Here is a 57,671-nt window from a genome sequence, read left to right as displayed (position 1 = left end):
CGACGTCGTCGTCGGCAGCATCGGCAAGATGAAGGTGACGAACTGGCACGCTGACATCGAGGTGTCGGTGCGGCCCGACGTCGTGATACCGGCGAATGCGGTGGCGACTGTGGGGCAGACCAGCCTCCTCGGGTCGATGCACCTGGCGCTGGATCCCCCTCTGGGACAGGCGCCCAGCGGCACACTGAAACCCGGATCGACCATCGGACTCGACAGGTCGTCGACGTACCCGTCCACCGAGCAGACGCTGTCCTCGTTGTCGGTCGTGGTCAACGGCGGCGGCCTCGGGCAGATGGGTGACATCGTCCGCGAGTTCAACGCCGCACTCAACGGACGCGAAGACCAGATCAGGGACCTGCTGGTCCGCCTGAACGATTTCATCGGGATGCTCGACACCCAACGCGACGACATCAACGCCTCCATCACCGCGATGGATCGCATGTCCGGCACGTTCGCCGCCGAACGCGACATCATCACCAATGCACTGCAACGCATTCCGCCCGCTCTCGATGTCCTGATCAAGGAACGGCCGCGCATCACCGAGGCACTGGAGCGCCTGGGACGGTTCAGTGACACGGCGACCGGGCTGATCAACGACACGAAAGACGACATCGTGCGCAACCTCGCCAACCTCGAACCTACGTTGCGCGCGCTCGCCGACGTCGGCCCGAATCTGGGCACCGTCCTCGCCTACGCGCCGACGTTCCCCTACACGCAGAGCTTCATCGACCGTGCGATCCGCGGCGATTACATGAACCAGTTCATCATTTTCGACTTCACCATTCCGCGGCTCAAGCGGGGGTTGTTCCTCGGCACCCGATGGGGGCAGGAGGGCGCGCCGATGGTGCCCGCCCCGGGCGATCCCTGGTATCTGACCTACACTCTGGACCCGTTGAACGCGCCGATCACGCCGGCGCCCACCGAGGTCGCCGAGCCACCGCTGCTGTTCGAAAGTGTTGACGGGCAAGACGATTCCGACCAAACCGTCGAACACGGATCAGGTCTCGCGACGGACGGCGCAGCGGTCGCCGGCGGAGGCGGCAACTGATGTTGACGCGCGTCGTTCGTAATCAGCTCATCATCTTCACCATCGCCTCGGTGATCGGCATCGCGTTGATGGTGTTCGGCTACATGCAGGTGCCGACGCTGTTGGGCATCGGCCGCATCACAGTGCAGCTCGAACTGCCCGGCACCGGAGGTCTGTACCGGTTCTCGAACGTGACCTACCGCGGTGTCCAGATGGGCAAGGTCCTCGACGTGCGCGCCACCCGCGAGGGCGCCGTCGCGACGCTGTCTCTGAACACCGCGCCGAAGGTTCCTGCCGATACCCGGGCGGCGGTACGCAGCGTGTCCGCGGTCGGAGAACAGTACGTCGACCTGGTTCCCGATGACACGAACGGACCGTTCCTGCAAGACGGCTCGGTGATTTCCCGAGAGAAGGCTTCGGTACCGCAAGCCGTCGGCCCGATGCTCGATCAGGTCAGCGCACTGGTCGACAGCATTCCGAAGGACAAGATCAGCGGTCTGCTCGACGAGTCGTTCAAGGCGTTGGACGGGGCCGGATACGACTTCGGTTCGCTGATGGACTCGTCGGCGAAAATCGTCGGTGACGGCAACGCGATCGCCGACAGGACGCGGGCGTTGATCGACGACAGCCGCCCGCTGCTCGACGGTCAGGCGCAATCGGCCGACGCCATCCGCAGTTGGGCGCGCAGCGTGGCGGGTATCACCGGTCAACTGGAGGCCGATGACGCGCAGATGCGCACGATCCTAGAGACCGGTCCCGGCGCGGCGGACGAGGCCTCGCGGTTGTTCAACGACGTTAAGGCCACATTGCCCGTGCTGTTGGCCAACCTGACATCGGTCGGCGAGGTCGGTGTGACGTATCATGCTGCGCTGGAACAACTTCTGGTGCTGTTTCCCCCGTACGTGGCGGCCACGCAGACCGTCGGCGTGGCGCGCAACAACCCCACCGGCATGGCGCTGGGGGATTTCACGCTGGTGATCAGCGACCCGCCCGCGTGTACGGTCGGATTCCTACCGCCGAACCAGTGGCGCTCACCAGAGGACGAGACGATCGTCGACACACCCGACGGCCTGTACTGCAAACTGCCGCAGGATTCGCCGATCGGGGTGCGCGGTGCGCGTAACTATCCGTGCTTGGCGCAACCGGGCAAGCGAGCGCCGACCGTCGAAATGTGCCAGAGCGACAAGCCGTTCGCGCCGTTGGCGATGCGCCAGCATCCGCTGGGCCCGTACCCGATCGATCCGGGCCTGATCGCCCAGGGCGTCGCGCCCGACGACCGCGTCGACTTCGACGAGCGGATCTACGGTCCGGTGCAGGGCACGCCGATGCCGCCCACCCAACCAGGCGAAGCTGCGCCGCCGCTGTCCGGCGGTCCAGGTCCCGCCGCGGCCCCGAGTTCCTCGAGCTCCGGTGGCGGGCCGTCCGTCGCCTTCGCCCCCTACGACCCGCAGACGGGTCAGTACGCGACACCCGACGGGCAGGTGTTCCGGCAAGCCGATCTGGTGGCGCCCGCCGGCGCGCGGAAGTGGCAGGACCTCCTAGTCCCGAGTGGGTGATTCGGTCAGCCGCCGTTCTTGGCGAGCTTGAACGGCATGGTGATGAAGACCGGTTTGCTGACGCCGCACGCGCCGCTCGGGCCGGTGGTCTGGTCTTCACCCGCCAGTGTTGTCGACGCGGGGTCGGTCATGCTGCCGTCCTCGTTGACGGGGACGAACCGGAATACCTGGAGACCCGGGGCCGTGGTGCCGTCAGGACACGGAATCCAGTCATGGACCGTGTGTTTGACGTACCAGACGCCACCGGTCTTGTAGATCGGCGCCGTCCAGCCGAAGTCGCTGACGACGGTGCCCGTGCACTCGGTCGGATAGCTGCACGTCGTCGATATGGTCCACGTGCTGCGCAGGCTGGCTTCGTCGCGAAACACCTCGTTGGTCTTGGCGTATTCACCGTTCGAGGTGGCGGTATAGCTGCCGTTGAGTCCCCACTGGTCCTCGGTGGCGTTGGCGTCACCGGCGCACCCGATCCCTGTCACAGCGACAATGACGACACATCCCGCGACACCGGGTATCCGCATCGCCGACTCCCTTCACGATCGTGGCGAGGTCAACCTAAATCGGTTCTGGCACCGAGATCGGGTAACGCCCGCTCAGTGGAACAGGCGATCCCGCTGAGTGGCACTGCCGCGGCCCGCCGTCGCCGACATCACGTATCAAGGAGACGTGCCTGCGCAACGTCGCTCCGGGGTCAGCGTTCGCGCCGCGTTGGTGGTGGTGATGCTGGCCATCCCGCTGCTGACCGTCCCCGGAGTCGGTCGTGCCGAGACCGTGTACGGAAACTTCCATCTGGTGATAGACGGGCGCTACGACTTCCACACCTGGCTGTGGGCAGTGTCGCGTTGCCCCGGCGAATGTGTGCACGTACAGGCCATCCCGCAACCCATCGCGAAGGCGTTCGCGTACAGCGGGGACGCCCAGTTGGCAGCCGGCCGGTACACCCTTACCGTCGATGTTCCCGACGGGCTGCGCTGCGGCAACGTCTACTACGGTCCGGTGATCCCGACCCGCGACGTCTACTCATGGGACGCCGTGACCCGATCGGGCATCCTCGAGTCCTCGTTCGCGACCGGCTGTGACGGTGCGCCGGGCGGGACCATCACCTACCCGTTCAACCTCGCTCGCCTGTAGCAGAGCCACGGCTGGCTGCCGAACGAAATACCGTGGACGCGACCGCTCCACATCCCGTTCAATGCAGGAATGGTGAGCCGTACCCGCAGCGGGGTGCTGATGGCGGTTGCGGCGATGCTGTCCGTGCAGACCGGCGCGGCGGTCGCGGTGACGCTGATCGACGATATCGGCGCCGAAGGCGCGGCCTGGCTGCGGCTGGCATGGGCAGGTGTGCTGATGCTCGTCATCGTGCGGCCGCGACCAAGCGCGTTCACCTGGGCGACTTTTCGGATGTGCGTGCTGCTCGGGGTCGTCACTGCCGCCATCACCTTATTGTTCATGGCGGCGCTCGCCCGCATTCCCTTGGGCACTGCCAGCGCGATCGAGTTCCTCGGTCCCTTGGGCGTGGCGGTCGCGCACGGAACCGGAAGGACCCGCCTCCTGTGGCCGGGGTTGGCCGCGGCGGGGGTCGTGCTGCTCACACAACCGTGGGCCGGCGAGATCGATCCGGTCGGCGTCCTTTACGCGCTGGCGTCGGCCGCCTGCTGGGCGGCTTACATCCTGTTGACCCAGCGGGTCGGTGACGAGGTGGTGGGCATGTCCGGTTTGGCGGTGTCGATGCCGGTCGCTGGTTTGGTGGCCACGCTCGCCGTCGGACATCTGGTGCTGCCTCGAATGTCTCCTGAGATCCTGCTGATCGGTATCGGACTGGCGATCCTGCTGCCGGTCGTGCCGTTCGCGTTGGAACTCCTGGCGTTGCGCAGACTCACGACCGCGGCGTTCGGCACGCTGATGGCTCTCGAACCCGGCTTCGCAATGGCCATCGGCCTCATCATCCTGCATCAGGTGCCCGGGCCACTCGGAGTGCTCGGGATGTGCTTCGTCGTGGCCGCCGGCATGGGCGCCGCCCGCGCCGGGGCTCGCGAGCCCCCGCTGCCCGCCGAGGTCGGCGCGTGAGTTCGCGCCGAGTTCTGCACGGGGGTCGTGATTTCGGCGGATTCGCAGCCCTGGTGCAGAACTCGACGCACCCGGGCGCGTAGCGTGCGCTAGACGTCGATCCGCTTGCGCCGGTACAGGGTTCCCGCTGCCAGCAGGATGAGGCTGACCACCAGGATCGCCGTGGCGAGAACATTGATCTGCGGCGGCACCGCGGCCTTCACCGCGGCATTGACATACAGCGGATACGTCACCGTCGAACCGCTGACGAAGTAGGTGATGATGAAGTCGTCGAGCGACAACGCGAACGACAGCATCCCCGCGGCAACGATGCCGGGGACGATCAGCGGCAGCGTCACCCGAAAGAAGGTCCGCGTCGGACTGGCGCCGAGGTCCATCGACGCGTCCTCGAGCGTCCAGTCGAATCCGCGCACCCGCGCACGCACTGTCATCGCGATGAAGCTGACCTCGAACGCGATGTGCGCCAGCACGATCGTCACATAACCGGTGGCCCAGCCAAGGTCGAGGAACAGCACCAGCAGCGCGGCGCCCATGACCACCTCGGGTGCCGTCAGCGGCAGCACGAGAAATGTGTCGACCGCACGCTGGCCCCGCCACCGTTGGCGCACAAGGGCTATCGCCACCAGCGAGCCCAGCACCAAAGCAACGGCGGTGGAGACAGCGGCGACGTTGATGCTCAGCTTCAGCGCCTCGGTCAGCGCGGGATACTTGAACGGATCGGCCCAGTTGTCCAGGGTGAAACCCTGCCAGCTGTAGTTGAACTTGCCCTTCGGATCGTTGAACGAGAAGAGCACGATCACGAAGATGGGCAGGAACAGGTACAGCAGCACCAGTCCCGCGACGGCCCGTAGCAGCCAATCACCCCATCGCGGCGATCCCTTGACTTTCTTGGCCGGCGTGAGGCTCGTCGCGGCGTCCATCGCCTGGACGGTCATACGAGTTCCTCCGTGCCCAATGCCCGGGTGTAAAGGAGGACACCGACGAGGATGATGCCCATCAGCACCATGCTCAGCGCCGCCGCGGCCGGGTAGTCCTTGACGACCAGGAACTGCTGCTGAATCACGTTGCCGATCATCGTCGTTTGGGTGCTGCCCAGATACTCGGCGTTGATGAAGTCACCCGCGGCCGGGATGAAGACGAGCAGGCTGCCGGCCAGCAGTCCGGGAAGCGACAGCGGCAGGATGACTTTGGTGAAGCTGCGGGTGTTCGACGAGTACAGGTCCTTGGAGGCCTCGATGAGTCGGGGATCGATCTTCTCCAAGCTGACGTACAGCGGCAGGATCATGAAGATGATCCAGTTGTAGGTGAGGCCCCCGATGACGGCCCAACTCGTCGACAACAGCCGCCCGTCGGCGGGCAGCAGCCCGATCGCGTCCAGCGCGCCGACCACCCAACCGTTGTCGGCCAGAATGGTTTTCCACGCGATGGTGCGGATCAGGAACGTCACGAAGAACGGCAGGATCACCAGTCCGAGGATGAGGTTCTTGAAACGCCCGGCCTTGAAAGCGATCACATACGCCAAGGGGAACGAGAGCAGCACGCACAGCGCCGTCGCGGTGGTCGCGTAGCCGAACGACCGCAGTATCTGCTCCTGATACTTGCTGAACGCCTCGGCGTAGTTCCCGAAGTCCCATGAGAACGTCAGTGTCGGAAGGAAAATCGAGCCGCTGGCCTTCGACAGAGACATCCGCGCCAGGGAGATGAACGGAATGACGAAGAACACCGCCAAGTACGCCATCGCCGGCAGGATCATCAGATACGGTGCGAGCCTGCTGCGCTGTCGGCCGCTACTGGCGACTCCCGCCATCCATCAACCGCCGGTGACTTCGGCGTACATCGTGGCGTACTGCTGCTTCTGCTCATCCTCGAGCGGAGCCCAGGCCTTGATTCGGTCGAGGGTGGATCGCGGGGGATTGATCAGCTCGTTCTTGCCCAGATTCGGGTCGATCCGGTCGAGTTCTGCCGTCATGTCCGTGAGCACCGGAACGAACTGCGTGAAGGCGATGAGTTTGGCGTAGTTGGCCCGGTCGTAGACGAAGTCGATCCACGCCTCGGCGGCCTTCTGGTTCTGCGTGGTGTAGGGGATGACCATCGTGTCGAGGAAGTCGGTGCCACCGGTCTCCGGTACCACGAACTGCAGGTCGGGGTTGTCGGCCTGTAGCTGTACCACATCGCCCGAATAGGCTTGCGCGACCACGACATTGCCCGCAGCCAGGTCGTCGGCGTAGTCGTTGCCGGTGAACCGGCGGATCTGGCCGCGGTCGTTCTGGTCGCGGACGAGGTTCACCGCATTCTGCACCGATTCGGTGTTGGGCGATGCGGGGTCTCCGCCCTGGGACTGCATGATCATGCCCAGGCCGTCCTGGAAGTCGGAAAGCATACTGACGCGGCCCTTGAACGCCGGATCCCACAGATCGTCGATCGTGGTGATGTCGCGTCCGGTGGCGGCGCGGTTGTAGGCCAGGCCGACCATGCCGGTCATGTAGGGCGCGCTCCACTTGCGGCCCGGATCCATCTGCGCGTCGAGCAGGTCTGGTCGCAGATTCTTCTTGTTCGGAATGCCGTCTTCGCTGAAGTCGTTGACCCAGTTCAGCTTCCGGATCTGTGACGCCATGAAGGAGGTGGGCACCACGAGGTCGGTGCCGATGTCCTGCTTGCGCGACAACGGTTCCTTGACCTTGGCGAACCATTCCTCGTTGTCGTTGAAGTCTTCCTTGTAGTCGACGGTGATACCCGAGCCCTGCTGGAAGGCGGCGATGAACCCCTCGGCCATGTACAGCGGCCAGTTCGAGATCCGCAGCGTGCCGCTCGCCGGTCCGCCCTCTTGGGTGGTGGTGCCGGAAGTGCCGCTGTCTGATCCACACGCCGCGAGGAACGACGGGCCGAGCACCACGGCGGCGGCCGCAGCGGCGCCTCCACCGATGAAGCGGCGGCGCGACGTGCGGTTGGCGGCGAAGCGGGAGAGGCGGGGATCCATCTCGTAGGGCATGGGCGGCTGTGCCTTTCGTCGGAGGGAGGGGAGGGGCCGACAACTTCCGAGTCGCCGCTCGGGGCGGTGCCGGATCGCCACGGGGACGATCAGGAATCGTCGAGCATCTCCTCGAGATCCTCGGCGGTGGGAATGTCGGCTGCAGGCAACACGAGTGAGGCGTCCGGTGTCCAGCAGACGTGGACCTCGTCGCCGGGGCGCAGCAGCGGCAGATCCTCCTCGGGGCCGATGTGGGCGATCATCGCCGAGTCATCCGGCGCAGCCAACGACAGCCGAACCACCGGACCCTGGAAGGTCAGATCGGTGACCGTCGCGCGCACGCCGACGAGATCACCGGTGGGAGCATCCATGCACACGCGGATCCGTTCGGGCCGCACCATCAGCGTCGCGTGGCCTCCGGGTTCGATCGTCGTCTCGCCCGGCCGCGCTTTCAGCGTCGAGCCCAGCACCTCGATCTCGACGTAATCCCGGTTGGCCCTTCCGGTCTGGCGGCCCGCCCACAGGTTGGCCTGCCCGATGAAGCTCGCGACGAACACGGTGGCGGGTCGGTCGTAGATCTCCGTCGGCGTACCGATCTGGTCGACGTTGCCGGCGTTCATGACCGCGATGCGGTCGCTCATGGTCAGCGCTTCCTCCTGGTCGTGGGTCACGTAGATGAACGTGATCCCCACTTCGCGCTGAATGCGTTTGAGCTCGAACTGCATCACCTGACGCAGCTTGAGATCCAGCGCGCCGAGCGGTTCGTCGAGCAGCAGCGCGCTCGGATAGTTCACCAGAGCCCGCGCCAGCGCGACGCGCTGTTGCTGCCCGCCCGAGAGCTGGCCCGGACGGCGATCGGCGAAATCGGTCAACCGGACGATCTCGAGGAGCTCGTCGACCCGCTTACGGATCACACCTTTGGCCAGCTTCTTGCTTCGGGGACCGTATGCGACGTTGTCCCACACCGACATGTGCGGGAACAGCGCATAGTGCTGGAACACCGTGTTGACGTTGCGCTTGTGAGGTGGAACTTTCGAAACGTCGACACCTTCGAGCCGGATCGCACCGTCGGTGGGACTTTCGAACCCGGCGATCATGCGCAGGGTGGTGGTCTTGCCGCACCCCGACGGTCCCAGCATCGAAAAGAATTCGCCCGAGGCGATGGAGAAGTCCGCGTCGGCCACGGCGACGTCGTCGCCGAAGCGTTTGGTGACGTGGTCGATCTCGATGACCGGGGCGCCCGACGGGCGGGCCGCCTCGCTGTGTCCCGATGATCGGTCGACGGCGGTGGTGTGTGTGCCGGTCAGTGCGGATCCTCCTACGGGCAGCCCCCTGAGCTGTGGGTAAAACAATCGCGGATCGAGCGGTCGTTCGCAAGCGATTCCGCAGGGAATTTACATATTCACAATGGAATCCTTCGTCTGATGTGATGCCGGGCACCAGATTCGCGTCACCGGTGCAGTCGTCGGCCTGGCCGGCGGACCGCAGGCGGCGCCGACGCTGAACCGGTGTCGTGATCAGTTTCGCAGTCGGCGCCGCCATGATCGGGCGAAACGCCGTTTACCTGCCCCGGTTCGGGGGGTACGGCACTAGTCATGGCAGCAGTGGACGTTGCGGTGTCGTCGGACCTGACCCCGCACAAGGCGTGGGAGTTGGCCTCGGACCTGAGCCGGTTCGACGAGTGGCTGACGATCTTCGGCGGGTGGCGCAGCGAGGTGCCCGCCAACATCGAGGTCGGGACATGCGTCTCGTCGCTGATCAAGGTCAAGGGATTTCGCAACACCATCCATTGGCAAGTCACGCGCTACGACGAGCCAAAGGTCGTCGAGATGGTCGGCCGGGGCCGCCCGGGCATTCGCATCGGGTTGACGCTGTGCGTCCGCGCCGACAATCCGGGGTCGACGTTTCAGGTGGTCGCCGACCTGTCTGGCGGGCTGTTGAACACGCGCATCGGCAATCTGGTCGCCAAGGTGATCGAATCCGACGTGCGCAAGTCGGTCAGCAATCTGGCCGCGCTGCACTGACCAACGGACGTCGCTGGCTGGGCGGCGTCAGCCCCATTCGTGGTTCATGGCACGCGTTTCGTAGCGGGCCTCCACCGAATCCATCGGCCGTGACGACGGACGCGACATGGCGATCAGCACCAGCGCGAGCATCGATGTGATCGCGCCGCCCAGGAAGATCGCGAAGAAGCTGTTCTCCATCGGCATGCCCGTTCCCGGGACCGACCGGCTGAGCAGCATGGCGACGATCGCGGACGCGATCGAACTGCCGATGGTGCGGGCTATCGCGTTCATGCTCGTGGCCACGCCCGTCTCACCGGCGTCCACCTCGCTGACGACCAACGCGGGCAGCGCGCCGTAGCCGAGGCTGATGTAGGCGTTGGCGAGGATGCTCGCGACGATGATCTGCCACGTGTGCGAGTGCACCAACGCGACGAACAGGAAGCCGGCGATACCGGCGACCGCCGCCACGAGGAGCACCGGCCGAGCGCCGAAGCGGTCGATGAACCTACCGCTGACCAACGCGACGATGAACCCGGTGAACGCACCCGGCAGCAGATAGACGACGCTGGCCTCGAGTACCGTCGCGCCGAAGCCGTAACCCGCTGCCTCACGCGGTATTTGAACGAAGAGCGTCAACCCGAGGAACGCGAAGTACAGGCCCATGCCGACGAAGATCGTGGCGACGTTGGTGAGCAGGATCGGGCGCCGGGTGAGCATCGCCGTCGATACCAGCGGGCGGTTGATGTGACGCTCCCACCACCACCAGCCCGCCAGCACCGCCACTGCACCGAGGACGCAGCCGACGGTGGCAGGCGATGCCCACCCCCACGTCTGGCCCTGGCTGATCGCCAACAGCAGCGCCGACAACCCCACCGCCAAACCGGCTGCTCCCAGCCAGTCGATCGATCCGGCGACGTGGCGCGGCCGTCGTGGCACCACCAGGAGCACGATCGCGATCACCACGACCGTGAACGCGGTCGTCAACCAGAACACCCGGTGATAGCCCGCGTCACCGGTCATCAGCAGGCCCACCACGACGAGGCCGGTTCCGCCGCCGAAGCCCAACGTCCCGGACAACACCGCCATCGCCGACATCAGACGGTCGGGGGGCAGTTCCTCGCGCAGGATCGCGATGCTGATCGGGTAGAGGGCGAAGGAGGCGGCCTGGAGCACGCGGGCGACGATGAGCAGTTCGAGGGACGACGTGACGGCAGCGAGCAGTGATCCGGCCAGCACGACGACGAGCACGCCGAGCAGGACGCGATGCTTGCTGTGAAGGTCGGCAAGCCGGCCGAGCAGCGGCGTGGCCGCGACGGCGGCCAGCAGGTTCGCGGTGACCGCCCAGCTCACGCCGACGATGGATGCGTCGAGTTGGTCAGCGATGATGCCCAGAACCGGGACGACGGCCGTCTGCAGTACCGCGACGGTCAGCACGACGATGGACAGCCCGGCGACCAGGAGGCGAGGGGAGCGTTCGCGACCGATCGCTGGCGACTGCGCCGTGCCGGTCCCGACCACAGCCCGCTCCGATCCTTAGATGACCTTCCGTTTCGTCGATTATGTCTGCGCGTTCCGGAGGTACCTGTACCGGGCGGTGCAGGGGACGCGGCTACGACTCGCTGTGGGTGACGGGTTGCCCAGTCGGCTGCGCGGTCGTGGTAATGAAATCGTCGAGCAGGTCCACCACCTCACTGGGGCGTTCCACATGCGCAAAGTGCCCGACGCCTTCCAGCACTTCCAGCCGGCATTCGGGCCGTGCCTCTTGCGCCACGTACGCGTGACCGACCGGAATGATGCGATCCTGGTCACCCCAGATGGCCATGATGGGCATCTCCGATGCGACGTGCAGCCGGTTCAGGGCGCTGACGGCTTGGCCGCGATAGTCGACGACCGAGCGCAGCGTCCGAAGGAAGGCGTGGCGTGTCTGGGCGTCGGCCAGCGAGGAATAAGCACTCCACATCTCCGCGCCGCGTGGCGATTGGATGCCCGCGGTGGAGAACCAGTTGCGCAGCCGGTTACCCGCGGCCAAGACGGCTCGGGGTGCGATGAGCGGGAGCAGGAATTCCGAACCCGGCGCCGAGAGCAGGCGAAGCGTCCAGCCGACGTCGGGTCCCAGCCCGCCGCTGCTGATCAGCACGAGGCGCTGGCAGTAGTCGGGATGCTGGTAGACGAACTGCATGGCCACCCCGCCGCCCAGCGATTGGCCGACGACGGTGGCCTTGGACACGCCGAGTTCATCGAGCAGGTCGCGCAGCCACACCGCGAACGCGCCCAGCGAGTAGTCGCCGCGGGGTTTGTCGGATTGGCCGTGCCCCAACAGGTCGGGCGCGATGACGCGATATCGCCGCGACAGCTGGGGGATCACCGCCCGCCACGTTTCGGAGCTTCCGGCCATCCCGTGGATCAGCAGCAGCGCTTCTTCACCGCTGCCGACGTCTCGGTACGCGACGCGGTCGCCGTGCAACTCCAGATAGTTCATCTCAGTCATGAGCGTGGTCCCTCCCCGGTACGGCCTCATATACCCGGATCGAGCCGCTCGTATTGCTCGCACGGTCAGGGATCGGCGTGTTCGGCGGCAAGTTGCTCGACCGACGCGCCGTCGACCAGCCGGTCCAACGCCCCGGTCATCGTCGGGCATTGGCGGGCGGGGTGGTCGGTGGGGCAGAGCAGCGCATGCGTGAGGAACTGCTGAGCCCCGCGCGCCTGGGCGATCACCTCGTCGAGCTGGCCGATCTGCTGACGCACGAGTTCGCGCCACTGGGGGCTGGGCGCGTCGAGGACCGCCGCAGCGGTGTCCAGCGGCAGCCCCAGTTTGTTGAAGATCTTCAGCAGCGCCAAGCGGCGCAGTTCGTCGTTGCCGTACATGCGCCGACCGGCCAGCCGCTTCTGAGGACGAACCAGACCGCGCTCGTCGTAGTAGCGCAACGTCGACGAGGCCATCTGCAACCGGGCGGCCGCTTCGCCGATGGGAATCGCGTCCATGCCGCCATTTGACTTCAAGCCGACTTGAAGCGGCAAGCTAGTGGTCGTGAGCGCCGCCGAGAATCTGCCCGTCAACCACCACGCCGACCATCCCGGCTTCGCAGGCCCGATGGGCGCGCTGGTCGGGCTGGTCTTGATGCTCATGGGGCGGCCGACCGCCCGGCTGGCCGCGGACCTCACTGGTGTGTCGGCCGCGGACACCGTCGTCGACGTCGGGTGTGGGCCCGGGTCCGCGGTCCGGGAGGCCGTCCGTCGCGGTGCGGCCGCGACCGGCGTTGATCCGGCGCCCGTGATGCTGCGGCTCGCCCGCATGTTCACCCCCGACGGTTCCGTTGCGTGGACGACAGGCACCGCCGAGCGCGTGCCACTCTCGGACCAGTCGGCGACCGTGGTGTGGTCGCTGGCGACCGTGCACCACTGGCAAGACGTGGATGCGGGGCTGAACGAGGCGGCCCGACTGCTGGTCCCCGGTGGCCGCATGCTCGCTGTCGAGCGACAGACGAAACCGGGTGCGACGGGCCTGGCCAGCCACGGGTGGACGCGCCAGCAGGCTGACGCGTTCGCGGAGCTGTGTCGGTCTTCGGGTTTCGCGGACGTGACGGTCGGCGCGCACAAGGCGGGACGGCGCGACGTGTGGGCGGTCTTGGCCGTTCGCCGGTAACTTTCGGTGCCGATCTCCGGCGTCGAGTGTGCGATCTGCTACACCTGAAGGACGCGCGTCAGCACTCCTTGGTTTGCGGATGCTTCACTGATCGGCATAACGCGTTCTCTGACAAGGGATCACGAAAGGACAAGTGAATGAAGACAGCGGTCGTCACCGGCGGCGGCTCGGGGATCGGACGCGCGGTCGTGGATCGGTTGCGTGCCGACGGCTACCGCGTCGCGAGCGTCGACTTGGCGCCGAGCGACGAGGAGTTCACCTTCACCGCCGACGTCACTGATCGCGGTCAGGTCGATGCCGCGCTTTCGGCCGCCCGTAGCCAGCTCGGGCCGGTGGCGATTCTGGTCAATGCTGCGGGCCTGGACGGGTTCTCGAGGTTCGGTGACATCACATTCGAGCAGTGGCAGCGCGTGGTCGACGTCAACCTCAACGGCGTCTTTCACTGCGTGCAGGCGGTACTGCCCGACATGGTGGACGCGGGTTGGGGTCGGATCGTCAACATCTCGTCGTCGAGCACGCATTCCGGCGCGCCGTACATGGGGCACTACGTGGCGGCGAAATCGGCGGTGAACGGGCTGACGAAGACGCTGGCGCTCGAATACGGTCCGGCAGGCATCACCGTGAACGCCGTGCCGCCGGGCTTCATCGACACGCCGATGCTGCGAGCGGCAGAGGCGCGGGGCTACCTCGGCGACGTTCAGGCCACCATCGACGCGACCCCTGTGCGCCGCATGGGTAAGCCCGAGGACATCGCGGCCACGTGCGCGTTTCTCGTCTCGGAGGAAGCCGGCTACATCACCGGTCAGATCATCGGCGTCAACGGCGGTCGCAACACCTAGCCGAAGCGCCATTGGCGTCCTGTGCGAAGATCCGCAGATGAGCACTGACCCCGCGTATTTCACTCCGACGGCGGACGGCGCATTCATGCCGTCGATCTTTGCCCAGAGCCATTGGGGTGATGATCATCTCAACGGACCGGCCATCGTCGGGTTGGCGGCGCAGGCGCTCGAAAAGGAGTGCGGTTCGCCGGACTTCATGCCGACGCGGATCACCGTCGACTTGTTCCGGGCGGCGCGCAACCTGCCGACGACCGTTGAGGTGCGGGTGATCCGTGACGGTCGGCGCGTACACAATGCGGAATGCGAAGTGGTACAGGATGGTCGGCCGGTCGCACGTGCCACGCTGGTGCAGTACCGACGATCGGCTGCGCCGCCCGGTGAGGAGTGGATCGCGCCGGTCGATGCGCCGCAGTTGCCGACCCCAGATGGGGATCTCGTACCGTTCATCGGCAGCGATGATGGCGGTTGGACGCGGTCGCCGGAGGCTCATCAAAACACTTCCCGCAAACAGTTCTTCTATACGAGCCCGAATATCATTGCAGGAGAGCCGGTCTCACCCTTCGTCAGAGCCGTCAACGTAGCAGAGTCGACGAGCTTGGTGACCAATTTGGGCACCGAGGGGATCGGCTATATCAACGGTGACCTCACGGTAGCGTTGTCGCGCTTGCCGCTCGACGAGTGGATTCTCGTGCAGGGGGACTCGCACTGGGTGGCTGACGGAATCTCGGTCGGTACAGCGACGCTGTTCGACCGGCGGGGCGCCTTCGGGTCCGGCATGGTGACCGCGGTGGCGAACCCAGCCGCGCAGATCGACTTCCGAGGGCGGCCGTTCCCGCGCGGTGAAGTCAACTACGAGTGATCACTCGGCGGCTTGCGTCAGGGTTTCTTGCGGGTGCGTCCACCGGAGGGCTTCTTGTCTGCCGGCGGGTTCGAGGTCCGAGACGCGAACCGGCCCACCGTCGCAACGCCGGGGATTCGGCCTACGGCGTTGTAGACGTCGTTGCCGGTGGCGATCAGCGCCTCAAGTTGGGGCACGATCGCGTCCATGGTCCGGATCATCGGATCGGCCAGTGCGAGATAGCGTTCCGCACGGTCGATCGCCGCGTTGAGGCGCTCCGTCGCCGCGGCCATGTTCTCGATGAGGTCCGGCACTTGGGCCATCATCTGTAGCGATGCGGGTGGGATGCGCATCGCCTCAGTGGCGACCGTCTGGGCGGTCTCGGCGGCCGCCTGCGCCGCTTCTCTGATTTCTTTAGGGGTGGGAACCTTGGGGCTCATGTGACAACGATCCCGCACGGTGACCGCATTGTCCGGTATTTGCCACGAACGATTCGCGCGATGGACAGGCGGGGAGTGCGCAAATCGTCACGTGACATAACGATGGTCGTTCCGCGGGGAGAGGCGGGGAGGGCCCAGGGGGCGAGGTCGCTGTTTTGGTGGCGCCGGCGATAGCACGAGCCTGATGACGCGCGCCCTTCTGGATGTGTGCCGATGGCCGACTTTTTGGTTGCTATCAGTCTGGCGGGTCGCCTGCTCGAAATCGCCTCGGAGCGAGTGCTTTCCAGGTCCGGCTAGGCGGCATGAAATCGTCACAGTGACGAAATAACATCGCGCGGCGGGGAAGCCGGGAGACACCGATGGAGGCCCGAGCCGGCCTATCTGACGACGCCACGAAGCGACCACGGTTCACCGGGCCGATGCCGACCTCGCTAACGGGTTGATCGCACGCACCTGGTACGCGGAATCAACCAATTAAGGGGTCGCCGGGCGGCGTGTTGGCCGGGACGGAGCGGTCCGCCGGGAGCGCTCCTGGACGCCGGTCGCAGTGTCGCTTTGCAGACGAACGCTGCCAACATGTGCAATTAAACTGCAGTGCAGCGCTTGGTTGAAATGCGCGACGTCGTGATTTTGCAGCGAATCGCGACGAAGCCGATGAGGCCATCGCTTCTAAGCAACAGTAAGATTACTGATTGGTACTGCCGAATGCTGGGTCGTTTGCGGCGGCACTGACGGTCTTGTAGGAACCCGTCCGAGCTGCGGAAAGTACCAGGTCGCGTATCTCCTCCATCATGCCGATTACCTCCGCGTGCAACTCTGTAAATTCGCCGATGGCTGGACACGCATCGCGTCCGTGCGCGATGGAGTTACGTATATCACAAAGGCGTCGGTCGATCAGCTGCTCACGAAGTTCGAATGCTGCGGCGTCCAGACCGAAATCCTCAAGCAAACGCATCAGAACTGCCGATCTAAGATTCGACTGAGTGTTCACCATGTGCGCTTTCGGGAGTTGGGAGCGGACTTCACCACCTTTCCTCACAGCGTCAATAAGTGCCTGCTTGGCGGCGTCATCACCTGAGTCAGCCCGACGGAGGGCGTGCAATAGTGCAGTTTGAAGCAAGCCATCGTTTAACTCCGCTAGTTTGGGGCGCCGCCGCACTAGGAAATCGACGTACGCCTGGAGGCTCTCCTTCGTAAATCCCTCCCAGTGGGCGTAGAGCATCGCGATGCCCGCACGGCGCAAACTCCTTCCTGCAGGTAGGCTTTGGGACCTAGATTCGTGCTGCTCAATCATCCCCTTGAGTGCACTGAGTTCGACTCGCCGCCATGAGAGCGTGGAATCGAGTGCATCCTGCAATTCGTTGATGGTCCGAACGGCCACGGGCCTTGCCCCCATGTAGTGGACACGGGATTTGTGGTTATGCGGCTTCGGGCAGCGTAGCCGGTGTCAGGTTCCTTTCGTAGGTCGCGGGGCTGGAATGACGGCAGTAGGAGTGCCGTCGTGTGGTGTTGTAGCGGGCCAGCCACCGAAAGACCTCACGGCGGCAGATCGCCGCGTCCGGCCAGCAGGCACGGTCTTGCAGAATCTCGCGCTTGAGGGCGGCGTTGAACGATTCGGCCAACGCGTTATCGGCACTTGACCCCACCGCACCCATCGACTGGACGACCCCCAGATCGCGGCAGAGATTCGCGAAATCCCGTGAGGTGTACTGACTTCCATGATCTGCATGGAATATTGCACCAGCCAGTGAACCCCGCAGTGCAGCAGCGGCTTTGAGCGCATCGATGACCAGTTCGGTGCGCATGTGATCGGCGATCGCCCACCCGGCGACCCGCCGTGAACAGCAGTCGATCACGGTGGCCAGGTACAGGTTGGCGCCGGTCGCCAATGGCAAGTAGGTGATGTCGCCGACGTAACGGGTGTTGACCTGCGCGGCGGTGAAATCGCGTTTGAGCAGGTCGGGGACCTTCTGGTTCGCCGGGTCCGCCACGGTCGTCTTGACCCGACGTCGGCGTCGATAACCGGCGATCCCGGCGCCGCGCATCACCCGAGCCACCCGCTTGTGGTTGACCCGCTGCCCCTCGGGCGCACCGTCGTTGAGCTCGGCGGTGATCCGCGGCGCCCCGTAGGTGTTGTCCTCGTCGTGGACGGCGCGGATACGCTCGGCCAGCGCCTCGTCAGCAGCCCGACGGGCCGCTCGTCCGTCAGCACCGGCCAACCACGCGTAGAACGACGAACGCGCAACCTCGACGACTGCGCAGAGCCACTTCACCTCGAAGGCGTGCAGGTGGTCGGCGACAAACTGAAAGCGGCTCACCAGTTCGTCTCCCCGGCGAAATATTTGGCCGCCGACCGCAAGATGTCACGCTCGGTGGACAACCGCGCCTCGGTGGCGCGTAACGCCTTGACCTCACTGCGGAGGCGGGCCAGCTCCTGCTCAGGGCTCTCGGCCCCTGGCACAGGCTCGGCCACTACGACACCGCGGCGGTGCCGAATCGGCACCCCGGCCGACTTGCACCACGCCGAGAGCGTGGCCTCGCTGACACCGAGCTCGGCAGCGATCTGGGCGATCGTCGCGCCCTCGGTGTCCCGGTAGAGCGCGACCGCGTCACGCTTGAACTCATCGGGGTAATTTTTCCTTGCCATCGGGTTGGATCATCTCGCTTCCCCCAGCACATTCCTGGGATTGAGCGTGTCCAACACACGGGGTCAAGTCCCCACGACGCTAGTCCTGAGCGAAGAAGGTTCGGGCACGCAATATAAGGCGGGGAACCCGACGTCTCGGGCTCACTCCCGTGCCCGAATTCTCACGAAATTCTGGCGCACTCCATACCGCTTCTATCTTTGCGCGGAGAGCTTGGGGCCTACCTTGCCAACGATCAATGTTGGCCGCTAATCCCGACGTTATGAACTCGTAGCCCGAGATTGAGAACGGCCCTAAGTGTCGATCTCCGTCGAATCGGCGGAAAGCGTCTTCGCCGAGCGCATGTTCGATCGCTCCAAAGCAGGCCTTAAACACGGAAGCGTCGATCTCGGTGCCCCAATCTGCTCGAACCGCTATGTGCCTCAGCCAGTCGGTCAGGTATTCGCCGTACTCAATCCGCAGCTCCGAGTCTTTGCCTTGGTAGGATCGTTGCAGGAAGAAGCGAAGGACCAATTCTTGCCTGTAAGCTTGATTTTCTTTCTGATCAGAGAGTGGCACGGAATTTGTAAAGGTATCGGATTGAGATAGACGATCCAACTCCGAATACATCTCAGGGTTTAGCATCACGAGCAAACAGTTTCTTGCCTCTTGTGGTGAGAGCTGTGAACCCGAATTTAATCGTTGGAAGAGATCATATTTCGCATTTTTATCGGATTCCTTTCGGATTATCCGAAACTCCAACTTCGACCGCTTGAAATCGCGCTGCATTGATGCGGTGAAAGCCCTGTCACCTTCGGACTCGCTTTGCCAGCGGTAGCCCTCGAGGTCTGGAAGATACTCTGTGGCGAGAAGCGGCTCCGGCTTGACGAGCTTATCTTCGTGGTCACGATACGAACCTACGAACTGAAGAATCGTCGATAATCGTTGAACACCATCGATCACATCCCAGACCCCGTCGTCTCGCTGCGAGACGAATATTGGTGGGATCGGTATTCCAAGTAGGATGGACTCGATCAGCCGAGACTTTTGTTCCATGCTCCACCGGAATATCCGCTGGAACTCTGGGTGGATGTCCAGGTCACCGTCCTTATACATCGATAAGACTTCGCCGATAGACATCCCGTACCCGTCGGTGTGGATCTCTTTTGCTCTTGTTTCGATTTGCTCTTGAAGGCCCACTATTTCCCCTCTTGTATCCTTCTGGGCGATTGCCTCACTCCTTCTCGAACCCCGACTGGTCGAACTTCAGCGTCTTCGCGTTCTCCGACACCGTGCGGATCTTGTTCTCGTCAAAGCCGGTTGAATCGACGGCCTCGATCTCGATCTTTACGACCAGGTTGATGCCCTGTTCCCGAAGGTTGGCGATCACCTCATCGGCAATGTTCTTGAAGTCCATCGCGATCCTGTCCGAGCTGAGCGTCTTGACTCCATAGAACCGCGTGAACGCGATATCGATTGGGCCGGGGCCGGTTCCCGTTCCGATGCTCGTCCCAGTCCCAGTTGCCGTCCCGGTGTCCCTGCTGGTTTCAGTGTCGGTGTCGTCGTGACCCGTTTCTGCTGGTTTCTCGTGCTGTCGTTGATGGGTCGCGACGTCGGGACGCACCAAGAGCAGCGTGTCCGCCGGAGGAGGAGCTGAATTGCTGTCTCCTGGGATCCAGAGTCCGACAAACCGTCCTGTGGCAGCGTCGATCCCCGACGCCAGGGCAAACGCGTCGGTCTCCCAAATCATCGGAAGGTCGAGGACGCCCTCCTCCAGAACGCGCCGATCCCGCAGCCGCGGCATGTACGGGTACTGGCAATACAGCCCCCACAGCGAGCCGAGGGTGACGTGCCCGTCCTTCCAGATCTGTGGCACCTTATTGATGGCGAGGCGAATCGTCACCGCGGCTTGGCGAACCGACAGATCACCGTCGTTGCCGAGCCGGCGAGAGACCCGCTCAGCCAGCGACTCGGCTTGGCCTTCGACCTTTGTTTCGCGCACAACGAATGGAGCGCTCGCATCAGGCTGTGACGGGACCAGTGCCCACGTGAACGTCTGCAGCAGACGAGACTTAACCGTCTGGTCGGCCTGCGCTTGCCGGGTGGACGCTTGATTCTTTTGATTTTGGGTGAGATCCAGGTCGGCCTCATTGGCCAACACGTGCGACCAGCCGAGGTAGTCCCGCGTAGCGACATCGAGTTCGTCCAGTCGCGCTTCGTCGGCGGCCAAGAACACCAGCATGTTGCGGTTGATCCGATTGGCGGTGCCTCGCTGCTCGGTTGCCTTCTGGGTGAACGCCTTAGCAGCTGAGTCCGATCCGCGCCTGTGTGCAACCTTCGGATGCAGGACGACCAGTCGGGCTTCGTCGGTGTCAGGGATATCCGCGTTCGATTCGGGACACACGTGCACACCCGCGAAGTCGCCACGAGTCTTCGCCTGCCCTTGCAGGCGACGGGCGATCTCGGCCCAGACATCTTCCTTGTGCAGTCGCTCCGCCTGATCCTTGGCGGTTCGGGTGATGTTGGCCTGCAGGTCATACCAGTACTTGCCAGACCCGGAGTAGAAGTAGGTGGCTCGGTCGCCAAGCTGGGTGAGCGCGGAATGGAAGTTCCCAGGCACATCACCCGGGACAGCTGTGCCTAGGAAAACCCGCTGGGTTTCGAGGCCCTTGTGAGCCGACCCGATGGTGGGTGCGGCGCCGAAGAACACCGTGCGGGCCAGCCGCTTGGTCAGCGACCGCTGACCGAAGACGGGCTTCTCCTTGTCGATCCGCGTAGGTTCGGAGGTTGGCCCATCGACATCCGCGTCGATGATGGCTTTCCAGGAATCCTGCAAGTACTGGGTGAGTTCGGCGTTCACATTGGCTGTGGCCAGCGGGATGGACCCGGGCATGATCAACGGCGACGCGTCCTCACCGGTCCACAACGCGTGAATAACGGTGCTCATCAACCGCAGGACGCCGCGGGTGCGCTGAAAGCGCTCCAGCGAAGACCACTCTTCGTAAAGCCGGTCGAACAACTCCGGATGAATTGGGTAGGTCCTCTTGATGCGGTCTTCATATGCGCTGTCGCGGGATTCGCGCGGAAAATCGTCGGCGTACTTGCGGTACATGTCGACGTACGCCCGTGCGGTGGCGCCGATGGAGGCGAGTGCAGCACCGTCAGGTTGGACGAAGAGGCGCTGTCGGACAATCTGATAGGCCTCGGCTGATGAGGCCGGTCGCCATTGTTCAGCGACGCGACGCACGACGTTCTGCAGTCGTTTGAGCGCTTCGAGGCCGTGCGCGCCACCGACTTCTTCGGCATTGCCGGCCACGATCTTGTCGGAATCGTCCCCAGTTTCCGACGCGGGGATGGAGATGACCAGCAGAACACCTGAAGTGCCCTTTGCCGCCTCGGTGAGGGATTGCGCGAAGGTGAACTGGTCATCGAAGGTACCGCCGGCCAGATCGTCGCGGCCGACGAGCGAGCGGGCGTAGGCGACCCATTCGTCGATCAGGATGACCGCGGGGGAGTACTCCGCGAGCAGGTCGTGGAGCGCCTCCCCGGGTGTGGTGCGGTCTCCGTCGGCCTTGGCGACCAGGGCGTAGGCCTCGGCGCCTCCGAGTTGCCAGGCGAGCTCGCCCCAGATGGTGTTGACGTGGGTGCCGTCGTCCTTGGCCGTGCCGGCCGGGCTGAAGTGGTTGCCGACGATGGCGACCCGGTTGACCTTGGCACCGGTGTAGCCGTTCTTGGTCAGCAGTTCCTGGGTTTCCTGGGGGAACTGCCCGACGGGTAGCCCTGCGGCGACGTGCCACAGTGCGAGCATCGAATGTGTCTTGCCGCCACCGAAGTTGGTCTGCAGGTTGATAACAGGCGGTGCGTTGTCGTCGCCGGAAAGCCGGCGGACTGCGCGGCCGACGAGGTCGGTCAATCCTTCAGTGAGGTAAGTGCGGCGGAAGAACTCGACCGCATCGGCGTAGCCGGAATCTTGTTCACCGCCGAAGGCGACCTTATAGAGGTCAGCGGCGAACTCGGAGGCGGCGAAGTTTCCGGTCGCGACGTCGTGGTGGGGCGGCAGCACTTCACGCCAGGGTTTGAGACCGGCGGCCTCGGGGTTGTCGACGGCGGCTTTGAGCGTTTTCTTGTCGTCCTTGTCGGCGGCCACGCGGCGCAAGTTGAGGCGGATGGCGTGAACATCGTCGGCTTCCTTGGCCGCACCGATGAGCTTGAGCAGTCGCTCGCCGGTGTCCAACGCGCGGTAGGCGTCGTCATCGCTGAAGGTGCCGTTGTGGGCCCACGTGTTGCGGACTTCGCGGAGTTCGATCGCGAAGGACTCCCCGGCTTTGCCCAGTGTCTTGCTGAACGGGTACCAACCCGGCTTGAAACCGTTGGTGATGTTCGTTTCGGTGAGGATGCGGAACTGGACCTGAGGGTCGAGCGGGTTGTAGGTCTTGTCCGACGGCGCGCCCTTCTTCCCGTCCTTGAGTTGAACCAGCTTCGTCCAGGCCGCTCCGAGAGCTGGATCCCCCTGGCCGATAACCGACGCGATGAAGTCATCGAGCGGGGGTGCCATCGTCTGGAACATGCGGTCGATGCGGTCACGGTTGCTTAGCGCCATGTCAGTCCTCCTCGAAGTCGAGTGAGCCTTGGGCGTCTACCGGCCGACTCTCGTTCCGTGCAACATCGAGAATCTCGGGCCATATCGTTACTAAGCTGTTAAAGCTCAAAGCGTCCTTTACCCACCCGTTGGACTCAGCGATACGGAACAACAAGTGGGCCAACTCCTTCACTAGGTCGGCATCAACTGCGCCGTCCGCTCGGCTCAAGGCCTGCCTCAGAAACCCGCCGGCTGGCGCGATGCCGTCGCGCTCGAGAATTTTGATCAGATGATGGAGGCCTTCCCAGGTACTGGTGTGTTGGTCGGCAATCACGTCATAGTCCCAATTAAGGCTCGCGGGCTTGGTGAGTTGGACATTGCCCGCGCGCGAGGTCAGGATCTCGTCACGGTCCAAGGTGTCAACGCTGGTGTTCCGTGCGCGAGCTAGGTTGTCGGCGTCGCCAAACTTCCCCAGGCCGTACCCGTGTTGGCGGTACCACGCAATCGCGAACCGAGATGTCGAATCGAAGTCGCCCTCCTGTTCGTTGAGAACGCGATCGAGGATCTCGTTAATTCGCGAGAGTGCCGATCGAACGGTCATTTTCTTGCCGTCAGGCTCCAGGACGGCGCTGTAACGGCTGAATACCGCCATACCCGGCCCAATCGCCGCCTGGGGCAGGTCGACTGGAGCTATTTGACCCTGCTGAAGCCTGCGCAACGCCCCGGGCAACTCAGCCTCCAGCGCCCCAATGAAGCCGCGACGATCAATGGTGGCTGCATTCTCAGAACGCGGCCGTAGCGAAAGCACAATTGACGAGGCGAGCGCGTTCGTGCCTACGCTGATCATGCGTCCTCCGCGTTCGCTTCGCATTGGCCACGTGGAAGTGATCTCCCAACCTGAGCGAATCATTCCTTCGAGAAGCGTCTCCCATCCGCTTGAGGATGCGCCCTCAGCGTTGATTTCTGATTGGCGGAACGCGTAGTAGACGGTCATTGGGTAATCCGGGTTGGCCGACACCCGTGCCGATGCAAAGACGTCCCTGAACCCGTCCTCGAAGAATCGCTTCGCTCCGTCTTTACCATTGTGACGGAAGGGATTTGCGACCAATTCCTGCGATTTCGGTACAAGCAGTGTCCCGAAGACGTCAGGGTGGACATCCCTCAGGGTTCGTCGCAGCCAAACATAAAAGTAGTCAGACAGGTCGGAGTACCCGATGTTGTCGTAGTAGGGCGGATCGGTCGAGATCACGGCGTTTTGTGTGATGAGGTCCTTCGCGTCACCCTGCCGAATGGTGGCGTCGTTCGAAGTGCTGGGGAGAGCTTTGATCGCTGCCACGATCCACTCGAAGTGAGCAGACGCGTTGCCAACAGAATGGGAGAACGGATTGATCTCCATAAAGTCCCAAACCATAGGGATCGCTTGGCGTGCGAACGTGTCTCGGACTTTCTCTACTGGCGCCATCCATGAACAGAATGCTGACAACCAGTCGGCCAACTTCGACATCAGAAACCCTAGATAGGTCGCAACTGCGTCGGCGTACTCGTCGCTTCCTCCATCTGCGATAACGCGACTACGAGCTTCGCCTACTAGGTCGCTGAATGTGGTGAGCGCGACAAGTTGTCGACGAGTGAACAGGTCAGACCACTTTGTCATGCCATAGGCTTGGACTCGGAAACCTAAAGCTTGATCAGGGATCTGCGCGTCTGGCACATTCGTCGGTTCTGCTGCCTGGGCCGCATCGATCTGCAAGTCGTCAGGTGCGAGGTATAGCCGGGATCGAACTCCCTCAGCAACCACTGCCATCATCCGCTGGCCCATCCGGCCTGCGGCGCCCTCTGCTCGTACATATTTGAGATTCACGGGCGACTGGCATGCCACGCAAACGGCGCCTGTGCGAGTAACTGTTCCGTCGGAGGCGCTGGTAGGGGCCCCGTCTAGCCCCATGCCAATCTCGAACTTGACTCGCATCCCGGATGGGTGCGAAGGGTCGTTAATGATGACGGGCAGCACGTAGGTCTCTTTGCCCTTCTTCTTGCCCAGCCACCATGACCGCACAAGTGGCAATTCAATCTGACACGCTGGGTTGGGGCACGTGACAGTTCGTGTCCAAATCCAACCAACGACGGTGCGTCCCTCGATTTTTGGATAGAGATGACCGATTCGCGCCGAAGCCTCATTGCGCATCCAGGTTCCATACTCGGCTACGTCAGCAGCAAGACCACTTGTGCCGCTCCAGTCTTGGATCTCGGAATCAGCGAGGCCGGGAGCGACCGGCGGTTGGTTATGGAATTTGGGCGGAATTTCGATGAGCGCTTTGTTGATGAGAACGGGTACTGGGTTGAGGTCGGAGGCGATCACTTTGAGGCCTAGGCGCTGCGCCTCTAGTGGAATGGTCCCGCCGCCGGCGAATGGATCTAGGACGGACGGTGGATTTCCGCATGCCGACTTCAGGATTTCCCGGTGGGCTTCTGCGAACAGCTTGGTATCGCCGGTGTTGCTCCAGTTAACGAGCCGCTTGATGATTCCGTGCAGCCGTTCACGTTCTATCCGCTGAGTTTCCTCAGTGGGGAATTCGTCTGGTCGTGCGCTGGGGTCGTCTACGAGCTGTGCGAACAGAACAGCCCGAGCCGCTGCCAGTGGGCGTCGGGCCCACCAGAGGTGAAGTGTTGCTGGGTGTCCTCTGCGGGGAACAGCCTTCTCGTCTGCTGCCGCGCGATTAATCGCTTCCAAAGGAAGAGCCACTTCGATCAGCTTGCGCTTCGGCGGGTGATTGTCAGAAGTCATCAGAATGGTTCAGTTCCTTTGTTCCACATCTTGTTCCAATCACCGCGGACACCAGTGGCGTCGAAATCACCGAGGTCGGTCGATGCGAATGGGTTGCCGAGGTAATGAACTTCGTCATGGGTTGACCCTCGGGGGTCAACCTTGACCAAAGCGAGCCGGTAGCGCGGTACTGCGTTCTTGCCGACCATGACTTCGTTGTGCGTGACGAAGAAGTCGGTTGCACCGTCGAGTCGGGCTTTGACCTCGATGCGGTAGGTGTCACCGCCGGCATCCGAGGACAGAATGTCGAATCCCTTGTTATTAAACGCCTGTTCGACCGGTGTACGGCCAAGTCCTCGTTCCGTTGCCATCACCAGATCGACACCTCGGCGCTCGACCTCTTTGGTCTCTTTGGCGTGGATAGGTGCAGACGCCGGCAACTCGCCGTCCACCATGGAAACGGGAAGTACCAGTGCGGCGGTCATGATGCGCGGCGGCTTGGTCGACATCAAGGCCTGCTTGTCGAGCAGCTCAAGGCGTTTGCGCAGACGAGCGTCAAGCTCGACCGCTTTCCGGTTGAGGCTCTCGGCAGACTCTTTCGGCTTCTCGCCAGCACGTTCTTTCTCGGCTGCAACGGCAGCGTTCAAGAGAAGCCGATCACGTTCTCCTTCAAGCCGTTTAACGACAAGCTCTCGAGCCTTGGCGAGTTCGGCCGCACGGCGTGGTTGCACCTCGGCGAGGTACTCAGGCAGCTGGGTGGTGATGATCCAGCTGGTTGCGCGATCCTCGGCTTCGGCAAGCCAAGGAGACCGTCGTGCCTCGGCTACGGCCGGGATGTCGGGCGCAGCGACGCAATCTAGGTACGGCGCCGGGCCGGCGGACGTCACGGTGCCGAGGCTATCGACGAAGGCGTAGCCGAATCGGCGGGACACTGCGGCACCGGTGGCGTCGGCGACCTCTTCGACGACTCCGACAAGTAGATGGGGTTCGTCCAGGGTTGCCGATACGAGCACCGTGCCGCTGTGGAGAGTGCCGCCGAAATGCCGGATTGCTTCGTCCATCACCGCGTCATGAAGCGGGTGTCCTGGTGCGAGCAGGTCGGCGCGTGTCAGTTCCTCGGAGTGCACGTGTTCCAGATCGAAGGCGACTCGGTCGTACTTGGTCGCGATGGGCTGGTACTTACTGGCCCTGATTTGTGCTGGGACGTTGGCGATCTCGTAGCGGCCGCGTTCGCGTTTGGCGATGCGGCCACCAAGCCGGGTGAACGCGGCCTTGAATGCGAGCTCGATGTAGTGCGGTTGTAGACGGCGGGCACGTGCTTCGTCCATGGCGGCGCGAAGCTTGGCGAGATCCGCGTCGGCGAGGTGATCCGAGGCCAGCGCTCGTTCGTCGAGCAACTCTTTCAGTCCATCGGCCACCTTGTGGTCGATCACCTCGTGCATCTTCGCCCTCACTTCGGGCAAGTCGCCGTAGCGGATCGCATCCATTAGCAGGTCACGCAAAGGAGTATCGGCAAAAGCTTCACCGAGAACATCGAAGACCTTGCCGCCGTACGCCTTCCGCTGTTCTTCGATCTTTTCCAGCAGGCGTTCGAAGACTGCGCCTTCGCGGGTGTTGCTGGCAACAAGATTCCACAGCCGGCAGACTTCTTCTTGGCCGATACGGTGGATTCGGCCGAAGCGTTGTTCGATGCGGTTGGGGTTCCACGGTAGGTCGTAGTTGACCATCAGGTGGGCGGCTTGCAGGTTGAGACCTTCGCCGGCGGCATCAGTGGCCAGCAGGATCTGGCAGTCGCGGTTCTTGGTGAACTCTTCGGTGATCATGCGCCGTTCCTTGCGGCGCACCCCGCCGTGGATGGCTTGCACGGCGTTGGGCTTGCCGATCAAGGCCCGGATGCGGCCAGCGAGGTAATCAAGAGTGTCGCGGTGTTCAGTGAAGATGATGAGCTTGCGAGGCCACCCGTTGGCGTCGACGGTCAGCGCTTCGTCTTGCAAGATGCGGCTGAGCTCCGTCCACTTGCGGTCGGTGCCGGAGTCGCGGACCTGCTTGGCAACGGTCGTCAGCTCTGCGAGTTCGAGGAGTTCGGCGTCGAGTTCCTCGACGGTTTGAGCAGCGGTGGCAGCGTCGAGCAGTTCCTCTTCGAGTTCCTCGATCTGTTCGGAGTTGTAGTCGTCGGCGTCCAGGCCCTCGAAGTCGATGGTGGGTTCTCTATCGGTGTAGGTGCCGTTGAGGATTTCCAGCTTTTTGCGCTCCAGGCGCTCGGTGCGCCGAACGAGGCTCCTATAGATGGCTTCGGGGCTGGATGCCAGGCGACGCTGCAGCACGGTCAATGCGAACCCGACGGTGTTCTTTCGTTTGCCGCCCACCCGGTCGGCGCGGTTCATGCCTTCGCGCACGTAGTCGGTGACCTCTGCATACAGCGAGTACTCCAGCTCGGTGAGCTCGTAGGGCACGGTTTCGGCGCGGCGTTCGGGAAACAGCTTTTTGCCCTCGAACGTCAGAAGGTCTTCCTTGACCATGCGGCGCATGATGCCGTCGGTGTTGGCGGTCTTGGTGTTCTTACCCTCGAAGCGGTCGCGGTCGAGCAACGTGAGGAAGAGCTGGAAGTCTTCTTCTTTGCCGGAGTGCGGCGTCGCGGTCATCAGCAGCAGGTGCCGTGTGATGCGCCCGAGCATTTCACCGAGCAGGAACCGTTTCGTCTTCTCCAGCTTGCCGCCGAAGTAGTGGGCACCCATGCGGTGGGCCTCGTCGACGATGATCAGATCCCACTCGGTTTCTGCGAGCTGGGCCTGTAGCTCCTCGTTGCGCGAAAGCTGATCCATCCGTGCTATCAATAGCGGGTTGGTCTCGAAGACGTTCAAGTTGACGTTGGCGTCGATGAGCTGGTTGGTCAGCAGGTCGAACCGCAGCCCGAACTTGAAGAACAGCTCGTCTTGCCACTGCTCGACCAAGCCGCCGGGGGCGACGATGAGGCATTGACGCACGTCGTCGCGCAGCAGCAGCTCTTTGATGTAGAGGCCGGCCATGATGGTCTTGCCGGCGCCGGGGTCATCGGCGAGCAGGAAGCGCAGCGGAGTGCGGGGGAGAAGCTCGCCGTAGACCGCACGGATCTGATGGGGGAGCGGCCGGACATCGCTGGTCGCCACGGCCAGCATGGGGTCAAACAGGCCCGCCAGCGTGATCCGCTGCGCCTCCGCAACCATCTTGAAGTCGGTGGCGTTGGCATCGAACGCGCGGCTGCCGGTCTGGGCGACGGTGAGGATGTCCTGGTCCTGGCGGAACACGACCTGCTGACCGAGTGCGCCGTCGTTGGTCTTGTAAGTCAGCTCCAGCGCGTCGGTGCCGTGCCATTGGGCAAAGATCACCGTGATTACCTGGGACGGGATCAGCCCGTCGATGCGCAAGCCAGGCTTCAGCTCTTCCAGCAGCACTGTTTGTCCTCCCCGTCGATAGCCGGCCCACGCTAGTCGACCCCTCCGACAGTATCGGGGGTAGTCCGCGAATCGTCGCTAGGTCCGCTAATCTCCCGCAAGGGAGCGAGTCGATCAACGGGGACCATGGGCAGCGACGAACAGCCGTCAACATCGGCAATTGGTGACGAAATACGAGGCTGGGTCGACGCCGCCACAGCAGTGACCGCGGCCCGCCACGAGATTGCTAAAGCGGCCGTCGCACAGTCCGCAGCACTGCGAGCGCGGACTGTGAAGGCCCGACGAAACAACCGCTACCTCTGGCACGTCATCCCGTTGCGCTCCACCGACCAAGCCGTCTTTCAAGCCGCGGCGCGTTCGGCCTGCCTCCCGCCTATACACCCCGACGTTCAACGAGAACTCGACCGGCTCACCACCGAGGTCGCTGCGGCGACCACGGACTTGAGAAAGGTCACGGGGTTCGGCCGCCTGTTGATGTTCGGCGGCACACGAGACAAAGCCAACCAGGCTGCACAGTTCCTCACTGACTACCGCCGCTGGTTCCACACCAGCGGTATCGGCCAGGCTATCGACCAGGCCAGGCCTGTTGACGATCCGCGGATTCGGGCCCTGACCGTGAACGACGCGCTGGCCGACTGGGTGGGGTTCAAACAGCAGCTACCCGACCACGGCCAAACCGCGACGCTTGAAGACTCGACGACCTTCGCGATCCTCCCGAACGCCACAGCTGTCATCCGGCGCGCAGCCGCCGAAGAGTCCAAGCTGCGCAGGTCTGCAGTCGAGGCCGGCAACAAGGTCCGAAACAAAGAGACCGACCGGATGCTGGCAGACATGTCCGTCGAACGGCTCCGGGAAGCCACCCGCGACAAGATCCGCGTCGGGGCTCTGACGGACAACGGCATCACCAACGTGCTCGCCGTCCTGAACAACGAGGGCATACTCGAGTACTTCGACGGCATCGGGGAGACCTCCGCCACCCGCATCCGCGCTGCCGCTCGGACACTGAGACAGAACACCTTCGATGAGATGCCGATGCGCATCGACATTAAGAACCGCACCCCAGAACACACTCAATTCCTGCGCCGCCTCCGCGCCTGGGATGCGGCACGTCGTGCTTCCACGTCGTCGGCGGACATGGCGATCGTCGAGGAACTGGCGCCCGTTGCGGCAGCCATCGATAACACGGTCACCCATGCCATCGTCATCCCGACCGCATTGTCGACCGTCGCGGATTTCCGCGACGCCATCCAGGTTGTGGCCCGGTCCGCGCGTGCGATCGCCGACGCGCAAGACGCGGCAACAAGCGGGGACCCGTGGGAGGACTTCGTCACCCGACCTGCAGACTATTTCGCGCTGCTAGCCGAACTGGGATTCATCACCGAGGATGACGAGAAGACCCACGGTGATCTGCCCACCGAAATCATTGAAGCGGTGCGTGATTTCGAGCTGAAAGGCGACTACCTCACAGCGTCGCTACGCGGATACCAAAGCTTCGCTGCACGCTTCGCTCTGGTCCAGCGGAAAGTCATTATCGGCGACGAGATGGGCCTGGGCAAGACCGTCGAAGCCATCGCAGCTTTGGCGCACCTTCGCGCGAAAGGCGAGCACAACTTCCTCGTCGTGTGCCCCGCCGCAGTAGTGACGAACTGGGTCCGCGAAGTCACCGCCAAATCGAAACTGCCCGCGCACCGCCTACATGGGCCCGACCGACAATGGGCGGCCAAGAACTGGGAGCGCAACGGCGGCGTCGGCGTCACCACCTTCGAGACCCTGCGTTGGCTCAACGACGAGGTCTCCACACCGACACTCAACTGCGTGGTCGTCGACGAAGCGCACTACATCAAGAACCCCGACGCGCTTCGTACGCAGCGTACGTCGCAGCTCATTGGCTCCTGTGAACGAGCGATTCTCCTGACCGGCACACCGCTGGAGAATCGGTTGGACGAGTTCCGCAATCTCGTCGGTTATCTGCGCCCAGACCTTTTGCTGGATGCAAACGAGTTCGCTCCGAAGAAGTTTCGTCGCCAGGTGGCGCCAGCGTACCTGCGCCGCAACCAAGAAGATGTCCTCACGGAGCTGCCTGAACTCGTCGAGGTCGACGAGTGGATGCCGATGTCGGGCGAGGACGTCGCCGCCTACCGCGCTGCCGTGGAGCAGCGGAACTTCATGGCGATGCGGCAAGCCACGATGAAGCAGGGACTCAAGTCGACCAAAATGCAGCGCCTGGTCGAGATCGTTCAGGAGGCGGAAGCAAATGGGCGCCGTGTTGTCGTCTTCTCACACTTCCTCGACGTTCTGAGCGACATTGCACGGCAGATGCCCGGAAGGGTCTTCGGCCCTTTAACCGGTTCAGTCGCAGCCAGCCAGCGGCAGGTACTGGTGGACGACTTCTCCGCTGCCAAGAAGGGTGCGGTGCTGGTCGCCCAGATCGTCGCTGGCGGCGTGGGTCTGAATATTCAAGCGGCATCTGTCGTCGTGATCTGCGAACCACAACTCAAGCCCACCACCGAGTGGCAAGCCATCGCCCGTGCACACCGCATGGGACAGCTGGAATCCGTGCAGGTTCATCGACTGCTTTCCGAAGAAGGTGTGGATCAAAGGCTCCGGGAGATCCTCGCAACGAAGAAAGCGCTATTCGAAAGTTTCGCGCGCGAGAGCGACTTGGCCGCAAGCGCTCCGGAAGCCTATGACGTCACCGAGGCTGAACTCGCACGCGACATCATTGCCTCCGAGCGCGAAAGGCTCTTTGGTCAACCGGCACAGGCCGCGCCCGCCCGAGCCCCAGCCGAGACGAAGATCGGCGACAGCACGGCCGTTTCCGAGCAACCCCGTCGCGAGCGTCCGCCAGCTTCGCAGGGGCCGTCGACACCGGTACCTGTCATTCATCCGCCGCCAACGCCCCGTAGCCCGGCGGCCGAGCCTGGGCCTTCGAACCAGGAGTCCGCCCGCACTAGGGAGGGTACGTTCGCTGACCGGCCGCGCCGCGTCGCTCCGCAACAAAAAGAGTCACCCGCGTCGTTGAGCGCTATGCCGCAGGCGACCAGCCCTGGGCTTCCGGCACTGAAGACCTATCCTGTTTTTTCCGAAGCGTTGCCACCGATCTCGCAGACACCGGCCAACCGCATCATCGACAACATTGTTCGCATTGTCGGAGTCGAAGGTCCCGTGACCGGCTGGCGGATACACCAGGTGTACAGAAAGAGCGCGGGGAGCGGTGAGTCTCACGACGAATTTTCTCGACTAATCAACAGGGCTATCTCAGCGGCTGAGCGCCGGCAGAGGATCGTTTCGGAGAATCCGTTCAACCAAACCGGCAATAAGCCAAGGACTTTCAGGCTGCCGAGCCAGTCCTCAGCAGTCGCACGCGAACTCGGTCCCCGGACCATTGACATCGTGCCCCCAAGCGAGGTGCTGCAGTACTGTCGGAATGCGTCAGCCGGTAAAACGCTGACTGAAATCGAATTGGTTGACCGGGTGGGCAAGCTGCTCCGTACCAGGCAAGTACCAACTGAGCTCCGGAACGCCGTTATCGCGGCGCTGCGCCGGGATGCGAAGGCCAGCGAACAACGTGTCACGAGCCCCGCGCGTGCGTCGGCTTTAGGATCAAACGGTCAAGCTTCCCAGAGATCAGAAAGCGTCTGTCCCTCGTGCTTTACAGTCCATGCAGGTGAGTGCGCATGACCGCTTGCACTTACTCACTCGATTCCAGCGCCGCCCATCCGTCGGCTTGCTCGGCGGCGTCGAGCAGCATCTGAGCCAGCGCACGGGATTGTGCACCGGACAAGGGGCCGTCACCAGCGATATACACGTAGATTTCTGTCGGATTTTTTCGGCTGAGCGTCCCATCCGGATGCTGGAGAGCAGACAGATGCACCCCATGTTCGCAGCCGTCCACGCGCTGCTCGTCGGTGTAAACAATCCTGTACAGCTCATCACCATCCAACTCCCATTCAGTGCAACCCGCTGCGCCCCACGGCAGCGCCGGCACACAATCATTGGTCGTCATCGTGGTCCTCCCTCTCCTTTGGTAGTTGCATCCCTTCGGCTATCGGTATCCATCGCGGCCAGCTGACGAAGCCTCCACTCGTAGAGGGGATCCGCGGCGCGGTACGGCACATGGCCGTCGATGACGAGCTCGAACAGGTCGAGCAGGGATTTGCCACGCTCAGCTCTGCTCTCCGCAAGCAGTCGAGACTTCCAGGAAGGGTCGGACAGCGCAGTTGCTAGGCGCACGATCTCCGGGTACATGGCTGCGTTGCGACAAGCGGTGCCGGAACCCCGCTGGGTCTCGTCGGGTTCAAGCTCGGCCAAGCGGAAGCTGACGGCCCCCAACGGCTGCCAGTAATTCCAGTGCTCCACTACCTCGTAGGCATCGGAGATCGCTTGACGAATCGACGCCCGGCCATGGCTGTGAATAAGCCTTTGGTGACGTCGGTGTGCAAGCAGTATGTCCGCACGTGAAGCACCTATGACTTTCGTGACCGGCCGCGTAGCGTCCACACGGAACGCAGTTCCGTTGAGCCACAAACTATGTACGCCGCAGAACACGTGGTCGTGTGTGGACCAGACTTGTGGGAATGTGATTCGTTCTCCATGCCTCGACGCGCAGTGTGGACAGCCTGGGCCGATGGACTCAACTTCGCGCCGGTGCAGCTGCGGGTAGATTGTCCAATCGGCAGGGACCCGCAATTCGGGCAGTGCGAAGGCTACAGCGCGGTCACTCATCGACACGCTCTTGCACAAAGCAGCCCGCATCGTTGGTCCACGGCGGGTCAGCAGCGCTTCGAGGCGAGACCTACTGATGCCGTTCGCTTTCGCTAGGCGAGCGAGATATTCGGCAAGTACCTCGTTGGGGAGCGGCTTCACGGGGCGCGGAAGTGTCTGATTGCGACTGCTCGTCGTAAACGTCTGCATGATTCGGCCTAGCCGGCTTTCGGCGCGCTTGGGTGACTGGTTGCGGACTCTGCCGCATGGTCGATGATGGCTGCGTCGAGCGACTCCCGGCTGACCGCATCTTCTCCGCTGAGGATTGCCGTGATCGCGGCTACGCGAATAAGGTGGCTCAGGCTGCTGATCGACCCGCCCGTTCTTTGATGCAGGTACTTGGAGTTGCGCGTCAGCGTCCCGTCCCTGTGCTTGTAGAGGCGCAGTGCTGATTCCATCGACGCGACAAGGGATTTCCATTCATCGTTGAATGGAAAGTTGCCTGTCTTTATGAGGACCGAGCGCCCCGAAATCTGTCGGCCGCGGACTCCGGTGAACAGGCCGGAACGCTCCACGTTGATGCCCGCGTAGACGAAAGTGGCCGGCATGTGCTCGCTGAAGTACTTCAAATGGTCGGACATGTCCTCGCCGGCGGCGCTGGCAAGGTTGAGGTTGTGTATCTCGTCGACGATGACGAGTTCTGTGCGGGCTTCGGTGAGCACATGGCAGACGGCGTCTGCGATGTCGGTTGTGTTGTGGCGTTGACGCGTCGTCAGCCCGAGGAAGTTGGCGAACTCCGATGCGAGCTTGCGAGGGGACCCTTTCGGCGGCGTCGTGATGTAGACAACAGGTATGCGATCCTGGCCGGGATACCGGCGACGTACGTTCTGCTCGTGGATCTTCCCGAGCAGCTTGATGGTGGTGGTCTTCCCACTGGCCCAAGGCCCTGACACGATCATGGACCGCCGAGCGCCGCATTCGCGTTGATTGAGCAGGGTCAGCAGGCGTCCTTGGCGGGTGATGTGGCGGACCGTAGAGGTCTCGATGATGACCAACTCGGAGTGATAGGCCATTCGGCGGTCATCGAAGGCGAGCTTCTCCGCGCCGGTGAGCGTGCTGTAGGTGTCGTGATTGAGCAAGTCAAACATTGCTGGTTTCGCGTCGACGAATCTACGCCAGCCATCAAGTGTGACTGACGGCAGCTGGCGTGGGTCGAGGTCAGGTTCGGCGCACTGATCATCAACTGTCATCTTCGAATCACCATGTGTTGGACTCTTTCTCGGCGTCGAATACAGGGAGTGGAATGACATCAGCGATATCGTCGACGTCCTCTTCTGAGGGCAAGAAAGGCGCAGTCGATTCTTCTGTCGGGGGGACAGTCGGTGGCAACTCCGCTGCAGCCCGCGTGTGCGCGACAACACGGCGGTCCTTCGCAGTCTTGCGACGCCGACGTGGAGACTCAGGCGCGACGGACGCGCGTCCCAGAAGGTCCTCGACTGCTGCGAAGATCGCCTCTTGGGACGTTCGTCGCTCACCTCGACTTGTTTCGAGTTGGCGTGCATGGTCCCACAATGCCGATCCGAACGGTTGTGGTGCGGTCTGTAGCTGCGTCCAGTTGGCCATCAGGTAGCCCTCGCCGTGATGGTTGCGGACCCAGACGCGGCTGACGTCGTACGGGTCGTAGTGAACCTGCCACTGGACGCCCTTGCCTGGCACCCCGGAGATTTCGCCGCGCGCCGGATCTAAGGCGTCGCTGTCGTATACCCGGTAGTCGATGGTGATGCCCGCGGCCGTCACCGTTCGGTACAGGCTGGGGAGTAGGGCGACGTACTGGTCGGAACTCAGGGGCGCCGGGATATAGCCGCTGACGGCGAGCATCGACGCGTATTTCTCGTTCGGTGTCAGCTTTCGTTGCGGATTCAGCGGGTCGCGCAGTCCGTCGTGGGGTCGATTTTGCCAAGCGACGACGATCCATTCATCAAGGAGGTCCTGAAGCTCTTGCAGGGAGAAGACGGCATTCTGGTCTGCGTTCTTACCTCGGTTCTCAACCGAGGACCCGAGGTAGCCGGTGACGTACTGTGCGAAAAGCGTTTTGACCGATCCAAGGGTACGTTCGATAATCGGCTTGTCGGTGGGCTCATCCTTGTGAGCGGGCTGCATGCTGATCCCGAACGACCTACATGCCGAACGGAAGGTGGTCGAGAGATACACCGCGCCGCTGTCGTAGACGATGTTCTCGGGAATGATGATGGGGCGCGCAGCGGCGTGGTCAAGCCTGTCGTCGACAGACCGCATGGCGTGGTAGGGCAGGACGGAGTTCGACATCCGGACGGCATCGACCCAGCCGGGGCGCATTGGTTCCGGTGTCATCGATTTCGCGAGAAGAAGTGATGCGTCCACGGCCTTCGTTGTTGGTCGTAGCACCGCCGCGACGATGGTTCGCGTCGCAGCGTCAACGAGTCCGGTCAGCTCCACTCGGCCCTTAACGGACTCGTCGAGTCGGATGCCGACGTCGAAGGGTGTCGTGTCGATCTGCATCCACTCACCTGGACGGCTTGCGACGACCTTGCTGAACATGCCTTCCGGCTGATGGTTCCTCGTCTGCCGGGTTCGAGCGGATCCGGTCGCGTGGCGCGCCTGGGGGAGTTGCTTCATCAGTCGATGGAAAGTGGTGTGAGAGGGGAGTTTCACTTGGTTGTTGAACTTCTCGACCACTCGCCGGTCCACATGCCATTTCAAGGCAATTTCGGTCCGGGTCGATTGCAGTTCGTTCTCGTTCAGGACCTCCAAGAGCACGCCCACGTATCGATCATCGACGCGTCGGGTTGGCGAGCGTCGGCGATGAAGACGGCCGTCGATGAGCCCGGCGACACCGGACCTTTCGTAGCGCCGGCGAAGTTCCTGAACGTATTTCAGTCCCAATGGCGTTCCAGCAGATTCGAGTTCGAGGCACTTGTTTCGCTCGCGCTGCCCAAGTGATGTCGCTCGGACGTCGTACCCGTTGCGCGGCATTGTTTGCGGCGGAGAGCCGATCGGTGTCCCGTCGATCACTTCAGAGATGTGATGCTCGAGCCAGAGGACACGCTCTTGGATCTGGTTCGGCAGCGTAGAAAAGTAGTCTGGCGGAATCGGGCGACGACGAACACTAGGGGAGAAGACGTCGAATGAACTGTCCGCGAACAGGTCCGCAATCTTCACAGCGGCGAGCTGACCATCCTCGCGCCGTAGCTTCGCCACCACTCCGTCGATCGCCACCAGCTCGCAGAACCTGCCGTCGTAGCGGCAGAAGTCGCCGATGACGATCTTGGCGGGTTCAGAGTTCATCGTTCGGCCAACCGGACTAGAGTGCGTTCGCTGATCGTTGCCGAGTCGATATCGACGTCGATCTCGTGCGTCCACAAAAGGTGATAGAGAGTTGGTAGGACCAAGATTGGGTCGCCGACCGCTGTGGCCGCCTCGCTGATCGTCATCGACTTGCAAGCCAATTGTGCGGTGACTTCGGTCGCGAAATCCTGCCTTCGGTTTCGTTCGTTCCGATAGCCCGCAAGCCAGCGGAGATTCGCGGCCCGGATCGGAGGCTGCTCCGCAGCGTGGTAGAAAGACCAGCCAACTTGCCTGCATAGCTCAGCGGTCGCCTCAAATGCCTCGCGTGAATCATCATCGAGGAGTCGGTCCGGCCGAACATCCACGAGGACGCCGTCGCCGGATCTGGTCCGGAGGAATACGTCGGGAGTGTGCTCGCGGTGCCTGCCCTCGGCTGACAGGAAGCGAAAAGTGAGGGGCTGCACTGATATTCCTTCGATTCGAGGATCGAAGTCGGCGGCGATTAGGAAATCACGTTCGACCCACGATTCAAAGGGAAGGTGCGATTGGGTGGTAAGGCACCACCACTCGCCCGTGAAGTTCTTCTGGCCCTTGTACGACGGCGCTTTGCGGACAGGTGCACATTTCTCCAGCGGCACTGACCACAGCTCATCGACCGGAATTTGAGCGACAAGTTCGCCTTCAGCGGGCCGGTAGTCAATCAGCTCGCTGTTACGAATCTGCGCCGCCGCGCGCCCGTGAGGGGGCACGTTGTTCATCGTATGGCCGCTGTCCGGGATGGCCCTGCTGGACACGCCCGGTCGCGCCTAGTCGAGCACCCTCTCATTGGCAACGACGCGAAGAAGGAAAACCGCGCCACCATGGGTGTGACCTCTTTGAGCGGCTGTGTTCTGTCGTTTGTTGTCCGACCTTGGTATGCGCAACATGGGCCGCCGGATCATGCCACCAACGCCTTTGAGGCTGTCTACCGACACCTCGGCCGTGGGCGCGATTAGGTCTGCGTCGGGGACCGATGAAATGGCCCGTGATCCCGACGCCGCGAGCCCCGGCCAATACACTCCGTCGGTGGGTTCGAACACCGTAGAGCACGACACCGTCGCTTCGCGGCAGCTTCTCAAGCTCGCCCTCGACGACGAAATCAAAAGTTGTAGGCGTTGCGACGGGATGAATACCGACGGCGTCACCGCGTCGGCGCCCGGCTACGGCTGCTTGACCTCACCGGTGGCGCTGGTCGGGCAGAGCCTCTGCGAGAAGTGCATGGGAACCCAGATTCCGTTCACCGAGGGCAGTGGCGACCTGGTCGACGAGGGCATTAAGCGCGCGGGCCGCGAGAAGAGAAACCTCTTCATCAGCAACGCGGTGCACTGCCACCCGCCGAAGAACCGCGCGTCCCATCAGCACGAGATCGTCAACTGCTCTTCGTACGTGCACCGCGAACTTGAGATCGTCCGGCCGCGGCTGGTGATCACGCTGGGCCGGGACGCCGAACGCGTGCTGAGGTTCTTCTATCCGCGGGCGCGGGTGTCGGTGCCGCCCTTCGAGGCTCCTACTGGACGGCTTCCTAAGGGTGTGCCGTACATCGTCAACGCGAAGCACCCGTCGTGGATACAGCGCCAGCACGACGACGAACTGGAAGACGAGTACGTGTCCAATCTGGCCGCGGCCATCCGGTGGAGCTTCGGTGGCGCTCGCGAGGAAGCCGAATAGGCGACGTGAAATTCCCCGCCGATGATGACGTCCTCGCTCACGGCTTCCAGTTCCGGCCGACATGGTGGGTTCCGAGGGTCGCGGAGGGGTGGGGTACCTTCCTCGAACAGCTGCCTGCCGGCGACCGCGGCTACCGCACAATCACAAGGGCTGATCTGCTCGACACCGCGACCCGTCACGGTCTGCCACAGTCACTGCTCGCTGGTTACGTCTGGGGGACCGGTGGCTCGGCGTTCCTCGTCGGGCGCCGCGCACGGGTGTTCCGGGACAACGACTCGCGGCGTGTGGACGAGGCCCTGCGCGCGGTCGCCGATATGCTGCAGCGTGGCCACACCGTCGAGGCCTACACCGCGATGCTGCGGGGGCACCAGCACTACCTCAAACACCTCGGACCGTCGTTCTTCACCAAGTTCCTCTATGCTGCAGACGCCTGTGACCGTCAACCCGGACGAGCTCTGATCCTGGACCAGTTCGTGGCCGTGGCACTGAAAGCTGTTAACGGTTGGGGCATCTCGCGGTACGGCCCGTGGGACCCATCAACCTATGCGAAGTGGATCGACCACGCACACCGCGTCGCAGCCGCCGAGGGTGTGCGCGCGGACGCTGTGGAGATGGCCTACTTCAACCACGGCCGAAAGGTCGCGGCCCGTCGTTGACCGCGGCGTCGACTCCGTGCCCGCTGAGTCGGATCGGGATGCGTACCGCTGCGCAGGCCGACAACACCGCCGAAGGTGTCGCCGAAGAAGAGGAAGCCAGTGAAGCTGGAGAAGTAGGCCATGGCCGATCGAACAGCGCGGCCAACTTCGACCACGGTCCGTGCTACCGAGACGGTATTTATCCGCCCACCAGAGAGGATCGCCAGCAGTGCCCACGTCGGTACCGGTAAAGCTCCATATTCGACTCGGCCGTATTCGAGTCGGCAGTGATCGGCTCGCAGTGGCCACCGGACGCGGCGGATGGTCCAGGCGGTGAGAAGTTCTGGCCGAAGTGAAGCGCGGTGATGAGCGTAAGGGCGGCGGGGTTGGCAATTTGCTGGGCTGTACTTCGTGCGATCGCAGCCCTCGCATCTGGCTGACGGCTCTCGCGACGGACCCCGGGAGTTAAGCCGGGGCTCAAGGCCTTTCGCAAACGGCAGTGGAAGAGAGCGCAAGACCCCGTCGACGTGGAAGTTTCAAGAGGTCGTTGGTGAGGGTTTGGTGACATATCGGGCCCAGGGCTGGGCTGCGATCTCAGCGTGGAGCTGGGTTGTGGTGTAGCTGTAGCCGAGGAGTTCGGCGACTACGGGCGGCGGTGCCGCGACGACGAGACTTTGCAAGGTGGTGTTTCGTGCGCCCAGCAGATCGATGCCCAGCCGTTCGAGCCTTTCCCTGATCACTTGTGGGGCCACGTGCCGGCCGGCCTGGACGCTGGGAAACAGCCACGGGCTGGTTGCGATCCCACCGGCGGCCCTGAGATTGGGCCGGCTGCCGGCGTGGTTGATGAGCATGTCTGCGAACGGCTGCGGTACCGGGATCGGCTCTCGCCCCAGTGAGATCCGCACGTCATTGTCGGTGGTGGCGATCGCCGACGTCGGCAGCGCCGCGATCCTGGTTAAGGGCTGAGCGAACAGCAGCAGGAGGGTTCCGGCGACGCGGTAAGGCAGTGTTTCGGAATCTCCGGTAAGCAGTTCTCGAAGCCATGCCAGACGCTGCTGCTGGGTGAGCGAGCGGCTGGGTGGAGCCTGCTGATGAGTGATGTGCACTGATCTGTTCAGCCGAGCTTTCTTCGCCCAGGCGAGGAGGTTTCGGATCTTTGATCGCGTAGTCGGACCGGATGCCAGCCACTCCTCGACGTCCTGTTGCAGGCAGGTGGCCAGGGTGCGGTGATGGGTGCTGTGCAGCCAGGTCAGAAACTTGATCGCCTCAGTGATTTCTTGTTTGGCGTATCGCACGGCGGCTGCAGAGCCTTGCCCGGGGACCGATGCTTGACGTAACCGGCGAAGGTGATGCCATGTGGCGAATTGTTCGACGGGCCCGCGCACAGTCGGCTCGGTTACCACCGCAAGCTTCACCGAGAGCCATCGCTCGAACCGGGCCAGCGATTCATCACGGGCAGCCAGCACACCGGTGTGTTCGAGCAGGCTGCGCAGATGGTTGATCGCTTTGTCAGTACCGGCTTCGTCGAGGCCGTCATGTGTCAACGGGATCTTCCCGTTGGCCAGGCCCCTCAGCAGTTCTTGGACTCGGGGCGAGCGTTTCCAGGTCAGGATGCTGGCGGGCCGGTCGACCCGGCACAACGCCTCGACGATCGGGGCAATAGCTTCCCGCTGTTGAGCGCCGTCGATCATCAACGAGGTCAGATCCTCGCGAAGGGCGCACCGGGTACAGGTTCCGCGCCGGTAGAAGTCGGCTTCGGTTCCGCAGCGTCGACAGGTGAAGTCGCCGGGAATTCTTGCGCACGACAAGCAGATCGGCCGCTTGCTTGGGTCCGCGGCAAGGCCGGCGAGGATGCCGTCGTGGCCGCACTGGGGGCAGACACCGCGAGTGTGCATCGCTGCGTAGAAGCAGCTGTTGCACAGTTGTTCTCCGGGCCAGGACGCTCTGCGCTGGTTGGCCATTCGTTGGCATCGGCTGCATTGAAACTCACCGTCAGTGACTAGCGGGCGGCCCCGTTTGGTTGAGCGCCTGTTGGGGCTAATCGTCATCGCTGAGCACCCTGGCTCGGCGAGGCCGCACCGCCTTGTTGAGTTCGACGACGTTGGGCTTGGCTGCGGTCTGCGAGCCCGACGACGCTTTGCGTCGACGGACATCGGTGGCGGTCACGGTCACCAGGTCCTCCACCCCGCAGCCCAAGATGTCGCACAGTGCTGCCATCATCTGTAGGGAAATCCGTTCGGGGCGTTGATAAACCACGCGATACACCTGCGGTCGTGACAGTTGAATCCCCCGCTCGGCAAGCAGCGGGATGAGTTGGGTACTGTTGTGCATTCCGCGGGCGGCCATCAGCTCGGCCAGCCTCCAGGTGTAGTCAACTTGGCGTTTCATGAACTCTCCTCGCCGAACGCAAGGGCGTTCGTGATGGTGCTATCCAACGCCCGGCGCAATGTGCTGACCCGGTAATCACTGGACACGCAGGTATACAGCGACGTCGTGCTGGCATGGTCGTGGCCCATCTGGTCCTGGACGAACTTCGCGTCCCAGCCGTCTTCTATGAGGTGGGTAGCATACGAGCGGCGCAGCGAGTGCAGATCCAATCCGTCAGGCAACTCAAGATCCCTACAGTAGCGACGGAATCGGCGCAACAGTGTGTTCTCGGCGACCAACGCGCCTCGTTCACTGGGGAACAGATCAAGCCCGTCGGACATACACGCTTGTCCGTGGGCGAGCCAGTCGGTGATCACCTCGGCAGTCCAGTTGAACACTGTCAGGACGCCGCGCCGCTTAGGCGGGGATCCCTTCTTGGCCTTGCCGTAGCGCACCTGCACAACGCCATAGCGGCCGAACTCGCCGGCATGGGCGTTGCGGGAGAAATCCACCGTTTGCAGATGGCGCAATTCGTTGAACCGAAGCCCGTAGGAGTAGGCCACTTTGAACATAGTCGCGTCCCGGTAAGCGGGCAGCCAACCCTTCCGCGCCGAGGCCGCGACCAGCGCGACTCGGTCGTCGGCGTGGTCAAAGAAGTCTTGCAACTCTTGCTTGGTGAAGGCCCGCTTCGCTGGGGACTGCTCATTGTCTTGGACGTGGCTGGCGGTGTTCCATTCGAAAAACACCTGAGCAGGATGGGTGCCGAATCGCTGTTCGCAGACCCGGTCCCACCCGTAGTCGGGATCGCTGACATACGAGCAGAACATCCGCAGCGCATTCTGGTAACCCCGCACCGTCGACTGCTTTCGCCGCTTCACCGAGCGCAGATCGCTGAAGAACTCCTCCACCATGCTCGGCGTCCACGTCCACGGGAACTCATTGGTCGCCTCGATGAAGCGCTCGACCAGCCGCGCTCGCCCCGCAACCGTGTCAGCATCCAAGTTGCGGCACAGTTGCTGATTGCGCCAACCCTCAAGCATCTCGTTGACCGTCTGGGCCTCCGGATGCAGCACCGGAACCGAACCGACCACATACACGCGACCGCTCAGATCGACGGGCAAAACGGCCTCCAGACTGTCTCACTCAATAAATCATTGAATCATCCCCTGAATCATTACCACATCGGCGCAGGTAGGTGCATCACCTTGACACGACTCAAACACGGCGTGTCGTCCTGGCACCACAAACGGGCACTCCGCCACCTGCCGCCACTGAGCCCAAAGCCACAGATCAACAACGGGTTTCGTCACCAGACCACGGTGCGCGCCAACTGTCGTCGACGCGGCACCTGTGATTCATCTGATGAAAACGGCGTACTTTTTCATGGATAACTGCTGTTATCCATGAGCCGATGTCACGTGTCGCGCTGACGGCGTCCGAACGTAGCTGCTCGCACGTTGAATAATGCGTGATGCGATCGCACATGCATAGGAGGCATCACGGTGAGCTACATCGACCACACAGCCGCGGCTGAAGCCAAGGCCCATTCGTACGTCAGGGAAGTACTTGAGCTGAACCCGGCCGATCCGATCCCCGACGACTACCAACTTGGCAACGACTACGACGCTCTTCTAAAGGCCTTCCGTGCCGGCGTGTTCTGGGCTCTCGATGAGCTGCCTAACGAAGCGGAAGACGACCGCCGAGGTTAGGACACGTAATTTCGTCGCGGTTCCACTACAGGGTCGGGCGGCGAGCGTCCGGGAACGCGTCGTGCTTTGGCTGCTCGGTCTCCTGCTGCGCGATCGCCGACCACTCCTCGGTCGGTCCGTGCAGGCGGGTCAGCACCACAGTCTCGGACACGGCGGTGTACCGCGCGAGCGCGCAGAGATAGGTACGCATCGCGATCGCCGCGTACATCGTCGTCTGCGCTGTGACCCCCAGCGTCACGTGCATCGCCGCTGTCGACACACCTCCCACCGACGGGCTGGCGGACGCATAGCGGACGAGCCCAGCCTGCCGGAAGCGCCCGTGCGTCGCCGCGGACAGCAACGAGTACGGCAGTCCCGCCAGCTCGTCCTCCTGTAACCCCGACGCCCGGTAGAAGTCCTTCACCAGCTGCGTCTCCGACGGCGGCGCGTCGGCGAGCCCTCGACCTGCGCGGGCGAGGATTGGGGCGTCCCACAGGCGGGGCTTCTTGCGGTAGGTAGCTTCGAGTCCCGCCGTGGCGCCGACAGCCCGGTAGTCGGCGGCGCGGGCGTCGCGTTCGGCAACCGCTTCTTCATCGCCTGACGGGAACGGTAGGCCATAGAGCGCCGCCAGCTCCTCGTTCAAGAAGCGCCGCAGCCGCTCCTCTTTGGACCCCGCGGTGAGGACGTACCACGCTTTCGCCGCGATGACGGCTGACGTGCGTGCCAGCGGGAATGGTGCCAAGGTGACGAGGTCGGTGCGCAGGATGGCGGCGATCCCGCGGAGCAGGTCGCACTGCTCAAGCCCGACGGCGCCCTGCTGTGTCGCCAAGGTCAGCAAGGTCTGTTTGGACCACGTCCCGGGGTGGTCGTCGCTCGCGGCTCTGTCCCGCATGGCCTCGCTGCCGATGTTGAACGGGTGCGACAGTTCCGCCTTGAGCAGGCTCTCCGCGGCGTCCACGAACCGCATCACCACGTCGGCGAAGTAGTCGAACTCTGGTGGCGTCAGGCGGCCGGTGAGGGGCGGCGGGGATGTCATCAGTTGAGGGTAGGTACCCGGCCCGACAGGGTCGGGCTGGCTTGCGGAGCGGTCCGAAACTCGGCGGAACCTAACCACCGCCACCGGCGGGCTCGAACCGCATCGCAACCCGACCTGAACGGCTCGGCTCGGCTTACTCGATCCTGTGCTGGTCGAAACATGCCTGGGCGGCCCCCTGCGCGGCCTCATAGGATCCGAACCGGCCGATCTCGACGGCCACCTCGTCGTCCAGGATCACGATCAGCGTCACCACGTCGTCGACGTGCTCCTGCCGCCGCGACGGCCAGATCTCGTACGTGACGCCGTCACAGGTGTTGGCTGCCCAGCCGTGGACGATCATCGACTCAGCGCTGTCGATGTTCCTGTCACCTACCAGCGCCCAGAACAGCTGCGACATGGTGGCCTCCTAGAGGTTCGGGGCCACCTGATGTTGCGGCCCTTCCTCTGTTAGGGGCCTAAGGAGGCTGGAACTACATGTAGATCCGCCCACCCCCTCAGTCCGGCACCTCAACTCCCCCTGCCGCGCACCACTCTGCGAGCGGGCCACCCAGGCGGCCATCCACAAGCTCCTGCGGCTCGTTCGCGTACAGGGCCAGCGCTCGGAGATGGGTCCGGGCCGCGATCGCGGCGAGCACCGTCACCTTGGCCGACGTCTCGGCTGACGAGTGTAGGGCCCGCATCCGCACGCCGAACTCGGTTCGGCCAATGAGGATGGACTCGGAGATACCGGACTGGGTGAAGCGCCCGTGCGTCGCGGCGGAGAGCAACGTATACGGCTTGCCCGCCTGATCTGCTCCAAGACCGGACGCCGTGAAGATGTCCCGGACGATGACGGTCTCCGACGGCGGCGTGTCCCCATCCTGCTGATCGGAACGGACGAGGTACGGCGCAAGCCCAGGCTTCAGCTTCTTCCTGTGCACGGCCCGCAGGCCGGCACTTTCACCGACAGCCAGGCGATCATCCGTCAGAGCGGCGATGTCGGCGAGCCTGTCCGGATCGTTGAAGTCCCACGCGGCGCCGTAAATGGCGCCCAACTCCTCGTTCAGATAGCGCTGCAGGCGCTCCGCACGGGTAGGGCCACTGACGATGAACCACGCCTTCGCCGCTGTCACCACGCAGGTCCGCGCCAACGGGTACGGCGAGAAGAAGACTTTCTCCGCCGGCAGCGCTGCCGCCGTCCCGCGGAGGAGGTCGCACTGCGCCGCAGCGGCGTAGCCCTGATTCATTGCCAGGTTGGTCAGGGCTGTCTTGGTCCGGGTGCCGAGGTGCTCGCGATCAGCTGCGCGGTCGCGTACAGCCTCGCTGGGGATGCGGGAGAAGGGCTGGCGGAGTTCGCCCGTGATCAGGCTTTCCACCGCGCCGGCGAATCGGAGGACCACTTCGGACAGAGCCGTGTAGGCGGCAGCAGGGACGCCGGGAGGGCGGTTCGTCATGTTCAGCATCATGGGCCAGACGCTAGACCGCGAGGGTGCAGGAGCCGCTGCGCGTCGCACGAAACTCAGTGGAACCGATAGTGGCCTCGGTGCGTCCAACCAGGTTGTTTACGAGCACGCGGAGGATGTCCCGGGCCGGCGCCGCCGCGTGATGCGGATGCGTTCCTCACCCAGGAGCGAGCCTGGCAACGGTTCGTGCGTGGGGCATAGGGGTGACGGCGGTGGAGTGAGAGGCGCTGGCGCGGTTGGTGCCCTAGTCGCTAGGGGGCAGACCTGCGGACGTCACGCACCTGCCGCGCCTGGAGCACCGCGAGGGTCCGGGCAGGGTTCCGCACCAGCTCCGCGAGCGACCGGAACTTATCGTGCACGTGCGAGGCGCTGCCGTGAATGCTGCGGACCGCATCCAATAGCTTCCAACGCGTTCGGAAGCCGACCGCCGGCAGGTGCTCCTTCTCCATCGTTTGCCAGTACCGATCTTGGGCCGCCCACAGAGCCTGATCGCACTCGTGGTCCGCATCGGCGATCGCGGTGATCTCCGGGGTCCGCCGCTTTAGCAGGTCTATGCGGCTGAGCCCGTCTGTGCACGGCCGCCGGGCTTCCACCCGGTCGAGGTCTGCGATGTAGGAGGTGAAGGCATCTCGTGACGCCGTCGATTCCTCCGTGTCTAGGCTGAGCGGGACCGCGAGGGTCTGCAGGTGCGTGATCGCCGACGGCACCACTGCAAGGGAGATCGACCCAGGGTGCTCGTGCACGTTGACGTAACGCACCAGCGGGAACCCCGCGTCGTACAGGTTGCTGAGCCACACGTTGCCCATGAAGTCGCTGAGCTCCTGGCCCAGCGGGGACACCTCCGCGGGTGGGCACGCGATGCGGACCCGGTGCAAGTAGAACTGACTCTCCGCGTCCGACTGGTTGTGCATGCGGCGGAACATGTTCTCGATCGCCGACTCGAAGGTGCCCAGGTGCGTCGCACTCGCTGTCGGTGACTCGTCGATCGGCGGCCAGTCCGCACGGGTGCTGGTGTGGTACCAGACCAGGCGTTCGATCTCGGCGGGATCCGTCGCGACGTCGGACGGGTCAGTGAGCGCTGGATACTCCTCTTGCGCCGAGACGTCGTGTCCGGAAGAGCAGGTACGGGATTTCCCGTTGGCACGGTCCTCGAACGTCATGACCACGCGGTCGCGGCACACCGGACACTCGAACCAGCATGCGTCGTAGGAGAAGTCGACCGGCCGCTCGATTCCGCCGCCGAGATTGCCGCTCATCGGGGGGGCTGAATGAACAGCGCCCGGTGGAACTGCGGCTTGCCGTCCCGATGATCGAATCGGTCCCATCCGAGCGACGCCCAGAACTCGTCTGCCTCCTCGCTATAGGCGAACAGCCTGCGCCCGCGGTGCCGCTCCGCGAGACCCTGCACCACCCGGGTGCCGATCCCGCGGCGGGCCGCGGTGGTGGCCAGCTCGATCAACTGGATCTCGAGGCGCTCGTCTTCAGCGAGATCGGGCACACCTGTGTATTCCGGGTTGATGCCGCCGGGGTCATCGAGTTCCACCCGCGCCACCTCGGCGTCGTCCTCGAGCACCTGCACGAACCACGGCTCGTCTACGTAGTAATAGGGGACATCGTCCCACCACTGGTCGTTCTCGTAGCCGACCGACCAGTCGAAGGGCGGCACCCACAAGTACTTGTCCGCCGGCCCGCGACGGAGGTCGATGAACTCCAGGGTCACGCCGTGGAGCCTACGACCGGGCTCCGACACCCCGGCCTGGCGATGCAACCCTCACCTTAGTGTCCGTCCGCGCCGATAAGCTCCCGCCATGTCGCAGCTGCCGATCTGGGCCACCATATTGACCTCCGGTGCGGCCGGCGCCCTCGTGACCGTGCTTGTGAACCGCTTCGTCGTCGGGCCCAGGCCGGACCTGCGACTGTCCTCGTCGACTGCACTCGTCGAAGACATGGAACGGGTCACACGAAAGAACGAGGGCAACTTCACCGGCATGGACTGGATGCCGCTGGGGTGGGTTCGTCTGACCAACCACGGCGACGGCATAGCGCACGATGTGAAGCTGACCGGCCAGCGGTGCCGGCCGCGGGTGTGGATCGGCGATTCTGGCGTGAAACCATACGCTGGGCAACCGGTCGAGGCCGAATACCCACTGTGGAGCAACACCATCGCGGCAATCGAACCCGGCGAATCCGTAAACGTATGCGTCGTCGCGCGCCATGATCCCTCGCAATCTAAGCCGACCGTCACCGCCGCGTGGCCACGGCTAGCTGGCCGGCGGTGGGCGGGGAGCCGCACCGTCACCTACGACTTCGCGAACTCACGACAGGTCGAGCATGGGATGCCCGGGCAGACGGCGCTCGGCGAGGCATGAGGTGGCAGGCATGGAAGCAACTGGCGGGGATTTAGCGAAACGGTCACACCCGCGTCAAGCGAAGAGCGACCGGTAGAGCTCACGCGCGCCGGGCTGAGGTCCGTTCTCGCCCGTATTGGCGAATCGAAGACTGACATGGGTAGTTCATGGATAACGAAGATTATCCATGAACGCACCGGAAGACGTTGTAACACTGAATATTTGGCACCTGTGCTACGTTCGTTAGTCCGTCACGGCGACGTATCTGGCTTCGGTCAGCGTTGATGCCGGTCGCGGAGACTTCACCGGTGGGCTGTTGCATCCCGTCGGGCGCGGTGACGCGCGGCGCTCATGTTTCCCTGGAAACGCACGACGTCCTGGCCACCCGCATCAAGGAAGCGGGTCGGAGCCACGAGAGGGGACGCCACAGAGCCGAAAGCTCACAGTGACAAAAGGGTTAGGCTGAAGGCCCATCGATGTAATAGGAAAGAATCTCGGGTTTCGCGGATGTGCAGCCAACCGCCGGCAATGAATCATGAATTCTCAGACCCATCCGAATTCCAAGGGATGAGGACGGATGATCCGCGCCGTGCCGCCGAACATTCTCGGGATCTCGGCGACTCTGCACTGATCGGGGCAGCCATGGATGAGCCAGTGTCGGCCTCCAAGCTGCCGGTGCGAACATTTGGACAGCTCCCAGATCTGCATGTTCCAGAAGACTTTGACGAACCGCTAACAGACGCGGAGAACGCTGTCTGGGAAGCCGATTCAGCAGATTAATTCGACTTCAACGCATGCGACAGTTGGGTTCCTTAGGGCCCCGCAACGCCCTTATTACGTCACAGTGACGAAAACCGGTTGGGGTGCCGGGGTGGCGCATGCGGGGCAAGTGTGCGTCCAGTGAGCTCGATTGGCGGACTCGGCGCGAGAGGTCCGATCACACGACCAGCGCGGAAGCATCACGAGATGCACAGGCCGATAGGCGAATGACTGAAAACCGTGTGCGCTCGGTCGGCGCAGTAGTGAAAAAGTCGGAGATCAACTGCAAAACGACACGCAGCGAGTAATCGACCCGGCAAGCATCGGCCTGGTTAATAAAACGCCGATAAGCCACACTATGTCAAGTTAGATGTTAGACGGCGCCATCTCGTACCTGCAGCCCGTCATGCTTCTTTTCGTCAGCGACGTCTTCCCCTGCGCCGCCTACTTTTTGATTAGGGTGATGGCGCAGAGCTCATAGACCGAGAACGACACGTAGGGCCGCATCAACGCGGCGCATTTCGTCGAAGCTGAGGAATCCGATGCTCTTGCCAAGCCGACCCGGGTCGACCGCCGCGGTCTGCTCAGCAAGTACTCGGGTATTCACGCCGGCGATTTCAACCTCGGGTCGGAAGCTGGCGGCACGAGCCGACGTGGACGTCGGTGCAACCAGCCAGGTCGACAGCGGCACGTGATCTGACTGGACTACCACGGCGTATCGGGAGCCATACTGCTCGTGACCGCGACTCCCCCGCGGGGCGTGTAACCGAAAGACCTCACCACGCACGCAGCGTCTCCATGTCGCGCAGCACCTGCGTGGCCTCAGCGCGGTCGGATTCGTCGTCGGCGAGCCTTTCCGCCTCGGCGCGAATCGCCGCATTGGCCTTTCGACGTGCGGCATCGATGAGGGCAGATCGAACGGCTGCGGACACAGCCGTGCCGTCCCTGGTTAAAACCTCCAGCGCCTTGGCTGTGTCGTCGTCCGGCCGGAAGGTGATCGTGTCAGCCATAACCACAGTGTACGACGCTTTGTAAGACAACCACTGGTTCCAGAGGGGCCGCCGCCGTCAGGACAGCTCATGCCCGCCGCTGGAGGTAATCGGGTGCAGCAATCCTCGCTTCCGCAGTTCCTCCGCCCAGCGCCCAGCAGCCGCGCTGATGTTGCGGCTGAAGATCGACCAACGGTCTTGATGTCCGAAGCAATCGTGCAGCCTTGTCACGTAGTCCGTCAGCGTCGATGTCATCAATCGCAGCCAGGTACCGGCAGGTCTTGTCATATTCGATGAGCAAGTTGTTGTCGACGGCATATCGCACCAATTGCTCTGTGGTGCTTATCTGTTCGATCTCAACCAGTCCCAAGTCGAAGCCGTCGCAGGGCGCGCCGGCGAACTGCCGCATCTCGGTGCGACGGTCGAACCGCACTTCGTATGGCAGATCGGGTACCAAGTGCTCCCAACGACGTTGCAGCAGCGAACCTTTGAGCGGATGTCTCACTCGCTCGTATCCAGGACATGCGGCGTCGACCTCGAATGATCCGATACCGACATTGACGAAGAACCCGTGCCACGACATCGTGCCGTTGTGCCAGTCAGGCTGAAGGTGGATCATGTCGTAGAGCCGCCCCCGCTCCCGCTTGAAACTGCGATCCGATATGCCAAAGCCGCGTGCACGCAGGAATGGGCCGACATCGGCGGAGACCACCGCCTCGTAGGTCCGTCGCAATGAACCGTTGACTGCCCCCTCGCCCGTGACTCAAGGCTAAGGCCGCGGCACCATCCGTCAGCGCACCAATTTGACGCTACGCAAGGACAACGCGGCCATGCCCGACGATGAGGGCGAAAAAATCACCTTGCCCGTTAATGTGGTAGCGGTGAGATCCAGGGGCCGTCAAGGAGTTCGACTTGATGCCGAGTTCGACTTCATCATCGTAGGAGCGGGCAGCGCGGGCTGCCTGCTCGCCAATCGGCTCAGCGCCAACCCCGACCACCGGGTACTTTTGATCGAGGCCGGCGGCGCGGACAACTGGTTCTGGATCAAGGTGCCGGTCGGTTATCTGTACACCATTGGCAACCCCCGTACCGACTGGTGCTTCACGACGGAGCCCGACCCAGGTTTGGCCGGCCGCAGCATCATCTACGCGCGGGGGCGCGTGATAGGCGGCTGCTCGTCGATCAACGCCATGATCCATATGCGCGGGCAGGCAAGCGATTACGAGTTGTGGGCGCAAGCCACCGGAGACGAGCGCTGGCTTTGGGGCGGCCCAGACGGTCCAGGCGAAACACTCGCAATCTATAAGGAGTTGGAAGGCTACTTCGGCGGGGCCGACGAGTGGCACGGCGCCGGCGGTGAGATCCGCGTGGAGCGACCGCGGGTGCGCTGGAAAATTCTGGACGCCTGGCAGGCCGCCGCAGCCGAACTGGGCATTGCGCCGATCGAAGAGTTCAACCGGGGCGACAACTCCGGGAGCGCCTACTTTCATGTCAATCAACGACGCGGCCGGCGCTGGTCGATGGCCGATGCCTTCCTGCACCCCGTCACCCACCGCTCCAATCTCACCGTCTACACGCAGACTCAGGCTCTCCAGCTGCTAATGGACGATCAGGTCAGCAACGATCAGCGTCGCGGCGCCTGGACCACGGCGCAGCACCGCGTCACCGGCCTACGGCTGCTCAAAGACGGCCAGATCGTCGACGTTCGAGCCCGTCGGGAGGTGATCCTGAGCGCCGGCGCCATTGGCTCGCCCCATCTGATGCAGGTTTCGGGGTTGGGCCCGGCCGGGTTGCTCACCCAGCATCACGTGCCGGTGGTCGTTGATCTGCCAGGAGTCGGCGGAAACCTCCAGGACCATTTACAGCTTCGAACGGTGTACCGCATTCGGGGCGCACGAACCGTCAACACGCTGTACCGAAATTGGATCACCCGGGCGGGCATGGGAATTCAGTACCTGCTGCTGCGATCGGGACCCATGACGATGCCGCCGTCCACACTGGGGGCTTTCGCCAAGAGCGAGCCCGCGCTGGTCAGCCCGGATATGGAGTGGCATGTGCAGCCGTTGTCGTTGCCGAAATTCGGGGAACCCCTGCACCCCTTCGGCGCCATCACTCCCTCGGTCTGCAACCTGCGACCCACCTCGCGCGGGCACGTGCGCCTGGCCGGTGCAGATCCGCTGACCCACCCAAAGATCATGTGCAACTACCTGTCCACTGATGCCGACCGTGAAGTCGCCGTGCGCGGCCTTCGGATGACCAGGCAGATCATGGGCGCCCCTCCCCTAGCCCGCTACTGTCCGGAAGAAATGCTTCCCGGCCCGCAACTGGTGAGCGACGAAGACCTACTGGCGGCGGCGCGTGAATTGGGTACCACCATTTTCCACCCGGTAGGCACCTGCGCGATGGGTGCCTTTGATACACGCGGTATGCCACGGTCTGCCGCCACGGTGCTCGACACCGACTGCCGCGTGCGTGGCGTCGCGGGCCTACGGGTGGCCGATGCTTCGGCGATGCCCACTATCACGTCCGGGAACACCAACGCGCCGGTCATGCTGATCGCAGAGCGCGCAGCGCGGGCGATCCTGAAATGAGCCGGTCCCACTCGTGCCGCAGCGTTCCACCGAACTGGCCTCGGACAGCCGCGACCGATTCGCTTGAGTCGTGACCTTCAGTCGCCTTCGTCGTCGTCACGGTGTGCGGCTTCGATCACCTCGGGTGGTGCCGGCTTCTGCAGCCAGGCGCGAATCCGCAACAACCCGCCGGCGACAACCCCGACCGCGAATATTGCAATCGCGATCCAAACCGCAGTGGACATGGATCAATTGTCCGCCCATGGGCGAAAATCGTGACCGCTTACGCAAGGTTGCCGACACGTCTTTCGAGTCAGTGGCTGTAGGCCATTTGGAGAGCCTGCCGCCGCTGGGCGCTGCGTACGTTTGGGTTCAATTCGTATGATCTAGTTACTTTAGAGTCACCATCTGCCTTGCAGTTTGCTCCCATTCGTTGACACCGGCCCGTTAATGGTCATACGCTTTGGGGCGAAACGTCCAGAACTCGGGAAAGTCGCTTCTGATGACCGTGACCAGCGCTCCCAATGTCTTCGACGCGGGCCTTCCCACCTTCAGCTACGGTCTCACCGCCACGCCGCACGACATCCTCGACGATGTCCGATCGGCGCAGGCACGAGCACCCATCGCCATCGGCCCCTTCGGGCCGGAAATCCTGTCATATGAATTTTCCCGCGAGATCCTGCGCGACAGCAGATTTCGGCTTCCGCCCGGCATCACTCTGGCCTCACAGGGCATCACGTCGGGTCCCTTGTTCGACAAGATGGCGAACAGCCTCCTGGGACTGGACGGCGCACCTCATATGCGCCTACGCAAACTCGTGTCGAAAGCGTTCACTCCGCGCGCGACGTCGCGGCTTCAAGACACCATCCAGGAGGTGGTGAACGGGCTGATCGACCGGGTGGCGGACGCCGGACACTGCGACGTCGTGACCGACCTTGCGCGTCCCTACCCCACTCCGATCATGTGCGCGCTCATCGGTGCACCTCGGGAGGATTGGCACCTTTTCGCAGATTGGACTGAAGAGGTTTTCAAGGCCCTCAACTTCCAGCCCGACGCCAACTTCGACGAGTCCGCGATCATGCGGGCGTGGGGCGAATTAGACGCTTACGTCGACGACATGGTCGCCGCCCGGCGACACAGCCTCACCGATGATCTGCTCTCCGAACTCATCCGCGCCGAAAGCGACGGAGACCGGCTGAATCTCGACGAACTCCGGATGTTGGTGGCCGGCTTCCTGATGGCGGGAACGGACACCACGCGCAATCAACTGGCCGCCTCGGTCCAGGTGCTCTGCGAGCACCCCGATCAGTGGATGACGCTTCGTGAGCAACCGGAGCTTGCGATGCAGGCTGTCGAGGAGAGCATGCGCCACTCACCGGCGGCCAGTATCGTGCCGCGGGCCGCGACCGAGGATGTCGAGTTTGGCGGCTACCTGTTCCCGGCAGGGACCTTCATACTGGTGAATACCTTTGCAGCCAATCGTGACCCAGCGATCTATCGCGATGCTGAGCGGTTTGACATCACCCGCAGAGACGTCCCGCCAATTCTGACTTTTGGCGGCGGTGCCCACTATTGTCTGGGGGCCAATCTCGCGCGCCGTGAGCTGGCGGAGGCACTTGTGGTCCTCACCCGCCGTCTCGACGCACCCCGCCGCGTTGGTCCGGCGCCGTGGAAATCCTTGTTGGGAATGACTGGTCCGCTAACGCTTCAGATCGAATTCACCAGCGCAAGGATTGCGACCGCGCATGCGTAGCCGCGGCTGGGCAGGCGCGACACCCAGCTCAGACGAGGAAGCGATTGCCCGAATCCTGGACGCGGTCGACGAAGTGGTCGCTGAGCACGGACCAGCGATACGCCTTGCCGACGTCGCTCGCCGGCTCGGGATTACACGGCAAACGGTGTACCGCTACTTCCCCAATGCTGACGCATTACTCATCGCCAGCGCGATGCGTGCGGTCGACGGATTCATCGATCAGGTTGTCGAGCACGTCAGCGGTGTCAACGACCCCGTCACGGCACTCGTCGAATGCGTGTCGTTCGCGGTCGAAACCCTCACCGGCGATCCCCAGCTGGAAAACCTACTGAGCAGGCGGCAGGACGGGGAAGCTGTCACCTCGTTGACCTCCGATACAGCAAAAGCATTCTGCCTGTCATTCTTTCGCCGGCTCGATGTGGACTGGCAGCTTCACGGCTTTGACAGCGCCGTTCTTGAAGAACTCGCCGAGATGACCTTGCGCACAGTGCAGTCCATGCTGACCGATCCTGGGCAGCCGATTCGTAAGGGTGCCGTACTGCGTCGCTTCGTAGCTCGATGGCTTGGCCCAGCGATCCTCTATCCACGAATCACAGCGCTGTCGATGGACGATCGTCCACCCCCGTCGGGCAGACGCGGTGAATCCCGAAGGCGCACGTCGTCTTCGTGATAACAGCCTGATGACGACCACCTCTTCCGCGAGACACGCCCAGATATACGTACGTTGCAGTTTGCGGATGGTTACCTCGAGGTCCCCGCAACAGGCACGTCAATAATGCCCAGGAAACTCACAGGCATCTGCTAGCTTCGCGAAGTGCAACTTCGCCAGCAGCGCGCGCGAAGCCGGAAGGCGTTCGCCGCAACCGTAATCGCCAGTCTGACCATCGTTGCCGGGGCCGGCTGCGGTGGTGGAACCGAGCCCGAGGAGACCCCGGCGGCAACGGCCGACGAATCAACGGCGGCTCGACAAGCTGAGGCGAATCCAGAAGATCAACAGGCTCAACCGATCGTCAAAGACGAGGACGGCGATGGCCAGCCCGAGATCACCGGCGGCGTCTACGGAGATCCTGCGGCCGCCCTGCACTACTGGGAGGAACAAACCGAAAGCGACTGCGGGTTGATGGCCACCCGCATGGTGGTCGGCGAGCTGACCGGGGCGCCGCCCACCGAGCGGGAGATCATCGACCTCGCCGCTAAGACGCCAAGCGATTGCGATCCGGGTGAGCCGGTGTATGACGAAAGCATCGATCCCAGTGACGGCGGTGTCGGCCATGGCACCTGCACGACCGACCTCCTGCTCCTGCTCAAGCACTACGGGATCAAAGCCGACTACACCAACGACGACACGGCCGCCAAGGGTGGACTCGCCACCGGTATGGACGCGTTGGCGGACTATCTAGGCGACGGGCGACAGGCGATTGTGTGCGTGAACTCCACCACCATCTGGGATGGAGACGGTGACCGGACGGGATGCGGTCACCTGGTCACCGTCGCCGCCATCGATTACGACAACGACGCCGTCTATCTCGGCGACAGCGGCGGCGACGACACGCGCGGCGAGCATGTGACCACTGACGTATTCGAATCTGCCTGGGCGGCAGGCGATCACGAGCTCGTCGTCACCGCACCGCGCTGACACCGACTGTGAAACAGTCCCCTAAAGGACGCTCAGGCATACCGCTCCGACGACCCCCGCGACCATCACCATGGCGGCGGTTGCCGAGGTGGTCCGCCATCCGAAGCTGCGCACCACCATCGCGATGCCCGGCAAGCTGACCGCCGGCAAGGTGGTCAGCAGAGCGCCCAACACACCCGATGACACACCGAGCAGCGCCAGGCCTTGAAGGATCGGGATCTCCCCTGCCGTGGGAATGACGATGAGGGTACCGAGCACAGCCGCGATCACGACGACCAGAACGCTGTAGTTCGCGGGCTCGATCAGCTCCATGAGCCAGCCGCGACCGGCGCCGATCACCAGCACCAGAACGAGGTACTCCGGAACGAGCACGACGCAAAGCCGAAAAAGCGCTCTGCCGAAGCGAACTGGCGCGGACGCTTCGTCTCCGGGCGGCTTGATCTGTGCGGCGTCGAAGTTCGGCGGTCCCCCGTTCGTCTCCCGCCGCGAGACCATCGCCACCAGTGCCGATCCCCCGACCACAGCTCCGACCCCGACAACCAGCCGAGTCGCCGTCCACTGCCAGGGCGCAACGCACAGCAGGAAAACCAGCACCGCCGGATTCAGCAGCGGATTGCCCAACCAGTACGCCACCGCCGCTGCCTGGTTGACGCCAGAGCGGCGCAGCGTCACGGCGACGGGGGCCGAGCAGCACGCGCACATCATCGACGGCGTGCTGGCGACCCCACCGGCCGCAGCGCTCCAGACCGTATTTCGCCGATTCAGCAGCTGCGGCAACCAACTCCGCGGGACGAAGGCTTGGATGCACGCGCTGAGCAGAAGCGCCACCAGCAGCGCGGGCCAGATGGCGGTGACGTACGAAGAAAAGAACGTGGTCGCCGCATGCCAACTCGGCGCGTCGCCGACCTTCACTCCTCCGACACCGAGGATGTTCGAGCCCGGCCAGTGTTGAGAGCGGGCCGCGTCGAGCGCCTTGCCGACATACGGGACCCACTTTGCCCACGTCAGTCCCACGACGCCGACAATCGCGGTGATGAGCACCCCTGCCACGGCGCTTCGCCGCGAGTCAACTGGGAGCGACGCGCTGCTCGAGGTCATAGCTCCTAGATGTAACCGTTACACCGGCAGTCGAACCGTTCGGGGGGCACGGCGAACGTTGCCGGCTGGATAAATCGCGTCATGTTGAGGCGTTCTCCAGAAACGACAGGTGATATTCGGCAACGCCATCAGGAGGACAGCCATGAGCGTGGACAGCATCTCGGATTTGGACACGACGAACTTCGACGAGTTGGTTCCATCGCGGTACGCGGTGCAGGTCGGCGACATCGAGGTGCTGGTGATCAGCGATGGGGTGCTCCCGATCACGGCCAGGACGATGGCGACCAACGCCGACCCGACCGAGTTCGGGAGTTGGCTCGACGACCGGTTCCTTCCCAGAGACGTCCTCGCCTGGCCCCTCAACGTTGTCGTGGTGCGCACCGCTGGTCGGACCATCCTGGTCGACGCCGGGCTCGGCGTGGAGTTCCCGGACTTTCCGCGGGCCGGGCAGACCGTCCATCGTCTGGAAGCCGCCGGTATCGACCCCTCGGCGGTGACCGACGTGGTGCTCACCCACCTGCATATGGATCACGTGGGCGGGCTGCTCACGAAGGGCCTGAAGGAACGGTTGCGTCCCGACCTGCAAGTCCACGTTGCGGCCGCCGAGGCCGAGTTCTGGGAGGCGCCCGACTTCTCCCACACCGACATGCCCGCTCCCGTTCCGGACGCGCTCCGGTCGATCGCCGGGCGGTTCCTCGACGAATACCGCGGTCACATGCGGACCTTCGAGTCGGAGTACGAATTGGCGCCCGGAGTGCTCGTCGCCCGCACGGGAGGTCACACGCCGGGTCATGCCATCGTCCGCCTCGACTCGGGCGGTGACCGGCTGACGTTCG

51 protein-coding genes (2 of these 51 cut by a window edge) are annotated in these 57,671 nt (G+C 63.4%); 18 read left to right on the top strand and 33 right to left on the bottom strand.

Annotation, left to right across the window (positions count from 1 at the left end; translation table 11 throughout):
- Together A5759_RS17555 and A5759_RS17550 are read left to right on the top strand one after the other, a co-directional pair.
- Window positions 1-1,048 carry the 3' portion of an MCE family protein gene (locus A5759_RS17555; protein ID WP_068199863.1) on the top strand. Its footprint begins 191 nt before the window's first position, so only the last 1,048 of its 1,239 coding nucleotides appear in the window; the start codon falls outside the window, past its left edge; it ends in the stop codon at window positions 1,046-1,048.
- Window positions 1,048-2,583, top strand: coding sequence for an MCE family protein (locus tag A5759_RS17550; RefSeq protein ID WP_068199861.1), 1,536 nt, complete (start codon window positions 1,048-1,050; stop codon window positions 2,581-2,583). Before A5759_RS17555 ends, A5759_RS17550 begins: the two co-directional genes overlap by 1 nt.
- Window positions 2,584-2,588: 5 nt before the next feature.
- Here the strand turns inward: A5759_RS17550 and A5759_RS17545 are convergent, their stop codons facing one another.
- Complete coding sequence (locus A5759_RS17545) at window positions 2,589-3,101, bottom strand: hypothetical protein (protein ID WP_068199859.1); 513 nt, start codon at window positions 3,099-3,101, stop codon at window positions 2,589-2,591.
- A gap of 199 nt (window positions 3,102-3,300) precedes the next feature.
- Here A5759_RS17545 and A5759_RS17540 point away from each other — a divergent pair, with 199 nt between their 5' ends.
- Together A5759_RS17540 and A5759_RS17535 are read left to right on the top strand one after the other, a co-directional pair.
- Entirely contained in the window at window positions 3,301-3,711 is a 411-nt protein-coding gene (locus A5759_RS17540; RefSeq protein WP_156616965.1) for a hypothetical protein, read from the top strand.
- 69 nt (window positions 3,712-3,780) lie between these two features.
- Window positions 3,781-4,647 (top strand): DMT family transporter, encoded by an 867-nt coding sequence (locus A5759_RS17535; RefSeq protein ID WP_068199857.1) that lies wholly within the window; start codon window positions 3,781-3,783, stop codon window positions 4,645-4,647.
- Window positions 4,648-4,736: 89 nt separating this feature from the next.
- On the opposite strand, the gene A5759_RS17530 is transcribed toward A5759_RS17535, so the two are convergent.
- The 4 genes from A5759_RS17530 to A5759_RS17515 all read right to left on the bottom strand — a co-directional run bounded on the left by A5759_RS17530 (window position 4,737) and on the right by A5759_RS17515 (window position 8,754).
- A complete protein-coding gene (locus A5759_RS17530) occupies window positions 4,737-5,582 on the bottom strand; it encodes an ABC transporter permease (RefSeq protein WP_068199855.1) in 846 nt (281 codons plus the stop codon).
- A complete protein-coding gene (locus A5759_RS17525; RefSeq protein ID WP_068199853.1) occupies window positions 5,579-6,454 on the bottom strand; it encodes an ABC transporter permease in 876 nt (291 codons plus the stop codon). The genes A5759_RS17530 and A5759_RS17525 overlap by 4 nt, the downstream gene beginning before the upstream one ends.
- 3 nt (window positions 6,455-6,457) lie before the next feature.
- On the bottom strand, window positions 6,458-7,636 hold the full coding sequence (locus tag A5759_RS17520) for a spermidine/putrescine ABC transporter substrate-binding protein (protein WP_068199851.1): 1,179 nt from the start codon (window positions 7,634-7,636) through the stop codon (window positions 6,458-6,460).
- 89 nt (window positions 7,637-7,725) lie between these two features.
- Window positions 7,726-8,754, bottom strand: coding sequence for an ABC transporter ATP-binding protein (locus A5759_RS17515; RefSeq protein WP_369816236.1), 1,029 nt, complete (start codon window positions 8,752-8,754; stop codon window positions 7,726-7,728).
- A gap of 456 nt (window positions 8,755-9,210) precedes the next feature.
- Here A5759_RS17515 and A5759_RS17510 point away from each other — a divergent pair, with 456 nt between their 5' ends.
- A complete protein-coding gene (locus A5759_RS17510) occupies window positions 9,211-9,639 on the top strand; it encodes an SRPBCC family protein (protein ID WP_064393840.1) in 429 nt (142 codons plus the stop codon).
- Between the two features lie 27 nt (window positions 9,640-9,666).
- Here the strand turns inward: A5759_RS17510 and A5759_RS17505 are convergent, their stop codons facing one another.
- The 3 genes from A5759_RS17505 to A5759_RS17495 all read right to left on the bottom strand — a co-directional run bounded on the left by A5759_RS17505 (window position 9,667) and on the right by A5759_RS17495 (window position 12,603).
- Window positions 9,667-11,139 carry an MFS transporter gene (locus A5759_RS17505; protein WP_068199849.1) on the bottom strand — a complete coding sequence of 491 codons (1,473 nt, stop codon included), beginning with the start codon at window positions 11,137-11,139 and terminating at the stop codon, window positions 9,667-9,669.
- A 91-nt stretch (window positions 11,140-11,230) separates the two neighbouring features.
- Entirely contained in the window at window positions 11,231-12,109 is an 879-nt protein-coding gene (locus A5759_RS17500) for an alpha/beta fold hydrolase (protein WP_068199848.1), read from the bottom strand.
- Between the two features lie 65 nt (window positions 12,110-12,174).
- Window positions 12,175-12,603, bottom strand: a complete 429-nt coding sequence (locus A5759_RS17495) for a MerR family transcriptional regulator (RefSeq protein WP_068199847.1) — start codon at window positions 12,601-12,603, stop codon at window positions 12,175-12,177.
- A 46-nt stretch (window positions 12,604-12,649) separates the two neighbouring features.
- On the opposite strand from A5759_RS17495, the gene A5759_RS17490 reads away from it, so the two are divergent.
- From A5759_RS17490 to A5759_RS17480, 3 genes are all read left to right on the top strand, one after another.
- Window positions 12,650-13,264, top strand: a complete 615-nt coding sequence (locus tag A5759_RS17490) for a class I SAM-dependent methyltransferase (RefSeq protein WP_231984684.1) — start codon at window positions 12,650-12,652, stop codon at window positions 13,262-13,264.
- Window positions 13,265-13,401: 137 nt separating this feature from the next.
- The gene (locus tag A5759_RS17485; protein ID WP_068199846.1) at window positions 13,402-14,103 is read left to right on the top strand and encodes an SDR family NAD(P)-dependent oxidoreductase; all 702 of its coding nucleotides are present in this window, start codon (window positions 13,402-13,404) and stop codon (window positions 14,101-14,103) included.
- A gap of 37 nt (window positions 14,104-14,140) precedes the next feature.
- The gene (locus A5759_RS17480; RefSeq protein WP_068199845.1) at window positions 14,141-14,962 is read left to right on the top strand and encodes a thioesterase family protein; all 822 of its coding nucleotides are present in this window, start codon (window positions 14,141-14,143) and stop codon (window positions 14,960-14,962) included.
- A 17-nt stretch (window positions 14,963-14,979) separates the two neighbouring features.
- On the opposite strand, the gene A5759_RS17475 is transcribed toward A5759_RS17480, so the two are convergent.
- From A5759_RS17475 to A5759_RS17440, 7 genes are all read right to left on the bottom strand, one after another.
- Complete coding sequence (locus A5759_RS17475; RefSeq protein ID WP_066840423.1) at window positions 14,980-15,381, bottom strand: hypothetical protein; 402 nt, start codon at window positions 15,379-15,381, stop codon at window positions 14,980-14,982.
- Window positions 15,382-16,066: 685 nt separating this feature from the next.
- Window positions 16,067-16,762 (bottom strand): MAE_28990/MAE_18760 family HEPN-like nuclease, encoded by a 696-nt coding sequence (locus A5759_RS17470; protein ID WP_156616964.1) that lies wholly within the window; start codon window positions 16,760-16,762, stop codon window positions 16,067-16,069.
- Window positions 16,763-16,799: 37 nt separating this feature from the next.
- A protein-coding gene (locus tag A5759_RS17465) for an IS3 family transposase (RefSeq protein WP_085975380.1) occupies window positions 16,800-18,028 on the bottom strand; the annotation gives its coding sequence in 2 pieces (ribosomal slippage) (window positions 16,800-17,716 and window positions 17,716-18,028; 1,230 coding nt in all).
- A gap of 79 nt (window positions 18,029-18,107) precedes the next feature.
- The gene (locus A5759_RS17455; RefSeq protein WP_068199840.1) at window positions 18,108-19,205 is read right to left on the bottom strand and encodes a DUF262 domain-containing protein; all 1,098 of its coding nucleotides are present in this window, start codon (window positions 19,203-19,205) and stop codon (window positions 18,108-18,110) included.
- Window positions 19,206-19,239: 34 nt separating this feature from the next.
- Window positions 19,240-22,605: a Swt1 family HEPN domain-containing protein gene (locus A5759_RS17450; RefSeq protein WP_197506097.1), complete on the bottom strand. Its 3,366-nt coding sequence runs from the start codon at window positions 22,603-22,605 to the stop codon at window positions 19,240-19,242.
- Between the two features lies 1 nt (window position 22,606).
- Window positions 22,607-25,369 carry a DUF1156 domain-containing protein gene (locus A5759_RS17445; RefSeq protein ID WP_068199839.1) on the bottom strand — a complete coding sequence of 921 codons (2,763 nt, stop codon included), beginning with the start codon at window positions 25,367-25,369 and terminating at the stop codon, window positions 22,607-22,609.
- On the bottom strand, window positions 25,369-28,779 hold the full coding sequence (locus tag A5759_RS17440; protein WP_068199838.1) for a helicase-related protein: 3,411 nt from the start codon (window positions 28,777-28,779) through the stop codon (window positions 25,369-25,371). The genes A5759_RS17445 and A5759_RS17440 overlap by 1 nt, the downstream gene beginning before the upstream one ends.
- 126 nt (window positions 28,780-28,905) lie before the next feature.
- On the opposite strand from A5759_RS17440, the gene A5759_RS17435 reads away from it, so the two are divergent.
- Window positions 28,906-32,460 carry a DEAD/DEAH box helicase gene (locus A5759_RS17435; RefSeq protein ID WP_082962184.1) on the top strand — a complete coding sequence of 1,185 codons (3,555 nt, stop codon included), beginning with the start codon at window positions 28,906-28,908 and terminating at the stop codon, window positions 32,458-32,460.
- A gap of 10 nt (window positions 32,461-32,470) precedes the next feature.
- Here the strand turns inward: A5759_RS17435 and A5759_RS17430 are convergent, their stop codons facing one another.
- The 4 genes from A5759_RS17430 to A5759_RS17410 all read right to left on the bottom strand — a co-directional run bounded on the left by A5759_RS17430 (window position 32,471) and on the right by A5759_RS17410 (window position 37,565).
- Window positions 32,471-32,785 carry a hypothetical protein gene (locus A5759_RS17430; RefSeq protein WP_068199833.1) on the bottom strand — a complete coding sequence of 105 codons (315 nt, stop codon included), beginning with the start codon at window positions 32,783-32,785 and terminating at the stop codon, window positions 32,471-32,473.
- A gap of 916 nt (window positions 32,786-33,701) precedes the next feature.
- A complete protein-coding gene (locus A5759_RS17420; protein WP_068199829.1) occupies window positions 33,702-34,733 on the bottom strand; it encodes an ATP-binding protein in 1,032 nt (343 codons plus the stop codon).
- 7 nt (window positions 34,734-34,740) lie between these two features.
- Entirely contained in the window at window positions 34,741-36,807 is a 2,067-nt protein-coding gene (locus tag A5759_RS17415) for a Mu transposase C-terminal domain-containing protein (protein ID WP_082962183.1), read from the bottom strand.
- Window positions 36,804-37,565 (bottom strand): TnsA-like heteromeric transposase endonuclease subunit, encoded by a 762-nt coding sequence (locus tag A5759_RS17410; protein WP_197506095.1) that lies wholly within the window; start codon window positions 37,563-37,565, stop codon window positions 36,804-36,806. The genes A5759_RS17415 and A5759_RS17410 overlap by 4 nt, the downstream gene beginning before the upstream one ends.
- A 307-nt stretch (window positions 37,566-37,872) precedes the next feature.
- Between A5759_RS17410 and A5759_RS17405 the strand changes: the two genes are divergently transcribed.
- Together A5759_RS17405 and A5759_RS17400 are read left to right on the top strand one after the other, a co-directional pair.
- On the top strand, window positions 37,873-38,514 hold the full coding sequence (locus tag A5759_RS17405; RefSeq protein ID WP_068200103.1) for a uracil-DNA glycosylase family protein: 642 nt from the start codon (window positions 37,873-37,875) through the stop codon (window positions 38,512-38,514).
- Window positions 38,515-38,519: 5 nt separating this feature from the next.
- The gene (locus A5759_RS17400; RefSeq protein WP_068199828.1) at window positions 38,520-39,170 is read left to right on the top strand and encodes a hypothetical protein; all 651 of its coding nucleotides are present in this window, start codon (window positions 38,520-38,522) and stop codon (window positions 39,168-39,170) included.
- A 515-nt stretch (window positions 39,171-39,685) separates the two neighbouring features.
- Here A5759_RS17400 and A5759_RS17395 read toward each other — a convergent pair.
- The 3 genes from A5759_RS17395 to A5759_RS17385 all read right to left on the bottom strand — a co-directional run bounded on the left by A5759_RS17395 (window position 39,686) and on the right by A5759_RS17385 (window position 42,637).
- On the bottom strand, window positions 39,686-41,044 hold the full coding sequence (locus A5759_RS17395; protein WP_369816226.1) for a recombinase XerD: 1,359 nt from the start codon (window positions 41,042-41,044) through the stop codon (window positions 39,686-39,688).
- 142 nt (window positions 41,045-41,186) lie between these two features.
- A complete protein-coding gene (locus A5759_RS17390) occupies window positions 41,187-41,537 on the bottom strand; it encodes a helix-turn-helix transcriptional regulator (protein ID WP_068199822.1) in 351 nt (116 codons plus the stop codon).
- Entirely contained in the window at window positions 41,534-42,637 is a 1,104-nt protein-coding gene (locus A5759_RS17385; RefSeq protein WP_197506093.1) for a site-specific integrase, read from the bottom strand. Before A5759_RS17385 ends, A5759_RS17390 begins: the two co-directional genes overlap by 4 nt.
- Window positions 42,638-43,018: 381 nt before the next feature.
- Between A5759_RS17385 and A5759_RS17380 the strand changes: the two genes are divergently transcribed.
- Entirely contained in the window at window positions 43,019-43,225 is a 207-nt protein-coding gene (locus A5759_RS17380) for a hypothetical protein (RefSeq protein WP_068199820.1), read from the top strand.
- 25 nt (window positions 43,226-43,250) lie between these two features.
- Here the strand turns inward: A5759_RS17380 and A5759_RS17375 are convergent, their stop codons facing one another.
- From A5759_RS17375 to A5759_RS17355, 5 genes are all read right to left on the bottom strand, one after another.
- Window positions 43,251-44,240: a hypothetical protein gene (locus A5759_RS17375; protein ID WP_068199819.1), complete on the bottom strand. Its 990-nt coding sequence runs from the start codon at window positions 44,238-44,240 to the stop codon at window positions 43,251-43,253.
- 133 nt (window positions 44,241-44,373) lie between these two features.
- The gene (locus A5759_RS17370; protein ID WP_068199818.1) at window positions 44,374-44,637 is read right to left on the bottom strand and encodes a hypothetical protein; all 264 of its coding nucleotides are present in this window, start codon (window positions 44,635-44,637) and stop codon (window positions 44,374-44,376) included.
- A 97-nt stretch (window positions 44,638-44,734) separates the two neighbouring features.
- Window positions 44,735-45,685: a hypothetical protein gene (locus tag A5759_RS17365; RefSeq protein ID WP_068199817.1), complete on the bottom strand. Its 951-nt coding sequence runs from the start codon at window positions 45,683-45,685 to the stop codon at window positions 44,735-44,737.
- Window positions 45,686-45,933: 248 nt separating this feature from the next.
- A complete protein-coding gene (locus A5759_RS17360; RefSeq protein ID WP_068199816.1) occupies window positions 45,934-46,938 on the bottom strand; it encodes a hypothetical protein in 1,005 nt (334 codons plus the stop codon).
- Window positions 46,935-47,402, bottom strand: coding sequence for a GNAT family acetyltransferase (locus tag A5759_RS17355; RefSeq protein ID WP_068199815.1), 468 nt, complete (start codon window positions 47,400-47,402; stop codon window positions 46,935-46,937). Before A5759_RS17355 ends, A5759_RS17360 begins: the two co-directional genes overlap by 4 nt.
- Window positions 47,403-47,490: 88 nt before the next feature.
- On the opposite strand from A5759_RS17355, the gene A5759_RS17350 reads away from it, so the two are divergent.
- Window positions 47,491-48,051: a hypothetical protein gene (locus A5759_RS17350; RefSeq protein WP_068199814.1), complete on the top strand. Its 561-nt coding sequence runs from the start codon at window positions 47,491-47,493 to the stop codon at window positions 48,049-48,051.
- Between the two features lie 916 nt (window positions 48,052-48,967).
- Here A5759_RS17350 and A5759_RS26150 read toward each other — a convergent pair.
- The 4 genes from A5759_RS26150 to A5759_RS17340 all read right to left on the bottom strand — a co-directional run bounded on the left by A5759_RS26150 (window position 48,968) and on the right by A5759_RS17340 (window position 50,490).
- Window positions 48,968-49,144, bottom strand: coding sequence for a hypothetical protein (locus A5759_RS26150; protein ID WP_197506091.1), 177 nt, complete (start codon window positions 49,142-49,144; stop codon window positions 48,968-48,970).
- 120 nt (window positions 49,145-49,264) lie between these two features.
- The gene (locus tag A5759_RS25695) at window positions 49,265-49,576 is read right to left on the bottom strand and encodes a type II toxin-antitoxin system PemK/MazF family toxin (protein ID WP_082962180.1); all 312 of its coding nucleotides are present in this window, start codon (window positions 49,574-49,576) and stop codon (window positions 49,265-49,267) included.
- Window positions 49,566-49,799: a hypothetical protein gene (locus A5759_RS17345; RefSeq protein ID WP_066840425.1), complete on the bottom strand. Its 234-nt coding sequence runs from the start codon at window positions 49,797-49,799 to the stop codon at window positions 49,566-49,568. The genes A5759_RS25695 and A5759_RS17345 overlap by 11 nt, the downstream gene beginning before the upstream one ends.
- Before the next feature lie 67 nt (window positions 49,800-49,866).
- Complete coding sequence (locus A5759_RS17340) at window positions 49,867-50,490, bottom strand: DUF4304 domain-containing protein (protein WP_231984683.1); 624 nt, start codon at window positions 50,488-50,490, stop codon at window positions 49,867-49,869.
- 118 nt (window positions 50,491-50,608) lie between these two features.
- Between A5759_RS17340 and A5759_RS17335 the strand changes: the two genes are divergently transcribed.
- Complete coding sequence (locus A5759_RS17335) at window positions 50,609-52,369, top strand: GMC family oxidoreductase (protein ID WP_231984682.1); 1,761 nt, start codon at window positions 50,609-50,611, stop codon at window positions 52,367-52,369.
- A 77-nt stretch (window positions 52,370-52,446) separates the two neighbouring features.
- Here the strand turns inward: A5759_RS17335 and A5759_RS25990 are convergent, their stop codons facing one another.
- Complete coding sequence (locus A5759_RS25990; RefSeq protein WP_156616963.1) at window positions 52,447-52,593, bottom strand: hypothetical protein; 147 nt, start codon at window positions 52,591-52,593, stop codon at window positions 52,447-52,449.
- A gap of 257 nt (window positions 52,594-52,850) precedes the next feature.
- Between A5759_RS25990 and A5759_RS17330 the strand changes: the two genes are divergently transcribed.
- From A5759_RS17330 to A5759_RS17320, 3 genes are all read left to right on the top strand, one after another.
- Window positions 52,851-54,101, top strand: coding sequence for a cytochrome P450 (locus tag A5759_RS17330; protein ID WP_068199813.1), 1,251 nt, complete (start codon window positions 52,851-52,853; stop codon window positions 54,099-54,101).
- Window positions 54,094-54,771 (top strand): TetR/AcrR family transcriptional regulator, encoded by a 678-nt coding sequence (locus A5759_RS17325; RefSeq protein WP_068199809.1) that lies wholly within the window; start codon window positions 54,094-54,096, stop codon window positions 54,769-54,771. Before A5759_RS17330 ends, A5759_RS17325 begins: the two co-directional genes overlap by 8 nt.
- 144 nt (window positions 54,772-54,915) lie before the next feature.
- Window positions 54,916-55,737: a hypothetical protein gene (locus A5759_RS17320; RefSeq protein ID WP_066840430.1), complete on the top strand. Its 822-nt coding sequence runs from the start codon at window positions 54,916-54,918 to the stop codon at window positions 55,735-55,737.
- Between the two features lie 21 nt (window positions 55,738-55,758).
- Here A5759_RS17320 and A5759_RS17315 read toward each other — a convergent pair whose 3' ends face one another.
- Entirely contained in the window at window positions 55,759-56,787 is a 1,029-nt protein-coding gene (locus A5759_RS17315) for a permease (RefSeq protein ID WP_231984681.1), read from the bottom strand.
- Window positions 56,788-56,977: 190 nt separating this feature from the next.
- On the opposite strand from A5759_RS17315, the gene A5759_RS17310 reads away from it, so the two are divergent.
- Window positions 56,978-57,671, top strand: partial view of an MBL fold metallo-hydrolase gene (locus tag A5759_RS17310; protein WP_068199805.1) — the 5' portion only. Its footprint extends 221 nt past the window's final position; the window shows 694 of its 915 coding nt (coding positions 1-694); its start codon is at window positions 56,978-56,980; its stop codon lies off the right edge, out of view.

It is taken from the genome of Mycobacterium sp. 852014-52144_SCH5372336, assembly GCF_001665615.1.
Taxonomy (GTDB): domain Bacteria; phylum Actinomycetota; class Actinomycetes; order Mycobacteriales; family Mycobacteriaceae; genus Mycobacterium; species Mycobacterium neumannii_A.
The sequence above is the reverse complement of the archived record's forward strand: the minus strand, read 5'-3'. Positions and strand labels throughout refer to the sequence as shown.

Coding starts and splice junctions, on each gene's coding strand:
- A5759_RS17525 (WP_068199853.1), bottom strand. CDS start 6,454: ATGGCGGGAGTCGCCAGTAGCGGCCGACAGCGCAGCAGGCTCGCACCG.
- A5759_RS17550 (WP_068199861.1), top strand. CDS start 1,048: ATGTTGACGCGCGTCGTTCGTAATCAGCTCATCATCTTCACCATCGCC.
- A5759_RS17445 (WP_068199839.1), bottom strand. CDS start 25,369: ATGACTTCTGACAATCACCCGCCGAAGCGCAAGCTGATCGAAGTGGCT.
- A5759_RS17510 (WP_064393840.1), top strand. CDS start 9,211: ATGGCAGCAGTGGACGTTGCGGTGTCGTCGGACCTGACCCCGCACAAG.
- A5759_RS17475 (WP_066840423.1), bottom strand. CDS start 15,381: ATGAGCCCCAAGGTTCCCACCCCTAAAGAAATCAGAGAAGCGGCGCAG.
- A5759_RS17335 (WP_231984682.1), top strand. CDS start 50,609: ATGCCCGACGATGAGGGCGAAAAAATCACCTTGCCCGTTAATGTGGTA.
- A5759_RS17545 (WP_068199859.1), bottom strand. CDS start 3,101: ATGCGGATACCCGGTGTCGCGGGATGTGTCGTCATTGTCGCTGTGACA.
- A5759_RS17535 (WP_068199857.1), top strand. CDS start 3,781: ATGGTGAGCCGTACCCGCAGCGGGGTGCTGATGGCGGTTGCGGCGATG.
- A5759_RS17330 (WP_068199813.1), top strand. CDS start 52,851: ATGACCGTGACCAGCGCTCCCAATGTCTTCGACGCGGGCCTTCCCACC.
- A5759_RS17415 (WP_082962183.1), bottom strand. CDS start 36,807: ATGAACTCTGAACCCGCCAAGATCGTCATCGGCGACTTCTGCCGCTAC.
- A5759_RS17375 (WP_068199819.1), bottom strand. CDS start 44,240: ATGACATCCCCGCCGCCCCTCACCGGCCGCCTGACGCCACCAGAGTTC.
- A5759_RS17370 (WP_068199818.1), bottom strand. CDS start 44,637: ATGTCGCAGCTGTTCTGGGCGCTGGTAGGTGACAGGAACATCGACAGC.
- A5759_RS17520 (WP_068199851.1), bottom strand. CDS start 7,636: ATGCCCTACGAGATGGATCCCCGCCTCTCCCGCTTCGCCGCCAACCGC.
- A5759_RS17480 (WP_068199845.1), top strand. CDS start 14,141: ATGAGCACTGACCCCGCGTATTTCACTCCGACGGCGGACGGCGCATTC.
- A5759_RS17435 (WP_082962184.1), top strand. CDS start 28,906: ATGGGCAGCGACGAACAGCCGTCAACATCGGCAATTGGTGACGAAATA.
- A5759_RS17395 (WP_369816226.1), bottom strand. CDS start 41,044: ATGCACACTCGCGGTGTCTGCCCCCAGTGCGGCCACGACGGCATCCTC.
- A5759_RS17350 (WP_068199814.1), top strand. CDS start 47,491: ATGTCGCAGCTGCCGATCTGGGCCACCATATTGACCTCCGGTGCGGCC.
- A5759_RS25990 (WP_156616963.1), bottom strand. CDS start 52,593: ATGTCCACTGCGGTTTGGATCGCGATTGCAATATTCGCGGTCGGGGTT.
- A5759_RS17485 (WP_068199846.1), top strand. CDS start 13,402: ATGAAGACAGCGGTCGTCACCGGCGGCGGCTCGGGGATCGGACGCGCG.
- A5759_RS17430 (WP_068199833.1), bottom strand. CDS start 32,785: ATGACGACCAATGATTGTGTGCCGGCGCTGCCGTGGGGCGCAGCGGGT.
- A5759_RS17420 (WP_068199829.1), bottom strand. CDS start 34,733: ATGACAGTTGATGATCAGTGCGCCGAACCTGACCTCGACCCACGCCAG.
- A5759_RS17345 (WP_066840425.1), bottom strand. CDS start 49,799: ATGGCTGACACGATCACCTTCCGGCCGGACGACGACACAGCCAAGGCG.
- A5759_RS17450 (WP_197506097.1), bottom strand. CDS start 22,605: ATGGCGCTAAGCAACCGTGACCGCATCGACCGCATGTTCCAGACGATG.
- A5759_RS17515 (WP_369816236.1), bottom strand. CDS start 8,754: ATGCTGGGACCGTCGGGGTGCGGCAAGACCACCACCCTGCGCATGATC.
- A5759_RS17410 (WP_197506095.1), bottom strand. CDS start 37,565: ATGAACAACGTGCCCCCTCACGGGCGCGCGGCGGCGCAGATTCGTAAC.
- A5759_RS17530 (WP_068199855.1), bottom strand. CDS start 5,582: ATGACCGTCCAGGCGATGGACGCCGCGACGAGCCTCACGCCGGCCAAG.
- A5759_RS17500 (WP_068199848.1), bottom strand. CDS start 12,109: ATGACTGAGATGAACTATCTGGAGTTGCACGGCGACCGCGTCGCGTAC.
- A5759_RS17360 (WP_068199816.1), bottom strand. CDS start 46,938: ATGAGCGGCAATCTCGGCGGCGGAATCGAGCGGCCGGTCGACTTCTCC.
- A5759_RS17325 (WP_068199809.1), top strand. CDS start 54,094: ATGCGTAGCCGCGGCTGGGCAGGCGCGACACCCAGCTCAGACGAGGAA.
- A5759_RS17365 (WP_068199817.1), bottom strand. CDS start 45,685: ATGATGCTGAACATGACGAACCGCCCTCCCGGCGTCCCTGCTGCCGCC.
- A5759_RS17390 (WP_068199822.1), bottom strand. CDS start 41,537: ATGAAACGCCAAGTTGACTACACCTGGAGGCTGGCCGAGCTGATGGCC.
- A5759_RS17495 (WP_068199847.1), bottom strand. CDS start 12,603: ATGGACGCGATTCCCATCGGCGAAGCGGCCGCCCGGTTGCAGATGGCC.
- A5759_RS17540 (WP_156616965.1), top strand. CDS start 3,301: ATGCTGGCCATCCCGCTGCTGACCGTCCCCGGAGTCGGTCGTGCCGAG.